Annotated in this window: 50 protein-coding genes and 1 pseudogene; 27 read left to right on the plus strand and 24 right to left on the minus strand. The window is 45.4% G+C overall.

The features are described from left to right. Positions 1-171: 171 nt before the first annotated feature. From AC5JL3_RS30550 to AC5JL3_RS30600, 11 genes are all read right to left on the minus strand, one after another. Positions 172-1,329, minus strand: a complete 1,158-nt coding sequence (locus AC5JL3_RS30550; protein ID WP_496078029.1) for an ABC transporter ATP-binding protein — start codon at positions 1,327-1,329, stop codon at positions 172-174. Between the two features lie 95 nt (positions 1,330-1,424). Then, complete coding sequence (locus tag AC5JL3_RS30555) at positions 1,425-2,294, minus strand: carbohydrate ABC transporter permease (RefSeq protein ID WP_496078030.1); 870 nt, start codon at positions 2,292-2,294, stop codon at positions 1,425-1,427. A 72-nt stretch (positions 2,295-2,366) separates the two neighbouring features. After that, a complete protein-coding gene (locus tag AC5JL3_RS30560) occupies positions 2,367-3,275 on the minus strand; it encodes a carbohydrate ABC transporter permease (protein WP_192220163.1) in 909 nt (302 codons plus the stop codon). A gap of 206 nt (positions 3,276-3,481) precedes the next feature. Beyond that, a complete protein-coding gene (locus AC5JL3_RS30565) occupies positions 3,482-4,861 on the minus strand; it encodes an ABC transporter substrate-binding protein (RefSeq protein WP_496078031.1) in 1,380 nt (459 codons plus the stop codon). 547 nt (positions 4,862-5,408) lie between these two features. Continuing rightward, entirely contained in the window at positions 5,409-6,731 is a 1,323-nt protein-coding gene (locus AC5JL3_RS30570; RefSeq protein WP_496078032.1) for an ABC transporter substrate-binding protein, read from the minus strand. 205 nt (positions 6,732-6,936) lie between these two features. Further along, entirely contained in the window at positions 6,937-7,467 is a 531-nt protein-coding gene (locus tag AC5JL3_RS30575) for a chemotaxis protein CheW (protein WP_496078033.1), read from the minus strand. A gap of 145 nt (positions 7,468-7,612) precedes the next feature. After that, positions 7,613-11,572, minus strand: coding sequence for a hybrid sensor histidine kinase/response regulator (locus tag AC5JL3_RS30580; RefSeq protein ID WP_496078034.1), 3,960 nt, complete (start codon positions 11,570-11,572; stop codon positions 7,613-7,615). Between the two features lie 121 nt (positions 11,573-11,693). Then, entirely contained in the window at positions 11,694-14,546 is a 2,853-nt protein-coding gene (locus tag AC5JL3_RS30585; protein WP_496078035.1) for a methyl-accepting chemotaxis protein, read from the minus strand. Positions 14,547-14,866: 320 nt separating this feature from the next. After that, positions 14,867-15,436, minus strand: a complete 570-nt coding sequence (locus AC5JL3_RS30590; RefSeq protein ID WP_496078036.1) for a chemotaxis protein CheW — start codon at positions 15,434-15,436, stop codon at positions 14,867-14,869. Between the two features lie 196 nt (positions 15,437-15,632). Beyond that, positions 15,633-15,998, minus strand: coding sequence for a response regulator transcription factor (locus AC5JL3_RS30595; RefSeq protein WP_496078037.1), 366 nt, complete (start codon positions 15,996-15,998; stop codon positions 15,633-15,635). Positions 15,999-16,125: 127 nt separating this feature from the next. Further along, positions 16,126-17,292 (minus strand): response regulator, encoded by a 1,167-nt coding sequence (locus tag AC5JL3_RS30600; RefSeq protein WP_496078038.1) that lies wholly within the window; start codon positions 17,290-17,292, stop codon positions 16,126-16,128. Positions 17,293-19,167: 1,875 nt separating this feature from the next. On the opposite strand from AC5JL3_RS30600, the pseudogene cysC reads away from it, so the two are divergent. The 16 genes and pseudogenes from cysC to AC5JL3_RS30680 form a co-directional block, all read left to right on the plus strand. Beyond that, positions 19,168-19,701: pseudogene (gene cysC / locus AC5JL3_RS30605) on the plus strand (adenylyl-sulfate kinase); the annotation flags it as partial. Then, entirely contained in the window at positions 19,678-20,139 is a 462-nt protein-coding gene (locus AC5JL3_RS30610; protein ID WP_496078177.1) for a VOC family protein, read from the plus strand. The pseudogene cysC and the gene AC5JL3_RS30610, both read left to right, overlap by 24 nt. Positions 20,140-20,192: 53 nt before the next feature. After that, a complete protein-coding gene (locus AC5JL3_RS30615; RefSeq protein ID WP_496078039.1) occupies positions 20,193-21,005 on the plus strand; it encodes a sulfotransferase family protein in 813 nt (270 codons plus the stop codon). A 23-nt stretch (positions 21,006-21,028) separates the two neighbouring features. Further along, entirely contained in the window at positions 21,029-21,595 is a 567-nt protein-coding gene (locus AC5JL3_RS30620) for a chromate transporter (protein WP_192220152.1), read from the plus strand. Then, positions 21,579-22,109 carry a chromate transporter gene (locus tag AC5JL3_RS30625; RefSeq protein WP_496078040.1) on the plus strand — a complete coding sequence of 177 codons (531 nt, stop codon included), beginning with the start codon at positions 21,579-21,581 and terminating at the stop codon, positions 22,107-22,109. The genes AC5JL3_RS30620 and AC5JL3_RS30625 overlap by 17 nt, the downstream gene beginning before the upstream one ends. Positions 22,110-22,171: 62 nt before the next feature. After that, positions 22,172-23,260: a fatty acid desaturase family protein gene (locus AC5JL3_RS30630; RefSeq protein ID WP_496078041.1), complete on the plus strand. Its 1,089-nt coding sequence runs from the start codon at positions 22,172-22,174 to the stop codon at positions 23,258-23,260. 312 nt (positions 23,261-23,572) lie between these two features. Beyond that, on the plus strand, positions 23,573-24,070 hold the full coding sequence (locus AC5JL3_RS30635; protein ID WP_496078042.1) for a hypothetical protein: 498 nt from the start codon (positions 23,573-23,575) through the stop codon (positions 24,068-24,070). Continuing rightward, entirely contained in the window at positions 24,071-24,253 is a 183-nt protein-coding gene (locus AC5JL3_RS30640) for a hypothetical protein (protein WP_496078043.1), read from the plus strand. 184 nt (positions 24,254-24,437) lie between these two features. Then, positions 24,438-24,968, plus strand: coding sequence for a Uma2 family endonuclease (locus AC5JL3_RS30645; RefSeq protein ID WP_496078044.1), 531 nt, complete (start codon positions 24,438-24,440; stop codon positions 24,966-24,968). Positions 24,969-25,100: 132 nt separating this feature from the next. Next, positions 25,101-25,628, plus strand: a complete 528-nt coding sequence (locus tag AC5JL3_RS30650; RefSeq protein ID WP_496078045.1) for a cold shock domain-containing protein — start codon at positions 25,101-25,103, stop codon at positions 25,626-25,628. 139 nt (positions 25,629-25,767) lie between these two features. Further along, positions 25,768-26,337, plus strand: coding sequence for a GNAT family N-acetyltransferase (locus AC5JL3_RS30655; RefSeq protein ID WP_496078046.1), 570 nt, complete (start codon positions 25,768-25,770; stop codon positions 26,335-26,337). Positions 26,338-26,531: 194 nt separating this feature from the next. Further along, a complete protein-coding gene (locus tag AC5JL3_RS30660; RefSeq protein ID WP_496078047.1) occupies positions 26,532-27,260 on the plus strand; it encodes an SH3 domain-containing protein in 729 nt (242 codons plus the stop codon). A gap of 114 nt (positions 27,261-27,374) precedes the next feature. After that, positions 27,375-27,509, plus strand: coding sequence for a hypothetical protein (locus AC5JL3_RS30665; protein WP_496078048.1), 135 nt, complete (start codon positions 27,375-27,377; stop codon positions 27,507-27,509). Between the two features lie 45 nt (positions 27,510-27,554). Next, positions 27,555-27,845, plus strand: coding sequence for a hypothetical protein (locus AC5JL3_RS30670; protein ID WP_496078049.1), 291 nt, complete (start codon positions 27,555-27,557; stop codon positions 27,843-27,845). Between the two features lie 772 nt (positions 27,846-28,617). After that, positions 28,618-28,989, plus strand: coding sequence for a hypothetical protein (locus AC5JL3_RS30675; protein WP_496078050.1), 372 nt, complete (start codon positions 28,618-28,620; stop codon positions 28,987-28,989). A 366-nt stretch (positions 28,990-29,355) separates the two neighbouring features. Next, a complete protein-coding gene (locus tag AC5JL3_RS30680) occupies positions 29,356-29,832 on the plus strand; it encodes a hypothetical protein (RefSeq protein ID WP_496078051.1) in 477 nt (158 codons plus the stop codon). A gap of 90 nt (positions 29,833-29,922) precedes the next feature. On the opposite strand, the gene AC5JL3_RS30685 is transcribed toward AC5JL3_RS30680, so the two are convergent. Next, positions 29,923-31,368, minus strand: a complete 1,446-nt coding sequence (locus AC5JL3_RS30685; protein ID WP_496078052.1) for a serine/threonine protein kinase — start codon at positions 31,366-31,368, stop codon at positions 29,923-29,925. 244 nt (positions 31,369-31,612) lie between these two features. On the opposite strand from AC5JL3_RS30685, the gene AC5JL3_RS30690 reads away from it, so the two are divergent. The 3 genes from AC5JL3_RS30690 (at position 31,613) to AC5JL3_RS30700 (ending at position 36,802) form a co-directional block, all read left to right on the plus strand. Beyond that, a complete protein-coding gene (locus AC5JL3_RS30690) occupies positions 31,613-32,596 on the plus strand; it encodes a GNAT family N-acetyltransferase (RefSeq protein WP_496078053.1) in 984 nt (327 codons plus the stop codon). Between the two features lie 180 nt (positions 32,597-32,776). Further along, on the plus strand, positions 32,777-35,866 hold the full coding sequence (locus AC5JL3_RS30695; protein WP_496078054.1) for a plasmid replication protein, CyRepA1 family: 3,090 nt from the start codon (positions 32,777-32,779) through the stop codon (positions 35,864-35,866). Positions 35,867-35,896: 30 nt separating this feature from the next. Continuing rightward, positions 35,897-36,802: a DMT family transporter gene (locus tag AC5JL3_RS30700; protein ID WP_496078055.1), complete on the plus strand. Its 906-nt coding sequence runs from the start codon at positions 35,897-35,899 to the stop codon at positions 36,800-36,802. 517 nt (positions 36,803-37,319) lie between these two features. On the opposite strand, the gene AC5JL3_RS30705 is transcribed toward AC5JL3_RS30700, so the two are convergent. Further along, complete coding sequence (locus AC5JL3_RS30705) at positions 37,320-37,829, minus strand: GNAT family N-acetyltransferase (RefSeq protein ID WP_496078056.1); 510 nt, start codon at positions 37,827-37,829, stop codon at positions 37,320-37,322. A gap of 186 nt (positions 37,830-38,015) precedes the next feature. Between AC5JL3_RS30705 and AC5JL3_RS30710 the strand changes: the two genes are divergently transcribed. Beyond that, positions 38,016-38,582 (plus strand): Uma2 family endonuclease, encoded by a 567-nt coding sequence (locus AC5JL3_RS30710; RefSeq protein WP_496078057.1) that lies wholly within the window; start codon positions 38,016-38,018, stop codon positions 38,580-38,582. Between the two features lie 68 nt (positions 38,583-38,650). Here the strand turns inward: AC5JL3_RS30710 and AC5JL3_RS30715 are convergent, their stop codons facing one another. Beyond that, entirely contained in the window at positions 38,651-38,896 is a 246-nt protein-coding gene (locus tag AC5JL3_RS30715; RefSeq protein ID WP_192220139.1) for a hypothetical protein, read from the minus strand. A 138-nt stretch (positions 38,897-39,034) separates the two neighbouring features. Here AC5JL3_RS30715 and menH point away from each other — a divergent pair, with 138 nt between their 5' ends. After that, positions 39,035-39,832, plus strand: a complete 798-nt coding sequence (gene menH / locus AC5JL3_RS30720; RefSeq protein ID WP_496078058.1) for a 2-succinyl-6-hydroxy-2,4-cyclohexadiene-1-carboxylate synthase — start codon at positions 39,035-39,037, stop codon at positions 39,830-39,832. A 327-nt stretch (positions 39,833-40,159) separates the two neighbouring features. After that, positions 40,160-40,537, plus strand: coding sequence for a hypothetical protein (locus tag AC5JL3_RS30725; RefSeq protein ID WP_192220137.1), 378 nt, complete (start codon positions 40,160-40,162; stop codon positions 40,535-40,537). Positions 40,538-40,769: 232 nt separating this feature from the next. Here the strand turns inward: AC5JL3_RS30725 and AC5JL3_RS30730 are convergent, their stop codons facing one another. After that, on the minus strand, positions 40,770-42,089 hold the full coding sequence (locus tag AC5JL3_RS30730) for an ABC transporter ATP-binding protein (protein ID WP_496078059.1): 1,320 nt from the start codon (positions 42,087-42,089) through the stop codon (positions 40,770-40,772). A gap of 310 nt (positions 42,090-42,399) precedes the next feature. On the opposite strand from AC5JL3_RS30730, the gene AC5JL3_RS30735 reads away from it, so the two are divergent. Then, positions 42,400-43,134 (plus strand): glutathione peroxidase, encoded by a 735-nt coding sequence (locus AC5JL3_RS30735; protein WP_496078060.1) that lies wholly within the window; start codon positions 42,400-42,402, stop codon positions 43,132-43,134. Positions 43,135-43,271: 137 nt separating this feature from the next. Here AC5JL3_RS30735 and AC5JL3_RS30740 read toward each other — a convergent pair whose 3' ends face one another. Together AC5JL3_RS30740 and AC5JL3_RS30745 are read right to left on the minus strand one after the other, a co-directional pair. After that, positions 43,272-44,960: a potassium channel family protein gene (locus AC5JL3_RS30740; protein WP_496078061.1), complete on the minus strand. Its 1,689-nt coding sequence runs from the start codon at positions 44,958-44,960 to the stop codon at positions 43,272-43,274. Between the two features lie 131 nt (positions 44,961-45,091). Next, positions 45,092-45,265 (minus strand): hypothetical protein, encoded by a 174-nt coding sequence (locus tag AC5JL3_RS30745; protein ID WP_192220133.1) that lies wholly within the window; start codon positions 45,263-45,265, stop codon positions 45,092-45,094. Positions 45,266-46,013: 748 nt separating this feature from the next. Between AC5JL3_RS30745 and AC5JL3_RS30750 the strand changes: the two genes are divergently transcribed. Further along, the gene (locus tag AC5JL3_RS30750) at positions 46,014-46,427 is read left to right on the plus strand and encodes a thiol-disulfide oxidoreductase DCC family protein (protein WP_496078062.1); all 414 of its coding nucleotides are present in this window, start codon (positions 46,014-46,016) and stop codon (positions 46,425-46,427) included. Positions 46,428-46,522: 95 nt separating this feature from the next. On the opposite strand, the gene AC5JL3_RS30755 is transcribed toward AC5JL3_RS30750, so the two are convergent. From AC5JL3_RS30755 to AC5JL3_RS30765, 3 genes are all read right to left on the minus strand, one after another. Then, a complete protein-coding gene (locus AC5JL3_RS30755) occupies positions 46,523-47,413 on the minus strand; it encodes a succinate--CoA ligase subunit alpha (RefSeq protein ID WP_192220233.1) in 891 nt (296 codons plus the stop codon). Positions 47,414-47,501: 88 nt separating this feature from the next. Next, on the minus strand, positions 47,502-48,785 hold the full coding sequence (locus tag AC5JL3_RS30760; protein ID WP_496078063.1) for an ATP-grasp domain-containing protein: 1,284 nt from the start codon (positions 48,783-48,785) through the stop codon (positions 47,502-47,504). A 75-nt stretch (positions 48,786-48,860) separates the two neighbouring features. Further along, positions 48,861-49,772 carry an SDR family oxidoreductase gene (locus AC5JL3_RS30765; RefSeq protein WP_192220130.1) on the minus strand — a complete coding sequence of 304 codons (912 nt, stop codon included), beginning with the start codon at positions 49,770-49,772 and terminating at the stop codon, positions 48,861-48,863. A gap of 309 nt (positions 49,773-50,081) precedes the next feature. Between AC5JL3_RS30765 and AC5JL3_RS30770 the strand changes: the two genes are divergently transcribed. Then, on the plus strand, positions 50,082-51,923 hold the full coding sequence (locus tag AC5JL3_RS30770; RefSeq protein WP_496078064.1) for a hypothetical protein: 1,842 nt from the start codon (positions 50,082-50,084) through the stop codon (positions 51,921-51,923). Positions 51,924-51,987: 64 nt separating this feature from the next. On the opposite strand, the gene AC5JL3_RS30775 is transcribed toward AC5JL3_RS30770, so the two are convergent. Further along, positions 51,988-52,431 carry a type II toxin-antitoxin system VapC family toxin gene (locus tag AC5JL3_RS30775; protein ID WP_496078065.1) on the minus strand — a complete coding sequence of 148 codons (444 nt, stop codon included), beginning with the start codon at positions 52,429-52,431 and terminating at the stop codon, positions 51,988-51,990. Further along, positions 52,419-52,658: a hypothetical protein gene (locus tag AC5JL3_RS30780; RefSeq protein WP_496078066.1), complete on the minus strand. Its 240-nt coding sequence runs from the start codon at positions 52,656-52,658 to the stop codon at positions 52,419-52,421. Before AC5JL3_RS30780 ends, AC5JL3_RS30775 begins: the two co-directional genes overlap by 13 nt. A gap of 139 nt (positions 52,659-52,797) precedes the next feature. Between AC5JL3_RS30780 and AC5JL3_RS30785 the strand changes: the two genes are divergently transcribed. Continuing rightward, a complete protein-coding gene (locus AC5JL3_RS30785) occupies positions 52,798-52,941 on the plus strand; it encodes a hypothetical protein (protein ID WP_496078067.1) in 144 nt (47 codons plus the stop codon). Between the two features lie 72 nt (positions 52,942-53,013). Here AC5JL3_RS30785 and AC5JL3_RS30790 read toward each other — a convergent pair whose 3' ends face one another. Beyond that, complete coding sequence (locus tag AC5JL3_RS30790) at positions 53,014-54,843, minus strand: NB-ARC domain-containing protein (protein ID WP_496078068.1); 1,830 nt, start codon at positions 54,841-54,843, stop codon at positions 53,014-53,016. Positions 54,844-55,102: 259 nt separating this feature from the next. Here AC5JL3_RS30790 and AC5JL3_RS30795 point away from each other — a divergent pair, with 259 nt between their 5' ends. After that, positions 55,103-55,261 (plus strand): hypothetical protein, encoded by a 159-nt coding sequence (locus AC5JL3_RS30795; protein ID WP_496078069.1) that lies wholly within the window; start codon positions 55,103-55,105, stop codon positions 55,259-55,261. Positions 55,262-55,392: 131 nt separating this feature from the next. Here AC5JL3_RS30795 and argJ read toward each other — a convergent pair whose 3' ends face one another. After that, positions 55,393-56,634: a bifunctional ornithine acetyltransferase/N-acetylglutamate synthase gene (gene argJ / locus AC5JL3_RS30800; protein ID WP_496078070.1), complete on the minus strand. Its 1,242-nt coding sequence runs from the start codon at positions 56,632-56,634 to the stop codon at positions 55,393-55,395. Positions 56,635-56,955 lie beyond the last annotated feature (321 nt).

Consider the following 56,955-nt stretch of genomic DNA (forward strand, 5'->3'; position numbering starts at 1 on the left):
TCCCTTTTTGCTTCCTTTTTTAACTGGTCACTTATTTCCGCCTCGCTGCACTAGCATTTTGGGTTGATTTCAATTTCTTACGTGAAAAAGTCCGGTATCACTACCGGACTTTTCTATAGGTAGGTGTTGGCACTGCTGTTCCTTAAGAGTATTTCCAGCAGCTACATCGGTTTAACCGTTAGTGTATTGATGCTGCGATTGTACAGAGCTATTAGTTGATGTCTTTAGACCCAGAGATGGGGCAACTCGCTCTACTTCGTGCTGAGTTTGAATGCGATCGCCTGTCTGAATATCAAACCAGTGAATCGCTTCTGGTGCTATAGATAAGCTTATGTCTTCTCCTTCCCAGGCTTGATGAGTCGGTAACAAAGCACGTATCCTCAACTCAGAACCCTTAACCCGAACGCTAATAAGATTTTGCATTCCCAGGTTTTCCACCAAGAAAATTCGTCCCTGAATCGCTAGCCTATCATCAGGCTTGGCGAGGTTGACATCTTCTGGACGGATACCCGCGACAACCTGTGGTGGCGTTGTGGGTAGGGTCGGCAAAGGAATTCTAAAGTCACCCAAAACAGCATTATTCCCATCGCAGTTGAGGGTCAGTAAGTTCATTTGGGGACTGCCTACGAAACCAGCAACAAACTGGTTGGCGGGTCTATTATAGATTTCACTCGGTGGGGCAAGCTGTTGCAGGTTGCCATCGTATAAAACTGCAACTTTACTAGAAAGGGTCATCGCTTCCGTTTGATCGTGAGTCACGTAGACCACTGGTGTCTGCTGTTGGTCGAAAATCTGTTTCAAATCCGCCCGCACTTGCTCACGCAACAAGGCATCAAGGTTACTCAACGGTTCATCCAGCAAAAAGATATCCGGTTGACGCACCAAAGCACGACCTAAAGCAACCCGCTGTCGCTGACCACCAGACATTTGACCGGGTTTACGATCCATCAAGTGTTGCAGTCCAAGTTTGTCACCAACATCACTCACGCGCCGCTGGATTTCATCAGATGGCATTTTGCGTAACTTCAGACCAGCGGCAATGTTTTCATAGACCGTCATGTGGGGATAAAGAGCATAGCTTTGGAACACCATCGCAATGTTACGTTTACCTGGCCCAACACGGCTAACATCACGCCCATTAATGATTACTCTGCCACGAGTAGGCGGCTCTAAACCAGCAATCAGGCGTAATAGTGTTGATTTACCACATCCCGATGGTCCCAACAGGGTGAGGAACTCTCCCTCGTCTACATCCAGACTGATGTCCTTAACAGGGATTACTTTAGGAGTGTAGGTTTTGTTGAGATTTTGTAGTTCAAGCTTTGACATAGTTTTTATCACTCATTGGTATTGGTTATTGGTTATTGGCTATTAGTTATTAGTTATTTGCGAACAACAAACAACAAACAACAAACAACAAAAGACTATCCCTTAACAGCACCAGCCGTTAAACCTTGGACAATCTTACGTTGGAACACGAGTACGAGGACAACTAAGGGAAGCGTACCTAATACTGTAGCGGCTGCGATCGGACCATAGGGGATTTCAAACACCGATGCTCCACTGAGTTGAGCCGTTGCAACAGGAATAGTCTTCATTGATTCACGGGTGATGAAGGTCAGGGCAAAAATGAATTCATTCCAGGCAGAAATGAAGGTGAGAATCCCAGTTGTTGCCAGTGCGGGAAGTGTCATCGGTAGCACAATTTGGGTTAACATTTGAACTGTGCTGAAACCATCAACCCTAGCGGAATCTTCTAAATCTTTTGGAAGTTGCTGGAAGAAACTCCGCATTACCAGGATTGTTAGCGGCAAATTGATTGCGGTGTAAGAAATAATTAGGGCTAAGTAGTTATTACCTAAATCCAAATATTTGACGACTTCTAACAGTCCCAAAAACAGCAATACAGCAGGAAATAGCGTCACGATCAAGATAGTAGCAAGGATGATTTTCTCTCCAGGCAATCGCATTCGTGCTAAGACGTAGGCGGCTGGAGCGCCCAATCCTAAAGCGAGTACTGTTGAAGTGATGGAAACGAAAGCGCTATTTAAGATATAAGAGGTAAACGGACGGCGAACGAACAGAGACTGGTAATGCTCCAAGGTGAGACGCCTAGGGACATAAACACTGGGAACAGCAGAGATATCTTCGTTGACTTTGAACGAGGTTAGTACCTGCCAGAGGATAGGGGCAAGGAAAAAGGCAACAACTAAAAAGACTGAGATTGGCAAAACAATTTTTCGCCAGTTGAATGTTGAGGCTTCTTGCGATCGCTGATTTGCAACGGTAGTCATAGGTGGTGATTGGTTGTTGGTGATTGGTGATTGGTACGAGCAAACAACTAAGAACTAACAACTAAAAACTAGCTATCTAGCTCCTGCGGCGTTGGCACGCGCTCTAGAGAGGAAGTAAGCTGCGATCGCAACTGCTGCGACAAGTAACAAAAATGTTACGACAACAAGTGCTGCACCATAGCCGAAGTCCAAGTAGCGCATTACAGTCCCGTAGATATAGATGGAAACCGTCTCCGTCGCCCCAGCAGGACCCCCTCCCGTCATTACCTGAATCAAGTCGAAGATACCAAACGCCTGAGCAAACCGGAACAGCAGAGCAATCACGATTTGGGGCATCAGAAGTGGTACAGTGATTTTCCAGAAACTCTGCCAAGCGGTCGCCCCGTCAATCGAATGGGCTTCATAGAGGTCTCCCGAAATCGATTGCAACCCAGCAAGCAGAAGCAGGGCAATAAACGGTGTTGTTTTCCAAACATCAGCTAAAATCACAGCAATCATTGCCAAGGTTGGGTCGCCAAGCCAACTGATGCCAGTATCGATCACACCTACTCGCCGCAAAATGTCGTTGACGACACCATACTGGTCATTAAAAATCCATGCCCAAGCCAGTCCCATTAAAGCTGTTGGCAATGCCCAAGGTAGGAGGGAAATGGTTCGCACGATGCCACGCCCTCTAAAGGCTTGGTTCAGTACTAGGGCGACACCCATCCCTAAGAGCAATTCCAACAAAACGGAACCAAAAGTAAAGACGCTGGTGTTCCACATACTCTGCCAGAAGCGCCCATCGCCAATCATCCGTCCGTAATTATCAAAGCCGGAGAAAACGAGTTTCAGTTGCGTACCAAGGTTTTGGGTGAATAAGCTTAACCAAAAAGCTCTCAAGATTGGGTAGGCAAATACTAGCAACAGCATGATTAAAGCTGGAAGAAGTAGCATCCAGCCTGTCCTCTGTTCTCGTGCCCGAATTGCGTCTTGTGTCATTGGTCGATGGTTATGAGTTGATTGTTAGGAGTTGATTATCAACAGACTAGTCACTTTTGAACAATTCTCCATTTCAGCCGCGCCTTATTTTAAAAAACTCAAAAAAGACACAGCAGGTTTAAATTAGTTCAGGATATTTCGAGTTTCACTCTTGGGCAGCTTTCATGGCTTGTTCAGGAGTCGTGCAGCCAACAAAGAACAAAACGTTAAGAACTAACGGCTACTGTTTGAGCAGGCGTTGACTTTTGTGAAACTGGGGCGCGTCCAAAGCCACCTAAGATATTGCGGGTTTCTTGAGCAGCAGCTTTCATCGCTTGTTCTGAATTCATACGTCCAGTGAAAGCCGCGCTGAGGTAACGCTGCAAAACGTCTGACGCTTGAGCGTATTGTGCAATGGGGGGACGTAAAGCGGGGTTTTGAACTGCCTCAAACAGTTGCGTGAAGTAGGGGAATTGGGCAAGAATTTCTGGGTCTTTAAAGAGTGTCTGCAGACTGGGAATCAAGCCAGTTGACAAAACAAACTTCTTCATCGTCTCCTCACTGGTCATGAACTGAATGACTCGCCATGCTTCCTCTGGATGTCTAGTGGTTTTAGATATGCCTAAACCCCAGCCACCCAAAGCAGAACCACCCGGATGCCCTTGACCGTGAATCATCGGTTTGATACCAACTTTGCCCCTAACATCTGAGGCTGGGTCATTGGCTAGTTTCAGAACATAAGGCCAGTTGCGTAAGAAGGCTGCCCCGCCATTTTGAAACAACAGACGGGTTTCTTCTTCCCCATAGGTCACAACACCACGCGGCGAAAGACCATTGGTTATGGTATTGCGGAGAAACTCAACAGCTTGTATTGCCTCTGGTCGGTCAAGTCCGACTTCCAACGTCTCAGGGTTAGCCCAGAAGCCACCGAAGCCTTCGAGTACCTCAACAAACATCGCAGAAACGCCCTCGTACTGTTTGCCCTGCCAGAGGTAACCCCAGTCAACTGCGTCCTGCTTTTGCAAGTTAGTCCCAATTTGTACCATCTGCTCGAAGGTTTCGGGGGGTTCAACTCCAGCTTGTTTCAAGAGGTCGGTGCGATAGTAAAGCACCCCAGCATCGGATGTTGTTGGGATACGATACAGGCTGTCCTGGTACATACTCCCCTCAATGTTACCCTTGACAAACTTTGAGAGTTGTTCCTGGGGAAGCCGACCTGTGAGATCCATAAGCCAGCCAGCAGCCGCAAACTTAGGCACCCAGACAATGTCCATATTGAGAACATCATAGGGTGAGTCACCCAGTAGGAAGGCCGAGGTGTAGAGGTTCTCGACCAGGTTGCTATCGAAGGGCCCTTCAACAACATTGAGCCGAATATCTGGGTTTTTCTCGTTGAATTCTTGGAAGAAGGGTGCCCAATTCGCCCGGTCTTGACCTTGCATCAGCATTGTGATCACAACGGGTTGTTGGGTCAGGGCTGGTAGTATCCAGAAGTTAAACACGAGAATAAAGGCAACAAGGATTCCCAAGAGGCGAGGGACTCCTAATCTTCTCACCAATTTCCTTAGGCGTCTTCGCCGTCCACCTAATTGTTGAATATTGCTCATCTGTAGATAAGATATGGAAATTAATAAGCTATTCCCTTAGGGATAGCTAATGCCTTAGGTTCTGTGTAATTGCACACAAACCATTATTCTTTTAGTCATATCTTGATTTGATAAGGTCGCGATCGCTAAAAATAATTAATGTAAATAAATGCAACCTAAGTATAGGTTGCTTAACATTTTATTCAACGAAAGATAAAAAATAAAATTAAGTATCTATCTAATGAGTGAAGTGGTAAATACCTACCTCTCAACCTAGCGGCAAATACACAAAAAACTCAATTAGTATTTATTGTACTCATTTTGCTTTACATATTTTTCTAGTAACTATAGCGTTTCTCTATTTGCTAAGGCACAAAGTAGTTGGCTTTAAAGCAGAAGGCTCCAGGGCAAAGGCAGAAGTTGAGTGTACTCCACTTACTTGAGAACCGCTAATATCGACTTTGAGTTTCTGATAGGAACTCAACGCTCGAATCCTTAAATAGCAAGTTTTTCAGGGTCTAGCTTCGAGCGTGATTTTCCGAGAGTGACAGAAGAAGGATATATCTATCTAGCTACCGGCTTCCAATACTGCGCGTGTTTCATCAGCGGCTGATTTCATAGCTTTTGCAGGAGTAAATCGAGAATTGGTTAGTGCTGCACTCAGGTAACGCTGCAAAATATCAGAGACTTGGGCATATTGAGCAATTGGAGGACGGAGAACGGTATTCTCTGCGACTTCTAGTAGCTGTGGGTAGTGAGAGTATTTACTAACAATCTCTGGGTCTGTAAATAACTCTTTTCGACTAGGCAGGTAACCTGTCTCTATAATATACGGGCGCTGTGCTTCGGCACTGGTAAGGTATTGAATCGCTCTCCAAGCTTCCTCTGGATGTTTGGAGGTTTTGGAAATTCCTAGTCCCCAACCTCCTAGACAAGCACCGCTTGTTTTACCTGGAGCATGAACCATCGGTTTAATCCCAAACTTACCCTTGATTTTTGAAGATTCCTCATTAGCTAAAGGCCAAACATAAGGCCAATTGCGTAAGAAGACGACATCCCCACTCTGAAATAAACGTCGGGTTTCCTCTTCCTGATAAGTAGGCACTCCAGGTGGAGAAATGCCTTTGTCGATGGTGCTTTTAAGAAACTCAACGGCTTGAATTGCCTCAGGTTTATCAAGCCCTACTTCCAGTGTTTCGGGATTAACCCAGAAGCCTCCGAAACCTTCTAGGATTTCCACAAACATCGCTGACAAGCCTTCATATTGACGTCCTTGCCAGACATAGCCCCAACGCGCTGCTTTTTTCCCTTGTAAGTCTTGAGAAATGTTGATTAACTCCTCAAAGGTTTCTGGCGGTTCGTATCTTGCTTGTTCTAGCAAGTCTTTGCGGTAGTAAAGCATTCCCGCATCGGAACGGAGGGGAATTCGGTAGAGTTTACCTTCGTAGCGTCCCGCCTCTACATCCTTGTCCAGAAAGGCTTTTAACTCTTCATCAGTGATGCGACTAGACAAATCCATAAGCCAGCCAGCCGCCGCAAATTTACCTGCCCAGACGACATCCATATTCACTAAATCGTAGGGCGAGTCACCAAGGATAAAAGAGGCAGTGTAGAGATTTTCGTACAAGTCGGAGGCGTTAGGTCCCTCAATAATCTGGATGCGAATGTCTGGATTTTCTTTCTCAAAGTTCTTGATGAGAATATCACTCCACGGTGGAACTTCGGGAGCAATCATCATCAAGGTTAGCGTAACAGGTTGTTGAGTTAGCGCTGGTTGCACCCAGAATTGATACACCAAGAAATAGGTAATCAGGATTCCCAAGAAAAGAGGGAATCCAATGCCGCATATCCAGCTTATTAGCTGTACGCCTAATTTTTGCAGCTTGCTCATTTTCGATAGGACAATTAATGGCAGAGTAAATGTCTAAAGCAATCTGTTGCGATCGCATTATTGTGAAGAACAATCCCCACAATGCGATCGCAAGCATAAACATCTAAGCTCAGTCATAGCATAGCCACATTTTTGCCGCAGTCCATTGAATCGCTGGAATTCTTAAGCTAAGAATCTCAACATTTTGTTCAATAATCTTAAAAAGTTAAGATTTAGCCGATTTCAGCTCTTGAAACATTGGCAGAAGGAGATCGACATCTAAGAAAAAGACTGTTAGAGGTGCTGACCCTTCTTGAGGAATAACTGCAACATGACTTGCGACTTCTAGTGTATCCGAACGCCGATAAGACTCTGGAAGAACACGAATCATTGATAATGGCACTTCAGTTAACACTGGAGCCTCAACAACTGGAATACCATAAAACTCACCTTTTGTACTTTTTACAACTATGAGATATCCTTCTTGCTCCGTGTTTTTGAATTGGCTAGATTGAAAAAATCGACGATGCAAATCAACAACCGTCACTTCACTATTTTCCAGATGAGTGACTCCTATATGATTCAACCCACTACTATAAGTAGCTGTGTGATTAACCACTTTATAAATCGACTCAATCCGTAAGGCTAAGTTTAAAGCCCCCATGCTAAAAACGATGAGTTTGAGAGAGGGGGCGATCTGTCGAGTCTTAGAAATCGTTGAGTTTGCAGGTGGTTTGTTGATGATAGTATTACTCATGTCACAAAATAAAGTTAGTAGTTCATTGTTAGAAATTAGTTGTTACACAGAAAACATTTAACTAGCTCAGACTGATTTTTAAAGCCTTCAAATGCTCTGTATAACAACTAAATCCAACAAATAATAATCTCTCAAGGCGCAGAATTTAGAGTGTGACAACCTCCTGAGAAGAGTGGCTAGAGAGTAGCAATCTATCAGATTCAGGAGAATTTTGACTGATGATTTGTTTGATTGCTGCTACAAAATCTTGCTCAAGATAAGGCTTGGTGAAGTAGGCAGTAGCACCCAATTGCATCGCTAGCCAACGATGCTTATCATTACTGCGAGAGGTGAGCATGACGACAGGAATCTTGGAGATTTTGAGGTCTTGGCGACGACAGCTAAGAAACTCAAAACCGTTCATGTTAGGCATTTCAATATCACACACAACCAGATTCACAGCGGGACTTTGCTGCAATTGCTCGATCGCTTCTCGTCCATCCCGTGCTTGCAAGACTCGATAGCCTGCCCGTTCTAGGGTAAGTGCAAGAGTTCGTCGCAAAGCTGCGGCATCATCAACAACCAAAACAGTCGGCGCTTTCGTTGTTTTGATGACACTCTTGTTACTCGATGAACCTTTGTTTGTCAAGCCGTTGATGTGTTGCGAATTCGGATCAATTGTAGTTGCCGTTGCAGTTAGATTTTGTCCCAAAATTTGGTTGAGTAGAGCAGCCGTATCAATGACCGGAATCAAACTGCCATCTCCTAAAATCGTACAGCCGTAAGTAAAAGTAGGTGGGGCAATGACTGAGCCAAATGGTTTGATCACGAGTTCTTGCTCAGTCACAAGACGATCAATCTCCATTGCAACCACTTGTTGCCCTTGGCGAAGGATTAGCAGAGGTAACGACCAACTCGCGGGAGACGCAACAGAAATTAACGCCTTACTAGGAGACGTATCTGGCAACGGGCAAGCATACTCTAAGAGATCGGCAAGTCGATACGTGGGCACGATTTGTCCTCGCCAGTGCAAGAACCGTTGTGTCCCTGATTCTTTAATTTGCTCAGCTTTCGGAACGATAATTTCTTCAATGCTATCGGACGGCATTGCCAAGGCAGTCGAGCCGATAAAACAGACGAGTAATTTTGCGATCGTCAGTGTTAAAGGAAGACGTAACGTAAAGGTAGTACCAACTCCCGGCGAAGAAGAGACAGTAATCGTGCCTTTGAGCGATCGCATTTGTGCTCTCACTACATCCAAGCCCACACCTCGTCCCGACAACTCACTCACCTGGCTTGCTGTCGAAAATCCTGGCTCGAAAATCAATTCAAATAACTGATTATTAGGAATCGCTGCGGCTTGTTCAGCCGACAACAATCCCATTTCTTGCGCTTGAGTACGAATCCGTTCCAGATTTAAGCCCTGACCATCATCCCTCACTTCGATAATGGTTTGACTACCTTGGTGGTAAGCTCGAACTTCAATCAGCCCTTCTGCTGACTTACCCTGTTGAATCCGGATTTCTGGAGCTTCTATACCATGATCGAACGCATTTCGGAGCAAGTGTAGTAAGGGATCGTAAAGTTTTTCCAAAACAGCCTTGTCCACCAACACACTCGTCCCACTCAGTTTGAGCAACACAGGTTTGCGATAGGTTGTCGAGAGATCACGCAGCATCCGAGGATAGCGATTGAGAACTTCCCCCAACGGCAACATCCGCGCCCACATCAGTTCATCTCGTAACTGAGTCAGCATTTGTCGCTGCTGTTCTAGCGATTGATCAGTTGCTTTCGCAAACAGAACAATATCATCAACGGCTTCTTCAAACTGCACCATATCATCGAGAAGTCCTTGCAACTGCAAGTGCAAAAAACCGTAGCTGTCCAATTCCAGAGAGTCAAAATTGGAGTTGTCCGTTGTGTCTTGCTCACCAAATTTAGTTGTCTCGTTTATCCAGGGTGAGTTTGCAGTTGGCTCACCTAAAGAATTTATCCCTTGTGTTCTGGCGCTTCTACCCAGTGAGATAACCCCAGGATGTGAGGCAATTGAGCCAGCACTTGACGTACTAACTAGCATCTGATCTGATAAAGCTTGCAACTGACTCACCGTACTCTGAACACGGGTGAATCGATTGAGCAATTCTCGGACTGAGCCTTGTAGTTGATCATTTTGCAGGGAAAGCCCATTACGATTAATGGCAAGCTCACCCACCAAGTTATTCATCCGTCCTAATCGGTTGGAGTCAACCCGCACCGAAAGTTGAGGAGTGGCAATGTCTTCTTGTTTATTGGACGGCGTTGCCTCAGTGAGTTGATTAACCTGAGTTAAATTGTCTGGCTTTGTGACAGGGACAAGATTTCCAGCAGCGGTGGGGGTGAGGATGTCTTGAATAGATGGCAGACTCTCAAAGATTTCCTCAATCGATTGAACCGCACCTTCTAATGTTTGGGGTATATCGGTGGGAGATAAGGATGCGGTGGGTAGCCGTTCTTCTATTTCAGTGAGACTATCCTCTGTTACTTGTTCCGCTGCTGTTTGAGTCTCGGATGTCACAAAAACGCCACCAAAAACCTCCTCTAGTACGGGGGTTTCTTCTAGAGACAGAGACGCGGTGAGTTGCAGTTCTTCTATTTCAGTAGGACTATCCTCTGTTACTTGTTCCGCTGCTGTTTGAGTTTCGGATGTCGCAAAAACGCCACCAAAAACCTCGTCTAGCAAGGGGGTTTCTTCTGGAGACAGGAACGTGGTGGGTAGCCGTTCTTCGATTTCAGTGGCACTGTCCCCTATTACTAGTGCTGTTTCAGTCTCAGATGTCGCAAAAACACCGCCAAAAACCTCGTCTAGTACGGGGGTTTCTTCTAGAGACAGAGACGCGGTGAGTTGCAGTTCTTCTATTTCAGTAGGACTATCCTCTGTTACTTGTTCCGCTTCTGTTTGAGTCTCAGATGTTGCAAAAACGCCGCCAAAAACTTCCTCTAATAAAGGATTTGTGGGAGTTTCTGTGGCTTCAACCTCAAATGATGTGGCTTGAGTAATCCATTCAACCTCTGTGGATTCTGGTACGTCTGAGCCTTCCGTCTCAGGATCACAGAGCGCAAAACTGTCTGTCATCCATTCCGCAGAAGCCGCGAAGGTTTCATCTACTGTCCAGTTTTCATCGACCTCGATAGGTGTATTCTCTACACTGTTCTCAGGTATCGCAATAGCGCTGCTGAAGAGTTCATCCAGGGAAGGTACGGTAGCTTCGACACTTTCCTCAATCGACTCTACTTCAGCCTGGGTATTGTCTGGGAATTCGGTAGCAGTTGGATTAGCCAGTGCCATTAAAGCTGGCGAGGGAGTAATTTCCTTGCTGTTTTGTAGTGATTCGTAGGCACTAGCACCGGGGATAATCATTCCCAGCACCGCTTGTCTGCTGAGTTGAAAATCTGACAGAGCAAGTTGAGCAATCACCAAAGCCCTCTCAGGATGAGCCTCCAAAGCCGCGAGAGTCGTTTTTGCGATCGCTCCAAATTCTGGCTGATTCAGTAACTCGGCAAAGCCTGCAAATACCTCGGCTTGCGCCCGAAGTTCTCCTGCGACTTCATAGTTTTGAGGCTGAGCGACGACAGCCGAGAGGTGTTCTAGTCCTTCTCGCACATCAATATCAAAGATCGATGTCGTCATATCGATCCCTAAGTCAGCCGAACTCGGCATATAATTGTCTACCTGAGCCAAAGCCTCTCCAAATTGTTCTTCAAGCTGGGTGAAGATTGGGTCAGCTAGGGCTAAAGCACTCTCAGCATCAAAGTAACCTACCTGAATCTGCTCCATCAAAGGTAAACGCAGACAGTCGTAAGCTTGCAGAAGTTGGCTCTCTAAGTCAGTATCAATCTCTATTGTTTCGTCATAGAACACCTTGAAGAGCGTTTCTAGACGGTGAGCTAAAGTTGCGATCGCATCTAGCTCAACACTGGCAGAGCCTCCTTTGATCGAGTGTGCCGCTCGCATTAAATTGTGAACATTGGCAGTGCTGTGTTCTTGCCTCAGTGTCAGTAAACCCGCTTCGATCACCTGCAATAGATCAGGAGCCTCTTCTATGAAAAACTGATAGGCTTGGTCGCGGATATCAGAATTAATTGCCATGATTGGTTAATAGTTAATAGTTATTGGTTATTGATTATTTGTTATTGGTTAGTAGTCATTGGTTATTAGCTACTAAGAACTAACAACCAACAACTAAGAACTAAGAACTAACAACCAACAACTAACTGACTTTGAATCGACGGACATCCTCTTGTAGCGCCTGAGCTACCGTTAGTAGTTCCTCAAACGAAGACGACACAATACCAGCTTCCTTAGATGTATTGTTAGCACTTTTTGCCACATTCGTCATCGTTTGAGTCACAGCTTCTGAGGCTTGAGATTGAACAACAGTTGCTTGGGTAATTGCTTCAACCAATTGATTAATCTTGCTTGATGCGGCTGTAATTTTGTTCAGGCTTTGACGAGTTTCATCTACTAATTTGGTTCCCGTTACTACCTGCTCCGTACCTGCTTCCATCGCGGCTACCACCTCGTTTGTTTCTGCCTGAATTCCTGCGACTAGCTGTTCAATTTCGCTTGTTGCTTCCGCTGATTGTCGCGCTAGCGTTCGTACTTCATCCGCAACCACCGCAAAGCCTCGACCTTCTTCCCCAGCGCGTGCCGCTTCAATTGAAGCGTTTAGCGCTAGCAAGTTCGTCTGTGCGGCAAAGGTACTAATCAGGTTCACGACCGTCGAAATCTTTTGTGACGATTCCCCAAGGTGTTTGACTTTTTTGGCTGTTTCTGCAACTGTTTCTCGGATGGAGAGAATTCCATCTACGGTACGGTTCATCGCAATGTCCCCTTCTCGCACCGTTTGAGCGGATTCTTTTACAGCAGCTTCCGCTTGCTCGGCGTTAGCAGCAATTACTCGCACTGAGTGGGCCATTTCCTGAGCCTTGTTAAGTGCTTCGGCAATTTCCTCAGCTTGATGCAAGGCTTCTACCGATAGCGCTTGTACAGAGGCTTCGTTGGTGCTGGTTGTTTGGGCTACCTGGCTTGCAGCTTCTTGCACCTGAAGTACGATTTTACGCAAGTTAGCGACTGTGGAGTTGTACGAGTCTGCAATCGTCCCAATTTCATCAGCAGTTACCCTTGCCCGAATTGTCAGGTCTCCTTTACTGATTGGGTCTACTTCCATGAGCAGTTCCAACGCACGCTTTTGTAGTCCTTCTTTGAGCTGGCGCTGTTCTTCGGCAAGTTGTTCGGTTTCTTCTAAGAGAACAACCCGGTCTAAAGACAGACCCAACTGAGCGGCTAACTGCTTGAGGAAGTTAATTTCCGACGCTTGCCAATCGTGAGGAATCCCGCAGTGATGAACCATTAGTAAACCATAGGGTTTACCTTCCTGGAGAATTGGCACCTCTAAACTTGCCATGACTTGTAAGCGTTCCATGAACCGCCGTTGTGCTGGGTACAAATCGGCTTCCAGAACATTCTTAACGGGAAAGACACGACCATCGGCATAAAGATCTCGCAGTTGCTCTGGACTGTAAGATTCTTCAATTTTGTCGTTAAGAGCATGAGGCCAACCTCTTGCTACAGATTCGGCTGAAACATCGCCGCCACCATCAGGATTGAAGCGGTAAATCAAGACTCGATCCGCGTTGACAATGTAGCGGGCATCTTCGACTACCTTACTGAAGAGTTCGTTAAGGTCTTGCAAGTTAAAGGTACGAGTACCTGTAACTTTTCCCAGGAGTGCTTGTTCTTGCACGAATGTCCCCAACTGAGATGCCATCTGGTTGATGTTACTTCCCAAGACAGCGAGTTCGTCTTCTCCTTGAACGGTTAGACGAGTATCCAGTTCGCCCTGACCAATTTTGTCCACCGCCTTAGCCGCATCCAGAAGTGGGCGTGTGGCTCGGTTCGCAATGAATGCCGCGATCGCACCTACACCTAAGAGGGTAACACCCGTACCCAACAACACCGTGAGGAGCAACTGAGACTGGGTGGCTAACGCAATATTTCTGTTAGTCGCGATAATTACACTCCAGTTGAGTCCATATTGCTCTTTGAGTTGTTCAGTGGGATTGAAAACTTGCAGTGAGTTAACAAGGGTAACCTGGTCTTGCCCGAAAGTATAGGTGTCTTTACGACCTACTTTCTTGATCTGGGCAGTCATCAGGGGAAATACTTTATCGAGCGTTTGACCGACAGATTTTTCTGCGCTAGATGCGAAAATTGCGTTCTTGGAATCGAACGTAAAGAATTCTTGCGAACGGTCACCTGTGATTCCAAATACCTCTTGGAAAGTTGACACAGGGAGGCGGGCACGGATGATGCCGATTGTTTTGCCAGTAGCACTATCCTTGACTGGAGCAGCGAAAAATATACTAAAAACTCCAGTGGATCTGGAGGCTCGCGGCTCACTGATGAATGGGCGATCTGTTTTCAGCACTGCCTGAAACCAGTCATTCTGAGATGCATTATCTAGAGTCTCCCCATCCGATTTGTATAGGAAGTCGCCTTTAAGGTCAACAACACCAATACTGGTGTAGAGTCCGGAACTCTGGACGTACTCCTGAAGGAGTTCGTTTTTTTGCTCGACAGTGAGTGATTTCGCTACATTGGCATCACTGAAGATGGCGAGATTAGCATAAACCTCGATGTCTTTGTAACGTTCTCCTATGAAGGCTGTCAACTTGTCTGACAGGTCTTCGGTGTTGATTTGTAGGTCTGCAAAAGTGTCCTTCTCAAGCCCTTGGCTGGTAGAAATATAAGCGAATGTTCCAATCCCCAACACTGGGAGCGTACCGATGGCAAGGGCAACAAGCATTGCTTTGACTCGCAAACTCGTGGAGAGCCAGCCCAATCCTTTTTTGTGTCGTGGGTGACGAGTTCCATTATCCGGAAGCACCAGATCCACTGACTGAGGTTGTTTGAAGGCTTTTTGATCTTGGGAATATTCCACCTGTCGAAAAGAAGAGGAATTGGTTGCAGGCGATTGACCGCTGAGTTGCAGATTCTGGGGGTATGAACCGTTGCCATTGGAATCGTTGGAGGAGCTGGGCTTAGGAGAAAGCTGAGTCATGGAAGAAACCTCATTAATTAATAAATTCCGCGTTGAGACGGCAGATGCTCCTGAGGTAATACCAAGTTCAAATCTGTTAGCTGAGAGCAGTGGGTAATTTTTTGTCGCTGCTATTGATGAAATTGCCTGCAATAGAGATGGGAATGCGATCGCGTTCTATCAAGTCTGGTACTCTTTAACAAATTGTCTTGTTGAGAGACTTGGGCTTAAAGTCCATTGGTCATTGCTGTACAGGCGCAATGAATTGAGCGCCGCTTGACCACTAACCAATAGCAGTAACTTGTATAAAAGTAAGTTCCTAGACTTGATAACGAATTCTGTTACAGCTTGGGCATCGCAGCAATAATTGCTTTGCCATCAATGACGAATAGCATTTCCCCGTTGGGTTTCAACCAATATCCCCGCAGAAATGGTGTCAGTTCCGGGGTTAGAGTAGATGACGGTGGCGACTGAATCCAGTCTGTATTACACCACTCAATATCTTCGACTCGGTTGACAACAATACCTAACATTTGGCTATTGACGTTAGTTGGTGTTGTTGAGTTGGCACGAGTTTGCAACACAATCGCTGTATACTCTGAAGCGCTCATGGGCTGTTGATGCCAAGGAGTCAAACCGACTAAGTGACCTAAATCGACCATCCAGAGAATTTCACCCCGCCAGTTGTAGACACCCATGACCCAAGGCGGCATCTGAAAAATCGGTACAATCTGATCTCTGGAAATCGTTAGCACCTCAGTTAGCTGTTGAATCGGTAGCAGGGCGTTTGTATTGGGAAAAAGATGAAACCGCAAAAACTGTTCGCTTGCTTTGTCGGAGGGAGAGACTCGATTAATCTCATCTATAGTTGACGGTAATAGGGAATTTCGGATTGATAAAGAGTCGGACATTGATTTCCTCTCAGGCTTAGCAAGTCTCCAAAAACAATTAGGCGAACACCGAACTACACTCCACTACAGGGAAGCTAGCTATTCTCAAGGTCAGAATAGAAAGCTTGTCACATATCCTTTTTTTGCCGAGAGTGGGCAATGCCCACCCTTACAAGCTATGGGTAAAGAAAAGTTGGCTAGCAATTTTCTTTCCGGTTTATCGTTTGATTAGCTGTTTAACCGTGCGGATAAATTCTTCTTGGTCGATTGGCTTAGCCAGGTAAGCATCTGCTCCCTGTTTCATGCCCCAAAATTTATCCATTTCGCCTCCTTTGGTTGAGCAGATCACGATTGGGATACTGCTGGTTTCCGCCGCCGCTTTCAGTTCACGACAGACTTCAAATCCACTACAGCCTGGTAAAACGACATCAAGAATAATGATGTCAGGTTTCTGACTATTGAGTTTAGTCAAGGCTTCTTCACCACTGTTGGCGGTCAAGACATCAAGTCCTCCTTGCTGCAAACAGCGAGTTAGAATTTGCATCTCGGTTAGGGAATCTTCAACAACGAGGACAGTACTCATGGCATTCACTGATTTAATAAACAACAGGACGTAGTTAATGGAGGATTGCAGCTTAGTAGGCTTATCTCCTAGTACACCGGAGAAGTCACAGGATTAAGAGAGGTTGTTTCAACCAACCCTGAAATCCTTAATTCAACTGTTGAGCACCCTGCTCTAAGTGTTTATGGACAACGCTTAGGACGGTTTCGGACTCGACTGGTTTGCTCAAGAAATCTGAGGCACCAACAAGCTTGGCTCGCACTCGATCAACGATGCCGTCATTTCCAGTCAAGATCACGATTGGTGTATTACGGAAAAACGCAAGCTTGCGTAACTTCGCGCAAATTTCATACCCGTTGGTATTTGGCATCACTAGATCTAAAAAGATCACCTCTGGCTTACGGGCTAAAAGAATTGAGAAGGCTCGTAAACCATCCTCTATACCAACAAACTGATAGCCTGCGGCTGTAAGTAGCGCTTCCATAGTTTGGCAAACCTGAGGACTATCGTCTACACAGGCTACCAAAGGTCCAGTTGGATTTGCGATCGCAACAGGTGTCCTAGGAACAGGTGTACCAATGGGAGCAGGTAAATCAGGAATATTAACAAGTTCCACCAGCCCCATTTGAATGTAAAACAGGAGTGAGCGGGTTACTTGCACAATATCTCGCCTCATAAGTAAGGCGAGATCACGCAATGTGTTTTGCCCATTAAGAACTTTACTTAGGTTCTGGTAAACCTGTGCAGCTATGCGTTCTCGAAGTTCTCTAGGTTTTTTGATGACAGGAGCGCTGTTAGGAGAACAGATAGCTACCTTAGCATCCCGCCAAACTTGCCAAAGCTGATGAGCTTCTGTAAGGGCTTGCTGCACATCAAATAAGCCAAGAGGTGTAGATAATGTCAATGTATCTTGTTTGATTTGAGAAGTCACCTGCATGGCTAGCCCGATATCAAATAACACTTCTGCAATCACAGATCGAATCATTTGAGCGGCTTGTTCACGAGTGATGTTTTGCCGTTCCACCCATAAGCACAACAGTTGATATTCCCAACAGTTTATAGATGGGGTAGCCTCCAGTGTCGCTAAATCCTGTTGCCACGCTGTTCGCTGATTCGGCATCTGAGGGCAACAGGCTACTAAATTTCTTCGCCACCGTCTTACTGGATGAATTCCTCCAGTGGCATAGATGATGCTACCAAGGTAGAAATAAAAGCTCCATTGTTGTCCTTTTGACTCAGTTAATACCAATTGACCGCTAAACCGAATCTGCTTCAAAGTTGCGAGAAACTGAATTTGCTTTGAAGCAGTAAACATGTTAAATGAGGCAAAAGGAGGAGTTTCCTGAACCGACATCACTCTTTCTATCTCCGTGATTAAGTGACCAATAATACGCCTAAATGTAATTTTTTAGCGTTTGAAATAAGCTAAGACGCACCTAATCTACAGATGAAAACCCTGACTATTTAAGACTTGCAGCATCTAGTTCACTGACATTAACTAGCATGACACTTTCCCTCTAGCGTTAAATGCTAGAAGCTGCAAAAGCCTATGTATATGGATTGATTTAGAACTTTGGCATAATACAGCGCTTATTACGTGTATTACATAGTCACCCCTATCATTTTTAGCACTCTTATGTGTTGATGTCATCTTCAATTGGTTAAATTTATCTCCTTTTTATTTTCTGGCTGTAACTTTTAGGATTGATGAATTTATGGCTGCTTTATTTTGTTGCTGTATTTTAATCATGTATCTTTCGGAGAATTTAGTTCTATAACAATCTAGTATTTATAAGTGAATAATTTGTGAATTTATGTTTAGGTGCTTCCAGTATTTTCTGAATTATTCCGTATCAACATTAACTGGGTGAAATAGTAGTCTTATGACATAAGCTCTGCTTCTCAATGCTTATAGGATTTAATCAGTGAGCCGAGAATAATGTTTCATAAATTACTGCAATGAATCGGCTTAAAGAAAAGCAGAGACGGAACCGTTGTATGTTAGGTAATTCTGAATGAAGATTCGGCAAAGTTACTTGAATTTGTTGCTAATACTTGCTATCATCAGTAATATCCTTATGTGTATGACACATGATACGGTTGCAGGAAAAAACTGAAGATCTCACTTTTAATCTTTACAGATCTTTATTTTGAGTGAAAGCTTGAAATATAAATACAGTTTTACATTGATTCGTCGCAAAGCTAGCAATGTAACATTGGAGCTTTCCTTATCCTTAATAAGGACTTAATTAAATTTTTAATAGATTTATAGCGTTTCTCCGTCAAGTGAGGTGCATTTTTAGAGCTGAAACTATTACTAGGCAAGGATTGGTTGTACCTCATCAGTCAAGGAAACGCTATATAATACTACCCACTTTATAAAGATAATGTGAAGGCAGTTAGTCTTCCAATTAAAACAGCTCAATTACATCATACTATCTCTACAAGGTACAATTCAGCAGCACTGTAGCTGTTAATTACATTAAAAATAAAGTTAACTAAATACTGTATTAAATCTTACAAACGTTTTCTCAAAGCCATATTCTCTGTCTAGAGATAGTTTTAAAAAAAAGACTTTACAGGTAAAGCTTTCATGAGTTATCCTCTGAAAGAAGCGAATAAAGTAGGAATCTACTGGAGTTCAGACTAATGCAGAACGATTGGCTCGCAATTCAACTTGTGTACACTCGACCCTTACGCGGAGCCATACGCAATAGTTTTAGCTCTATCTAGTCCTCATACCAATTTCTACCCTTAAAAAGATGAAGAGACACGCAGTAGTGATGATTTGGACAACGCCCTGGTAGGAAACTAGCCACTCATGAGGCATTCAACTATTTAAACCAGTTGTACCTTGTCCACAATTCAGAAGCTGACTCAATTGTATAGGTAGGAAACCTGCCTTGGTAAGGCAATCAATTGCAGCTATGTGTTCCTCATCGGCAGTGTTTTGTCTTAAGTTAGTAGCTCAAAAGCTTATCAGCAAGCTTACTTCCAGACTTCTTATAAACGATCACGATCCTTAACTCAGTTGAGGTGGCATTGTCCTGATTTTCTAGGATACAAACATTCTGCTCGTGCTATTTGCAAGTACCACTGTCCTTTTCGTAAATACCTAGAGGAGTGCATTGACATGTCTATAGATACTCAAGTCTTACAGGAAATCAGTTTGACCCCTAGCTTAGGTGTGATTAGTCATGAGGAGCAAAAGTGTGGTGTGACAATATGGTTGACTGGCTTGAGTGGTGGGGGCAAGACCACCATCAGTCGGTTTTTGGAGAAAGAACTACGGACGCAGGGGTACAGAGTTGCAGTGCTTGACGGTGATGTGGTACGGCAAAACCTAACTCAGGGCTTAGGGTTTAGCCGAGAAGACCGGGACGAAAATGTTCGTCGCATTGGCTTTATGGCTGACCTCCTCACACAAAATGGTGTATTTGTAATAGTCTCAGCCATTTCACCCTATCGTAGCGTTCGGCAAGAGGTGCGGCAACGCATTGGGGATTTCATTGAAGTGTACGTTAATGCGCCATTGGAAGTTTGCGAACAGCGAGATGTCAAGGGGTTATATAAGAGGGTACGAGATGGGGAGATAAAGCACTTTACTGGTATTGATGATCCCTATGAATCACCACTCTCCCCTGACGTCGAATGCAGAACTGACCAAGAATCCGTTGATGAAAGCGCAACTAAAATTTTAGTGAAGCTAACAGAGTTAGGCTATTTTCAGAATCAAAAAGCGTCTAGCAACATTCCCTTCCATCTCTCAATTAGCGTTGACTCACTTGAGTTAACCCGCAACTTTTACAAAGACATTATTGGTGTTTCAGAACGTCGAACTGGTCGGTCATCAATTCACTTTGACTTTTATGGTTGTCAACTTACCTGCCATCATGTACCAGGGTACAGTGCGAAAAATATTCAGAGAGAAGTAGGTGCAGAGGATGTGCCAGTTCCACACTTTGGAGCTGCCCTAACTTTTCAAGAATTTTCAAGCCTGAAAGAGCGACTAATTGACTATGGTATTAAGTTCATTAAGAAGCCACACATACGCTTCATTGGTAAGGGTCACGAACAGTATGTAATGTTTTTGGAAGACCCATCTGGTCATGGGATCGAAATCAAATCTTTTACCAGGGTTCCCGTAGGAACTTGGGCTTAACGAGGAAAGTAGGTGTTTAGGCTTCGTCTTCAATAACTTGAGAGGGTTAAAAAATGGCACTACCAACGATCAGAGTTCTTATTTCTCCATGCAGAAGTGGCAGTACAGCTTTTATGCGGTCTATGGCTCAAAATCCTGATGTACACTGCTTCTTTCAACCTATAAAAGAAGGTGTTCGGGAAGGTAAAAGTCCTAGTTACAGTATTTTTGATGGTACTCATAAGACTTTTGCACAAAACCCTGGAAAAATCTTTTTCATCAAGGAAACCTTTGGTCATGCATTTCAGGAGGAGTGCTGTTTTGAGGCATTTCCAAATCAAGAATCTGTTGTGCGTTCCAGGTCTATCTTTCTGTTACGAGATCCAGTAGAAACTTGGAGTTCGTGGAAAAAATTAAAAGCGGCTGGCAAGAAAGGCTGGGAAGGAGTTTGTGACTTTAATTTGTTCAAAACTGCCTATAAACATACTCATGATACATTCATGAGGAATCAAGACATTTCAGACCAAATTACTTGCTTGACAAGAGAGCATTTACTAGAAAATCCCTACAAAGTTTTTCAATTGATCTGTAGCCGTTGGGACATTCCTTTTACAGACAATATGATTCATTGGACTAAGCCGTTTGATGTTAACGACATCAGTTGTGGCGAAGGTCATCAAGAAACATTCACAAGACTACAACATAAGGACATGAGAGAATCTACGTCCTTTTATGCCGTCGAAAATAACAAAGACAGATGGCAAAACTCCTTGGTAACAAGTGAGGAGCGAGAAGAAATTGAAATGACTTTAAAGCCACTGCATGAAAAGTTTGCCGCCTTGTCTAATGTGTATTATCCACTAGGAGAAAATCTTAAGAGCGCTTAAAAGCAAAATAATAAACCAAATAAATGCATCTACAGCACAAAATAAATTCTCCCCCACTGAGGGTTCTTATCCTCCTGTTTGCAAAGGTTGGAGCTAAGTCTTTTGGCGGGGCAGTGCCTGCCTACCTTTTGCATGACTTCTTACAGAAAGGCATGTTGACTGAAAAGGAGTATCTAGAAGCTCTAAATTGGTCTCAGTCCTTGCCAGGGCCAAATGGTACGAACATTTCAGCCTATCTGGGGTGGCACTTTAAAGGAGCTTGGGGTGCATTCCTTGCCACCATCGCCTTATTGTTACCAGGGACTTTGGCAATCCTCTTGGCATCTCAGTTCCTGTCTTCCGCACCTCAACAGCATGTGTTCCAAGGGATACTTTCTGCGGTAGCAGCGGCAGCCGTCGGGCTAATTTTAGGAATGGTATGGAATCTAACCTGTCGTTTAGGTGAGCGTATACGGTTGCTAGTCGCAGCAATCACGTTTGTACTCGTAGGAATTATCAGGATACCCGTACCTTTAGCGATCGTGTTCATTGCACCTATCGTTTGGTACTTGGACAAAAGCAAAAGGGGAAACGATGAACATCCTGTTTGATCTATTCTTCACGTTTGCTTACCTAGATCTAATCAGCATTGGTGGCGCAATGGCAATGATTCCAGAGATGGAACGCCAAGTCGTCATTGTTCACGGGTGGATGAGTCATCAAGCTTTCGTTCACGCTATTGCACTAGGTCTATTTGTACCAGGTCCCAATATGCTCCATGTCTTTCACATTGGCAATCAGGTAGCTGGTTTGCCAGGAGCATTAGCTGCCGGACTCGGCATGTTTGGCCCTACCTCCTTCGTGCTAGCTACTGTAGCGTGGCTTGCCGGAGGACCACGTCCTCCGGCATGGATTGAGCGCTTTCATGCGGCTTGTAGTCCAATAACTCTTGGTTTAATGGCGGCGGCGGCTTGGAACCTTGGGCAGAACATGACAGGGGATATTTTTAGTCTCGGTGTCTGCGTTTTAGCTGCGCTATTGACAGCTCGACGCTTACTTAACCCAGCTTTGGTAGTGCTGCTGGCAGCTACGTTAGGTGCCATACAAGCATTCTTTTCAGCTTGATTGCACTTCGACAAAATCCCGAACTGGACTCAGGAAAGCCACTCAAAATTTATCGCGATATTATGCAAAACCCACTCTTAACTCCAACGCTTGTTGGACTTGCAAAGAGCAAGCAACTCCAAGATCAACTCGCGGAAGTTCAAGCTAATGCCGAGAATAATGGAAGTGGCACCCAAGCCCAAAGTGAGCCTTCCAAAGGTGAGCGTCTATATAAAAGGTATCGCTTCAGCCCAGCAATCCTTCGTAAACTTCGCAGTTGCTTTAAAGTTAACAACTGGCAGGGCAGCCTCCTAGTTTTGGAAGATTGGGTTGCCATAGCAATAGCATGTGGTTCCTCTATCTGGGCATGGCAGAATCTGTCTATCATCCCAGGATTATCAATCTACCTAGTTGCAATCGCCGCGATTGGCGCAAGGCAAAGAGGTTTGCGGGTTATCAACCACGCTTCAACGCACAAGACACTGGCGAAGAACAAAGTCCTCAACTACGCCCTTGGTACAGTTTTTTCCGGTTGGCCAGCACTCCAGAGTTTCAGTGCTTACGACGACTCGCACAATTCTGTAGCCAATGGTCATCATCCTAATTTGGGAACTGAGCTTGATGGTGATTTTGTTTATGTACTAGAAGAGGGACTGTATCAAGAAGGTCGGACGCCTGAAAATGTACAGCATTATCTGTGGAGGATTCCTCTAAAGACACCGCATTACATTCAGTACCTGTTGAAGCATCGGCTCTGGAATCCCCAGGAGAAAGTTCAAGAGCGTGTTGTTCGGCTTGCGTACTTAGCTGTTCTGACCGCAGGTATCTTGTACTTTGGATGGGGATTGCAACTGCTGCTATATTGGGTCGTTCCTTTGCTGACAACTGCGAACTGGATTGGCGCTTTTATTGAGTTGTCTGAGCATTACCCAATGATGGAAACAGCTCCTAAAGTCGATATCTATGTAAGTCGCAACCGCTTGCTCAATCCAGTGTGGAACTTCTTCATTGGTACCCATCAAGAAGGCTTGCATCAGATTCATCACTTGTTCCCTGGTATGCCCTTGTGGCGCATGAAGGAGGCTCACAAAATCCTAATAGAGGACAAGGTTTATGCATCGCTTAATCAAGAAAAAGGCTTCCGTGCTTTGCTCAAGCAAATGTCCAACTAGATGACTAAAACTCAGGGTTAACGCATCTCAGTTAGGGCAGCATTTTTGTACAGACTTTTACTGACCAAGGGAAATCTACCATGACTACCAATCTTGATGTCCAAACGATTAATGTCATCAAATGCTCAAGCATGGATGACTTTTAATCTCAGATTCTTTCCATCTATGACCGAATTGAAAAAGATGGATTTGTGATCCTTGAAGCATGGGATACTTCGGGCGAATCCTTTAAAGAGATTGTTCAGCTTTTCGGTCATATTCAGAATCATCCGAATGCAGATGAGTCTGGGATTGTCAAAGTCGTACCCGATCATGCAAGAGATTGAAGCCCCAGAACATGCAAAAGTAATTACTCAATCGAGAACTGTAAATATCTGCGCGGGTCAGCATTTTTCGACCCATTGTCCTATTTTTGAACAGCTTTCTGATGAAACATGGAGGGTTCGTTTTCGTTCTGATGTCATGTCTATTGAGCCTTGGGCTTATCATTCAGTGAAATATGTTGTCGAGAACTATTTCTTTAATCCTAAGTTCCGCAAGTCTCATCTTCTAACTGAAGGGCAAATGCTTATTTCGGATAACCACCGAATTCTTCATGGTTGTGAGGCAATTATCTCAGACAATATCAATCGAACTCGAACACTAAATAAAGCTTGGATTTGGAATGCTTCAACGGATTCCTTATTGCCTTTTACAGATTTACTCCCAGATTCAAACACTTTCAAGGCTTATAATATGCACCTTCCTTTGAAAGATACGAACAAGTCACTTCGTCCCATTCAAACAGGTATTAAGGTATCTCTTTCGTAATTGGCGCTCTCAGCATTTTTACCTGCAATTGCTGAGACTTTTTACATTAGCGTCTTTACAGTAGTGAGTGGTGGTATCGGCACGATTGCCGTTGTACTGGCTGTTGCCGTTATCTATCCTCAGCTACGCGATCTAGGTTCACTCTTACCTACAATCCCAACCACTGAACAACCGCAAAGTTAGTATAGGTTTTGTGCTTGCGGATTCCTTTCTTTGCGATCGCACATCACCGTAGTAGCGCGTCCAGTCTAATTTGTTGAGATAAGTTAACGATTTTCAGGCATTTCAGCCATATTTAAGCCAGCATTTTAAGCTAGACGTGCTAGTAGGTTGAGGTAAAATTAAACCTAGCAACTAGGGCAGACAGATGACGACGCTCCTGCATCATTGGACGCTAGAAGACTATCACCGCATTGTCGAGACAGGTGTACTATCTGAGTCTAATTGTGAATTGTTGCGAGGAAGTATTATTGACATGCCTCCTGAAGGCCCTGAACATGCCCATCGTTGCGAAACCGCTGCCCGTTATTTAGAGAGATCGTTTGGGGAGGGATGGTGGTCACGTCAGGGAAAACCCATTACTCTGACAGATTCTGAGCCTCAACCGGATATTGCAATTGTACGAGAGCTAGACTATAGCACCAGGCATCCTACCCCTGAAGAGGTGCGATTAATTGTGGAGTATGCTAGAACCACTCAGAAAAAAGATACGGGCTTCAAGCGAGAAATCTATGCAGAAGCAGGAATTGCTGATTACCTCGTGGTGGATCTCAAAGACGCTAAAGTGATTCACTACTCCAACCCAGCCAACGGGCAGTACACTACACAGCAGACTGTCTCCACAGGCGTTCTTCAGCTCGGACAAATTCAAATTGATGTGCAACGGTTGCTGAGATAGTTGAACAGACCTTTAAATCGCACTTTGTATAATTACGAAATACGCGGCATAAGTTTGATCTGATCACTTCATCTGTGCATGAGAACACTACAAAACGCCTACAGATAATGAGGCTGTTTCATAAAACCTGTTATGCATAAAGGTCAATTGGTGACATGGAAAGATGACAGGGGTTTCGGCTTTATTAAACCAGATGATGGTAGGAAAGAAGTTTTCCTGCACATTAGTGCCTTAAAGGGAGCAGGTCGCCGTCCAAAAGTCGGAGATACAATTTTCTACGACTTAGTAACTGAGGCAGATGGAAAGGTGCGTGCCTCTAAAGCTTCAATTCATGGGGTTGCACCTCGACCTTTGCCAACAAAGCAGAAAGTGAAGAAACACGGGTTACTCGAAACAGTTATCGGTATTGGCGTTATAGCTGCGATCGCACTTTTTACAATGGAGTTTAGCCCTAAACGTTCTCCCTCTCCAATTACATCCATCACAAAACCAAACTGCACGATCAAAGGCAACATCTCGATTAATACAGGAAACCAAATTTATCATCTTCCGGGCATGGAAGATTATGAATCAACCGTTATCGATCTAGCAAGCGGGGAGAAATGGTTTTGTACTGAGTCAGAAGCGATCGCAAATGGTTGGCGTAAAGCACCGAGGTAGCTGTAACTTCATCAAGTAGGTTTTCAAGTTGAAATCGTGCGTAATTATGGTCAGTACACTCTACCCAAAGCTCATGCGGCATTCATTGCGCGTAAACCGATGTGAGATATAGCAGCAATCAATCGCAACCTAAAACCTCATGATGACTTGTGTACTTGAAACAAGCAGATTAGAGCTTCGACTTTGCCAGATAGAGGATGTTCAACTCGTCCACACGTTCTGGACGAACGATCGCATTCGGTATTTCCTATTCGACAACCGCGTAATTTCGTCTGCCGAGGCGCGATCGCACATTGAGGACAGTCTTGCGAATTTTGAACAGTATGGGTATGGACTCTGGCTCGTCTTTGAGCGTACCATTGACCATCTTGTAGGCTTTGCTGGCTTCTTGCATTCGGAGGAAGGGACTCCCAGTTTAATCTATGGAGTTCATCCCGATCGCTGGGGATATGGTTACGCAATGGAAGCAGCCAGTACTGTGTTGAGTTACGCCTTGGAGACGCTTTCCGTTCCCAAGGTGAGAGCAGATGTGGACGAGCCGAATATTGCGTCTGTGCGCGTGCTTGAGAAGCTAGGCATGAGGCGAATGGGGCGGGAAGTCGTCAACGGACACCCACTTCTGTATTTTGAAAAATTGCGAACAGAGGACATAGATGTGCGATCGCTTGACATCAAACTCGCTCTTTGCCTAGATGACGATTTGCACTAATCTTCTTTAATAGGCTGAGTGATTCGCAAACTTTCAAGATGTCAGACATCAAGAGCTATTCAATCTGGAGGCAGGTCAATAAATACCTTTTGCCAATGAGCCAGTTCCTTGGAAACAGCCAATTCTACCTCTTGGTGTTGTTGACTCTAGTAGTCGATCGCTGCACTATCTTGGTGTAATGAGGGGTGGAATATATGAAAACAATAAACTCTTGGGGCAAGCCTTTTACTATCTTGGCTTTAGGGCTGAGTATTGTAGGGTATCTGAATGCTCCCTCAACTGCTGTCACCGATACTACGACAGCCAACGTTGCACAAAAACCAGAACTAAATTCATCTGGGTATCAGGGCAACATTCAACTCGCGCAATCGGTAGTTAGTCAATGCCGTGCTGCCAAGCAAAGGATTTTTGTCTATCCAGAGCGTTCAACCTCCAGTCAATCGATCAGAACTATTGCTCCAGACGAACAAGTAACTCTTGCAGATAGTGGTGCTGCTGGTTGGGTTGCCATCAGTTTCCCGGTAGCTGGCTATGTCCAAGCAATCGATCTCAAACCTTGCCCAGGCGGTACTCGCCCCCCAAACACTCAACCCCCAAACACTCAACCCCCAAACACTCAACCCCCAAACACTCAACCCCCAAACACTCAATCCCCCTCTTCAGGAGGCTCACAAACGGGAGCAAATATCTGCCGCAACGTGATTGCTCCGCCTGAGGGCTTAGCTGTCCGTAACACTCCGGTTAGTTCTGCTCCAAGGATTGCTGGAGTATACGTGGGAAATACAGTCAGGCTAGCAAACCCGCGAGAAACTCAAAAAGACAGTCAAGGACGCACCTGGGTTAGAATTACGGCACCTTCGACTGGCTGGATTTCGAGTGGCTACCCTGACACAAATCTGAGTCCAGAATTTTCTTGTCCTTAGTGCAAGAGGGTAGACGTTTTCTATCAGTTCTCTCGCCTGTAGGGGAGTGAGATTGCCTATCGTTGTAGGTTGGGTTGATGCTTGTTGCCCAACCTCTGCTTTTACTCAGCATTTATGCTAAATTGTGCGATCTGCTGTAGTTCCGCAAATTTTGAACAGTTTGCGATCTGCGCTGATACGCTAGCGCGTCTCGCTTCGCGATCGCAGCAGCGCTTCGCGATCGAAAGCCATGTCCTGCGATCGCTTTAGGCATCGCTATCATCTAGATGGGTAATCTCACATCCACATTGAAACATGGCATATAGTGACTTCATCTTACGAAAGGTCAAGCAGGAGTTTGGACTAACCACTGTTGAGGATGGGAGATTTTTACCACAAGTCGAGCCAATTTCACCCAGTCCAGTTTTGGCAGGATTGTTGGAAGAAAACCTGCCGTGGGCAATAGCGGTGGGAACCGAGAAAGCTAAGTCGGAGATGATAGTTGTTCCCACCTTGTTGGAAGTTAAATGCTTGCTGGAGCGAAAGATTAGTGTCTTTATAGCGTTGCAAATTTGTAGTGTTAAACTGCTTAGCGTAGTTGGATAAGTAGTTGACATAGCATTAAGCGGTACTTCTACGGCGCTTTTCTACAACAGCCCCTGATATGAAGATCCAAATTGATGATAATGAGTACTGGATCGGCACTCACAGAACGAGAGATTTGGTTGTTTATGATTCTGATGCTCAAGACAGCATGAAGTCTCAGGAAGTCTTACTGTATGTGGTTGCTCAAGGGCAGATGCTTACCTTTGCTAAGGAACGGGTTAAAGAATATTTAGCGCCGATAAATGCTAAATGCGAAGCTACAAACGCTGTCAATCTCTATATCAATTTTCGTAGAAGGTACATGAGTTTGCGCCTGCGTAATCGAATTACACATTGCTATAAATGCCAAAACAATCTGAACTCAATGAGGTTTCCTATTTGCTTAGAGTGTGAATGGATAAAATGCACTTGTGGAGCTTGTGGTTGTGACTACGGATAAAGTTAGCAGTATATAAAAGTGAACGCTCATCCCCAGATTAGACTGACGAAAGGAAACCCAACATCTATTTCCAGACCTTATAGCGTTGCTTGAAGAGGCGATCGCAGTTAACACAATCCCATTGCCCCAATGGAAAGGTTAGACGAGAGTTATTTGCCTTGGGTGAACTGGGGTGTTAGCTCTCGGAGTATGCGATCGCAGCTCAAGTGAGAGGAAGTTAGACAGCAAAACAGCAGGATAACATTACATTACAGATAAGTGCATTAGACTGCTAGGTAGATAAATAATAGAGTTAAGCAGGTCTTAAAAATTTAAGTTTATCGGCTGTGAAAAATGAGCGAAAACGACGAACCCAAACAATTTTTTCGCCATGAAAAGTTAGATGAAGATCGACTCTTCGTTGAGGTTCCTGCCGAGCAAAAGCTCCCATATCAAGAGAGAATTCCTTCGGGATATGACCCAATGGGAGAAATTTATCTCCGAGGTCGAGCCTATAGAAGTCTGTCTGGTGGAACAATCCCATGGTGGGTGCTTATTACAGGCTGGTTAGTATTTGGATCGCCTGCCCTGTTAGTGCTTATTACCGCGATCGCCTCAGCATCCTTTACCATGTTGCCAGCTTTAGCCATTACTGCTATTCCTCTCTTAATTCTATGGAGAGGTACGCTTGCCAAACTCTCTAGCACCAAGCCTAGAAGAAGATAATGTAATCTACTCTCCTGTGGGTCAGTGCGATCGCCTATCCCTGTAGGTTGAGTTGACCCAAAGGAACCCCACATCTATTTCCAAATCCTACCACTTCGCTCCAAGAGGCGATTGCAGTTAACTTTAGTCGAGTTGCGCCTGATGGAAAGGTTAGAACGAGAGGTTATTTGTCAGGGGTGAACTGAGGCGTTACCTCTTCGAGTATGCGATCGCTTCGCTGTTAATTTAGATTGTGGGTGAGCGATCGCTTACCATTCAGTTAGACATAACCCAACTAAACCTATGCCAGTTGTACAAACCAAGGCTTACGTCAAGTATGGGTGTAGCTAGTAAAGTTATTGGTTGACCCTATGTGTCAGAGATGTCATGGTGACAAAAAAGCGACTCTTATTTCTATGTAGTGCAGCGATTGCAATAACTCTAATCTGGTTACAGAAACCAACTTCTGCTCAAAGTAATGCTACACAAGAAGGATGGGGGCAGCCCTATACTCCTACACGTTTTGAATGGCTAGTTGTTAAACTGCCTTCCTATAACAGGGGGTGTGTCGGTTATGTGGTTAATGGACAGAACCGCGAGTCTGTTTATAGATGGTCTCAAACCAATGATGATCAGCTGAGACTGACTGTGGCATCAAGGGACGAGGATCTTAAATTCTGCGCCTCATTAGCTTTCGAGGAACTCCAAGCAGAATGCGCTACATTACAACTCAATCCACCCACAGTGCAGTTGCGGCATTTTGATCAGGACACTGGTGCTAATAGAGTTTGGAGGTGTTCTGTGCCAGCGAAGGGAAATCAGGATAATTTTGTAGACTTTGAACGTGTTTGCCAACTCCAGTAGGTCTTATACCGCAATCCTTCTAGAGCCTTTGTCGCCCCCTGAAGATTGAAGCTCTTTGAATACTTAGTGAGTGAGGTAGTGCAACAATTCCTACTTATTAATCGGCATCTCTATCCAATCACTTAACTCAGAAGCTAACCAATCGAGTTCCGGGTCGGACAAACCACCCGTAGACACTCCCATGTTGCTGGCGCTAAACCAGCTATCCCCAGAGTTTCCACCAATTTCATACTTTTGCGTTCCCACCCAAAGACCAATACCTGGATTGACAAGAACGTGCCGCGTACCATTTTTGCCTTTTACTTGCTTGTAGTAAGGCTCAGTTTGAATAAGCTTAGAGATATCCTGTCTTAAGCCTGTACGGACGCGCTTCATGCCGAATAACTCGTGACTTAAACAGACGCGGTTTGAATCAATCCGCAGGCGAACTCGACCAAATAAGCTGAAGAGAATCGTCCAAACCAGGGCGAGTCCGACTGACCAGTGCACAATTGAAAACAGCGCAAACCACCAGCCACCTGATAAGACGGCACCCCCCGTCCACACAACAAGAAAACCCAACCACACCATTGCAAAGATAGCCATAAACCCAATTCCCAGGCTAAATCCTGCGGGCGGAATCAGGATTTCAATGAACTGCGGGTTCTTTGTAAGCTTGACTTTACTTCCGGTCGGTTGCCGGATAGTTGCTGATGATGTTGGCACGATGTTACTGGTACTTAGTCCCTGCAAGGCTGCACGGGCGGAAGCGGGACGTTTCTTGAGACTGGCTTGGGTCAACCACTTGAGCCAGTTAACGAACTGGGGGCTGAGGTTAACGGCTTGGTTAAACTCGATATGTAAGCCGTCTTCTGTCAAGTCTGCCGGATGGGTGCCCGTGGCAAGATAAATTAGGGTTGCGCCTAGGCTGTAAAGGTCAGATGCAGGAGTTGCCCGTCCCCCAAATTGTTCGGGTGGCATGTAGCCGTAGGTACCGACAACGGTCATCGTGCTGCCTCGACCAACGACGGTTTGAATGGAACCGAAGTCAACCAGATAGATCTCACCAACACGGTTGCCAGAGCGGTTGGTCAGTAGGATATTGCTGGGCTTAAGGTCTCGGTGAATAATTGGAGGATGTTGTTGATGGAGATAACTCAGCACCTTTAGTACCCCTTGGGCAAGCTGCTGGAGTTCGGTGGAGGTGAAGGTGCGTCCAGTTTTGACGTGTTCTTCTAAAGATAACGCGTCAATGTGGGTCTGGACTAGGGCAAAGCCTTTAGCGTGAGGTAAGTCTAGCTCAAAGTAGTCCAAATAGCGGGGAATGGCTGGGTGCGAGAGCATTTGCAGTGCTTGAGCTTCTCGCTCGAACAGTTTAAGGTCTTGCCACTCGAACTCGTCGCTAAAGATCAATAACTTAACAACAACCAACTCCTGGGTTTTTAGATCCCGTGCTAGCAGTGTGCGCCGTCCGGCTTTCCGACCAAGTTGTCGCTGAATTTTGTAGCGTTCAACCAGGGTCTTGGATAGCATGTTGTCCGGTTCGCGACTTGCCATTGACACCTCCTGACTATGCCAATACTTTTGATGCTTTTTATTTATCTTGGCTACAGGCTAGTTTTATGCAATTACGGGCTGTTTCTGGGAAACGTACTGCTTGGACAAGGCTGGTGTGCAGGATGCGAAAGAATGAGAAAAAACTTACTAGAAGTCTAGGCTAGCGAAACTAGTTGTAGTATAATTGTAGCAAACAAACTTCAATTACTAATTGCGGCAGCTTACGCCTCTCTAGGCTAATTTTATGCTTACTCTAACCATGCGTCCGTATGCAGGTGACGCGGATTTAGAAGCGATCGCCAACCTCATCAATACCTGTGAGGCAGTCGATCAACTTGATGAAGGCACCTCAGTCTCCGAACTCCAGCAACAATTTGATGAGCCATCACTGGATAAAGCGCGTGACATTCGTCTCTGGGAAAATGCAGACGGTCAGCTAGTGGGTATGGGTAGGTTGTGGATTCCCCCAACAGGCAAAGTAATTGATGGTTTTCTTTGGTTTCGCGTCCTCCCCACGGCACGGGGCGGCGATCTAGAAAGGCAGATCGTCGCGTGGGCAGAGGGACGGATGCGCGAGGTCAGTCAAGAGCGTGGCGTGCAGGTAAAGCTGCGCTCTGGCTCTCGCGCTAACCAATCTGATTCTCCTTCAAAGACGCTACGCGATCGCATTGCTCTACTAGAAAGCTGCGGTTTCATCGCTGACCGCTACTTCTTCACGATGGAGCGATCGCTTTCTCTCCCTATCCCAGAATTTCAGTTGCCAGATGGTTTCACAATCCGTCAAGTCAGAAGCAATGAGGATGCCGAAGCCTGGGTTGAGCTATTCAACCAGTCGTTTATCGACCACTGGAATCATCACGATTTAACTGTTGAGAGTTACAAACACTGGCTGAGTGACCCGGACTACAAGCCTGAATTGGATTTGGTTGCTGTTGCCGCAGATGGTACATTTGCCGCTTTCTGTCACTGCGACATTAGCCCAGAAGACAACAAGCGTAGTGGACGCAATGAAGGCTGGATTAGTACTCTAGGTACGCGACGAGGCTTTCGCCGCAAAGGATTAGGACGAGCCACGCTACTTGCCGGAATGCAACGGTTGAAAGTAGCTGGTGTGGATACAGCAAGGCTTGGTGTCGATACCGAGAATCCATCAGGTGCAGGACAGCTTTATGAGTCGGTTGGCTTCCGCAAGGTGTACACCCAGATAATGTATGTCAAGGATATGTAGTAAACTTCTTGCTCTGAGTCAGGGGAAAGGTGAAAGGAGAAGGGGGAAAGGGAAGAAAGATTCTTTAGGAAACTTGGGTCGCTTTCCACAAATAGTGTTTTTCTCCAAAAGTTTTTCGCATAACCTACTAGATGTAGTGTATTTTGGATGAGTCTCTAGAACCGATGTCACTAAAAGCCCGTGAATCATCTTCAGGAGTGGGGCAATAGCTGTGTCGATGACCAGCTAACCCACCTCAACGTTACCCCTTTAGAAGGTCAAAATACCTACGAGTATCTGCTGTATGCCGATACCCTCCCTAGACGCAATGATGGTCGAGTTAAGGGTCACATCCTTGAACGCTATCAACACATTGAACAGGGAGGCTGGTGGTGTTCGGGAATTGACATACTTACTGGAACTGATGACCTGTGGGGCTGTTTCAAGCCGAGTCAGCCGCGTCACAGTAATGACTCCAGAAAGCTGATTAAGTATGAACATCCTCCCCTAGCGCCAACAGGACTCTTTGCTCTGCGCGTTCCCCTGCATCTCTGGCAGCAGATCGCAACTCGCTATTCTCTCACAGTCCCACCAGAAGCGATCGCATCTGAGCAACCTGACCAAGGTTTTTGGCAGTGGCTTGTCGATCACCCGGAAATTCCCTTATGTATCACTGAGGGAGCGAAAAAAGCCGGAGCCTTACTGACTGCGGGTTATGCTGCGATCGCATTACCAGGAGTATTTGGCGGATATCGAGTGCCACGAGACGAACAAGGAAAACGCATCGGTAAGTCTCGCCTTATTCCTCCGTTAAACAAAGTAGCAACCCAAGGTAGAGCAATTTATCTCGCCTTCGATCAAGACTCAAAACCCACCACGATTAAAGCTGTAAGTACAGCTATTCGACAGTTAGGATACTTGTTCACTCAGCAGGGAAGTCCTGTCAAAATCATCACCTGGAACCCCGACTTAGGGAAAGGGGTAGATGACCTGATTGCCACTCATGGTCAAGCCGTATTTGACGAAGCCTATACCTCAGCACCCACTCTCGATACTTGGAAAGCCCAATCCTTAACAAGGCTGACCTACCCTGCCGATTTGCGGGTGAAGCGCCGCTATCTTGGCGAACTTCCGATTCCCGCTACAGCCAAACTGATTGCGATTAAATCCCCCAAAGGCACAGGCAAGACTCAGTTATTAGAAGGTGTTGTCAAAGAAGCCTTAGCGCGAAAGCAGTGGATCTTAGTCATTGGTCATCGGATACGACTGGTGGAGGCACTCTGCCAACGCTTTGGGTTGAACTACATTACTGAAGTCAAAGACGATCCTAGTGGTGCTTTGCTTGGCTATGGTCTTTGTCTTGACTCACTCCATCCAACATCTCAAGCTCGTTTCGATGCTAGCAACTGGTCGGATGGAGTTGTAATTATTGATGAAGTTGAACAAGTTCTCTGGCATGGGTTGGACTCTAGTACCTGTAGTAGCAATCGGGTGCCTATCCTCAAGTCGTTGAAGACCCTAATGCAGAATGTTTTGGGAGGAGAGGGTCAAGTCTTCGTTGCAGATGCTGACTTGAGTGATGTCTCGGTTGATTACTTGGTTTCTCTCTCAGGAGTCCAGCCTGAACTATTTATCATTAACAACGACTGGAAACCCGGAGCGGATGAATCCTGGCAAGTAAACAGCTATCCAGAAAGCACACCTCAAAGACTCGTTCAAGACCTGGAGAAGCATATTGCTCTGGGTGGGAAACCGTTTGTTTGCCTTTGTGCCCAGAAGCTTAAGAGCCAATGGGGAACTTGTACCTTGGAGGCTTACCTCAAACAGAAATTCCCAAAATTAAGGATACTGCGAATTGATTCAGAATCCTTATCGGAACCGACTCATCCCGCTTACGGCTGCATGACTTCCCTGGATGAGGTTTTGGCTAACTATGATATTGTGCTAGCCAGTCCTGCGATTGAAACGGGAGTGAGCATTGATATCCGGGGACACTTTACCTCTGTTTGGGGAATTGCCCAAGGGGTTCAAAGTGAGAATTCAGTACGTCAAGCCTTAGGACGCATCCGCGAAAATTTGCCTCGGTTCATCTGGGTGGCGCCCTATGGCTTTAATCAAGTTGGCAATGGTTCCACTTCTATCCCAGCATTACTCACATCCGGTCAGAGTCTGACTCAGTTGAATGTCCGGTTGCTCCAGCAATCTGATTTTGATGCACTCGATGATATTGAGACAAGCTTTCAGGCAGAATCGCTACTGTGCTGGGCGAAGATGGCTGTCCGGCATAATGCCTCGATGGCTCAGTATCGAGAGTCGGTACTGGCAGCACTGAAAGCGGAAGGTCATCAAATCATCGAAGCCGCCTCTGTTGATTTTAGTACTGAGAATACGGTTGATGATTCGTCAACTCCCAATCCCCAATCCCCACCACAAGATGCTCAAGCCGAAACGAATTCGCTAACAGCAATTATTGCTGCTGTGAGAGACCAAAATTATCAAGCCGAGTGTAAAGCGATCGCACAAAGTGAAGACCTCAGCGAAAATGAATATCAAAGCCTGCAAAGACGCTTGGTGAAGACAACAGCACAACGACGAGCAAAGCGGAAGCACGATTTAAAGCGACGCTATGGCATCCCAGTCACAGCTCAACTGGTTGCTCAGGATGACGCAGGCTGGTATCCGAAGCTACAACTTCACTACTTTCTTACCGTTGGTCGGCAATATCTTGCTCAACGAGACGCAGCATGTGCCCAAATGCTGATTGAGCTTGGGGATGGCAGCATTTTTCTTCCTGACTTCAACCGTTCTCAACTCGGAGCCGCTGTTGGTACGATGGAACTTCTAGGTGTCCCTGTACTGCTGCAATCGGGACGAGAGTTAAGAAGTACTGATGAAGACTTGAGGGCAATGGCAGCGTTGGCACTTTCTAACCGGGCTGCACTCAAGACTACCTTGGGTATTGGACTTGCGAAGAATGCGGCACCCATCACGATTGTCAGACGTTTATTGGAGAAAATTGGCTACGGACTCCGATGTATTGGTCGTACTCGTCAAGCATCTTGCAAAAAAGCCACTCCCACAAAAGGAATTTCTCAAAGTCGAGTGAGAGTTTATCAGGTCGTTAACCCTGATGATGGTCGCTTTGAGGTCTTCAAGTATTGGTTGGCTATGGATGGGAAGCTTTCTACGATGGAGACTAATTGGCAAGAGTCCCGCTCCAGCCTGATTGACAACACGAATCTAGCCGTGGACTTAGAGGAGGTTGAATATGTCCAACTTTGTCTCCTTTAATGCTTAACATAAGCGTGGTTTAAGGAATTCATGCCACCGAATAGACCAGTGAATGAAGAAGCGATCGCCTCACGACCTGATAGCGTTGGAGTTGCTTTAGTTGTCATCTCTGCCACAGGATTTGGCACTCTCGGAATTCTGGCAAAGCTTGCCTATGCAGAAGGCTTAGATCTACCCAGTACTCTTGCTTGGCGCTTTGTGGGTGCGGCAGTCATATTTTGGGTTTGGCTAGTTTGGCGGGGTAACTGGCGTTTAGAGAGACGCTTAGCCATCTTGGCAACACTACTGGGTGCGATAGGCTATGCCATCCAAGCCAGCCTTTTCTTTGCCGCCCTCACTTATGCTGGTGCTGGTGTTACTGCATTGTTACTCTACACGTATCCCGCCTTTGTCACTCTTCTTGCTTGGATAACAGAAGGAGAGCGTCCAAGACGAAATCGCCAGATTGCCCTTAGTCTCGCTCTTTTCGGCTGTCTGCTTACTGCTGATTTGAGTGGAGTAACAGTCAAGCCAATTGGTCTACTGTTAGGGGTTGCCTCTGGGGGATGGTATGCACTCTATCTTACTTTTGGGGCACGTCTAGTGCGATCGATTTCCCCGGCAACAACCAGTGCCTATCTTTCGTTGGGGGCTGCCTTATCTTTTCTTGCAACTGCATTCTCAGGAGATGGACTAATTTTTCCTAAGACTCCGGTGGCAGTGGGAACGGTAGGCGGATTGATACTCATCGCCACGGTGCTACCAATTGTGACTTTATTTGCAGGTATCCGCCGTTTAGGAACAGCTCAAACTGCCATTTTATCGACCATTGAACCTGTCGTAACTGTGTTGCTCGGAATCATTTTTTTGGGAGAGGAACTTGTAGCTAGACAAATCCTGGGTGGTTTATTAGTCGTGAGTTCTGTCGTCTTACTCCAAGCCTTTCCCCAGGAATAGTACCAATTTATTATTTAATTTACCAAAACTGAAAAACGCAAGAAATATCTTTTTGTCCTGCCTTCTTACACTCATCAAATCTCGACACGCCACAGCCTACAAAAACGAGAAGGATAACGGCAGTAATTAAAAACAAAGTGCCTTCAGAACTGTTCATTAATTGTGACCTTATCAATTCGATCTATACCGCAGTATAGCCTAGCTTTTTTGCTGTTATAAGGTCAGTAGAGAGAATACAGCCTTTGTTAAGGTTGCTAAATACGGTTTGTCCCTAGTTCTTAAGGCAATTAGGAATCTGCAACAAACCCCACTCAGGGAACCTGTGAAGGCAGCGATCGCTACTGTAGTCCAGGACGAACGAAGGAGAAAAGCGATTAGATTCATGTAATCTGCTCAAGGCGGTTGGCTATAGTTATGGTTATACTACATTTAAACTACAAGGCGATGAAGGTCTGAAGTGGAGGGTGCAATTCTTCTGAAACCATGGCAATGTTCCTTTCATAGTCTCAGCCTTCCGTCACATCCGTGCGATCGCATATACACACTGGATATTGCCCGTTTTCTCCCACTTGACTTCCTTCTCCAATGTCATACCAATTTTTTCCGCAACTCTTCGGGATGGTATATTGTTTGGGTTAATCAAGGATATAAGCCGAGTAAAGTTAAGGCTCGTAAATCCATAATTACGGCAAGCTAATGCTGCCTCCTTTGCCAAGCCTTGCCCCCAATATTTCCTCAAGAATAAGTAGCCAATCTCAATCTCCGTTTTGCCATCAACGTGCTGAACAACTAAGCCACATTGTCCAGCAAACTCATTTGAATCTTTAAGAATCGCTGCCCATAACCCAATACCATATTTTTGATAACTCTCTAAGTTTCTGCAAATCCACTCCTCTGTCTCTTCCCGACTCTTGGTATTGGGATAATATTGCATTGCTATAAAATCTGAGAAGATTCCAAGCAAGTTATCTACATCATCTCTAGTTAATTGCCGAAGAAACATTCGTTTGGTTTCCAAAACGTTCAAAGCAAAACTCCTATTTCAGGAAAAATAGTTTTGATAGAGTTTCTAACTACATTTCAATCTTGTATAGCTTCGGGGTAGGTTTGGGTATCTTGCTTGTTCTTCTAAAGATTGTCGTAGTCTTTGTGCGATCGCCCTTTTTGCTGCATATCCTAAAATGTGAGCAATCCCCTGTTGTGAGTAGCTTGTATGAGCCAGACTACAGACGAACGACTACGCTGGACTACAGCCGACCTGGAACTCTTGCCAGATAACGGAAACCGTTATGAGATTATTGATGGAGAGTTATTAGTGACCAGAGCACCACATTGGAAACATCAAAAAGCTTGTGGCAGGCTCTTTGCTGCACTTGATATGTGGTCACAGTCTACTGCTTTAGGGGAAGCGACAATTAATCCAGGGATTATTTTTTCAGATGCTGATAATGTTATCCCTGATGTGGTTTGGGCTAGTAATGAACGCCTCGCTGTCCTGTTAGATGATGCAGGGCATCTAACTGCCGCGCCAGAGTTAATTGTTGAGGTGTTATCGCCTGGTGGTGAGAATGAACGGCGAGATCGAGTGGCGAAGCTCAAACTTTACTCAGCACGGGGAGTACAGGAGTACTGGATTATTGATTGGCAAACGCAACAAATTGAGGTTTATCGACGGGAACAAGCGAGTTTAAGGCTTATTGCAACCTTCTTTAGTAATGATGAGCTGACTTGTCCTCTGCTACCTGGTTTTGTTTGCACTGTGGCGCGACTGTTTGCTTAGAAGGCAAGCGATCGCTTTTATGGGGCAGGGCGGGCAAATTCCCACCCTACTGAATTACGACTCAAAATTTACATGCTCTTTTGCAGTAAATTCTTGGCAATTACCTCTTGATCGTCTTCACTCAATTTATCCCAATCTAGTCCTCGCTTAGCACTCACGGCACGCAACTGCTGTTCTTTTTCCCGTTCTAGCTTATCTTCCATCCGCGCATCTATGTCCGGATTAATGGCGTGCAATACGGCGTACTTATCCTCTTGTGGCAATTGCTTCACCAACTCTATCACCTGCCCAACTGTTAATTTCAACATCGGCATGATTATCACCTCGGCAGTTTATTAAATGTCATAAGACCGATTTAGAGTAACACAAGGGCAAGGTGATGTACTGTAGTTTCGCTCAGCTATAGCAGAGCAAGATATTTCTCATATAACTTTTTAGAGTGGTTGTAGACGATGCTGTGTGACCAGTTCAAATTTCACTATTCGTTTAGTGGTGATAGAGATAAGCCACTGATTCTTTTTCTGCATGGCTTTATGGGTGACAGCAATGAATTTAATGAAGTTATAACGTTGTTGTCTGAAAACTTTTGTTGCCTTGCCATTGACCTACCTGGTCATGGGAAAACTAAAGTTATAGGTAACGATGGGTGCTACTCGATGCAAAATACTGCTCATGGCTTAATTAAGTTACTTGACAATTTAAACATTGAAATCTGCAGTTTGATTGGTTATTCTATGGGGGGGCGACTGGCTCTCTACCTGAATCTGCATTTCCCACAACGCTTCTCTAGGATTGTGCTGGAATCTGCCTCTCCTGGTTTAAAAACTGAACGGGATCAAGCTGAACGAATTCAGCAAGATTTAGAACTAGCGCATCAATTAGAGATAATTGATTTCCCCGTATTTTTATTGAAGTGGTATAGTCAACCACTTTTTGCGTCTTTGAATAAACACCCAGATTTTAATGTTCTGTTGGAAAAGCGGTTGCAAAGTAATCCTTTAGAATTAGCCAAATCACTTCGCGGCTTAAGTACAGGAAAGCAACCTTCTTTATGGGATAAACTGAAAATAAACCAAAATCCCTTGCTGCTGTTAATTGGAGAGTATGATGAAAAATTTAAGACCATAAATTCCGAAATGATAAGATTATGTAAATCAGCCCAACTGAAAATAATTAGTAATTGTGGTCATAATATTCACTTTGAAAACCCAAAAGAATTTGCTCTAAATCTCAAAAGCTTTTTAAGTTAATTTAATAAAAGTTAATGTTTTTAATTTAGCTAACTAGAGCGATGTATAGGTAATACCCAAACTTGAACACCAAAGCGATCGCACCCCACCACATTCAGGTGATCGCATAAACGTAAATTCGTGTATCAATCAGTAGCCATAATTACCAATTTCTCATGGCATCGACCAAAAACTCGTCCAGATCAGGAAAATTAGGCGTATAGCAGCTTATCTTTCTATTTCTCCTTCTCTACACGCTCTTTGGGCAAGACACGGGTTACGACCTTTGGCAGAATAGTGTAGAGGCTTATTTATGTTCGATACTGGGTTAATTGCCAGACATACTCCATGACCATTATTACTTCTCAAGAAATTGCTCAGTTTCGCTCTGAATTAGCAAACAACCCTGATGCCATGAAAGCTCTCGACACGATTGAGGATTGTGAGGGGAATTTGGAAGATGCTGCGATCGCATTAGCAATTCGTGCAGGACAGCAACCACAGCGAGATAATGCTGAGTGGTTAGACGCTTTAGCTCGGAAATGCCGTGCTGTGATTTGTCAAAAGGAATTTCGGGAAGACTTGCTCAACGGGTCGTTTGCACCTGTTGTTGCCTATCTAGGCGCAACACCTCTACTTCCTGGAATCCTCGCTACACCAGTGCTGATGTATGTCATGAGGCAAGGCGTAGACAATTTTTGTGAGCCACTGGAGTCTCGACTCTAACTACTGCATTAGCCAATCTGGGTGATGGGGTTGTGAGGGATAGCAAGAGGTTTGCCAAGGGAGCAAAGCTATCAACAGATTTTAGAGATCAGTAGCCGTTCCTGTAGCAATAAAGCCTGCGTTTTCTACAGGCTCAAGCTTACCTGTCACACGCGATCGCTAGACACCAAAAACAGGAGCAGGTTATCCTTTCGCCCTTTCGCCTTCACCTTTGCTCCAATGCTAAGCATCTTCAACAATCAGACCGCATTGCTAGACCAGATTGGGGGTCAAATAGATGAATTTTGTCTACGGCTATTGATAGCCAAAGTGCATCGCCGATTTTGACAACTTGATCAGGTGGAATTCTGACTTGTAGAGTAGACGATTCAGCCAAAGTAACGGATAGATAAGTATCGTTGCCCAGTGCTTCGACAAGGTCAACCTGCACTGGCAGATTTTTGGGCGCAGGAACGCCAACACTTAGATGTTCTGGACGAATGCCGAGGGTTAGAGAGAGTCCATCATATTTTTGTAATACTGAACTCCAGACTTCTGGGAGCGTGAGGCGGAATTGGGAGTGCTGAATTAAAAGGGGTGCTTTAACCTGCACGGTGAGAAAGTTCATCGGTGGTGAACCAATGAACTCGGCAACGAACTTGTTGGCGGGTTGGTTATACAGTTCGAGTGGGGGAGCAAGTTGTTGGATTTGACCTTGGTTCATGACAGCAATGCGATCGCCCATTGTCATCGCCTCGGTTTGGTCGTGGGTGACGTAGATTGTTGTTGTACCGAGTTGCCGTTGGAGTTTGACAATTTGGGTACGAGTTTCTGCTCGAAGTTTGGCATCTAGGTTGGAGAGTGGTTCATCCATCAAAAAGACTTGGGGATTGCGGGAAATCGCCCGTCCTAAAGCAACCCGTTGCTTTTGTCCTCCCGACAGTTGTTTCGGTAGTCGGTTCAGCAGTGGCTCGATTTGCAGTAACTGAGCAACAGTGCGAACTTGTTCATCAACTGCTTTTTCTTTATCAGAGAGATAGCGTAGTCCCTTAGGAAGCGATCTCGTCAAGGCGACTAATGCATCCTCCGTCCAACCAGGAACCTGCTTTGGAGTCTGTTCTTCCCCACTCCCAACTCCCAACTCCCCATTCCCTAATTTTGTACGTCGCAGTCCAAAGGCAATGTTGTCATACACACTCAAGTGAGGGTAGAGGGCGTAGTTCTGAAACACCATGGCAATGTCTCGTTCTTTGGGCGCTAGGTCATTTACTAAGCGATCGCCCACCCAAATATTGCCGCCAGTTGCCTCTTCTAGCCCTGCAATTAAGCGCAGTAAGGTACTTTTCCCACAGCCAGAAGGCCCAACCAGCACCATAAACTCACCATTTTGCACTGACAGGTTAATGCGCCGCAGGACACTGACACCTCCTGTAGGAGGTACAGGTGTCTCTCCCACTGCAACAAGTCCCTCATTGCTTGGTGTCAATAAGGGTTCTGCTGTTACTGGTGCGATTCGCTCTCCCTTGCGACCAGGAAAGCTTTTATAAACGTTTTCGAGAATAACCTGAGCCACGGTGTTTGTAACGGATGGGATAATCCACCTATTTCGGTGATTTAGTTTGCTGAAGTACGCTCACGCAGCGAAGTGCGTAGCAACAAGCGCCTAATTCTATCGTACTTTGACAAGAAAGTTGATTTTGAAAGTATTAGGACATTTCTTAAAAGATTGAAGCCGATAAAAAGCCGTCCTTCTTATGATGGGGCTTTAGACCCACTAATGTTCGGTAATTCGACCTTTAAGATTTCGCAATCCTGTTTACCCTCTTGACAAGTCATAGTCATAACGAATACGTTTAAAGTTGATTAATCAAGGAGCCATATTCATGTTGCCCAATCGCGAAGGACAAAAAGTTCCCAATGTTACCTTTCGTACTCGCCAGAACAACGAGTGGGTGAATGTCACTACAGATGAACTATTTAATGGGAAGACAGTGATTGTCTTCTCCTTGCCAGGTGCGTTTACTCCAACCTGTTCATCAACCCACTTACCGGGTTACAACGAGTTAGCTAAGGTCTTTAAAGAAAACGGCGTTGATGAGATAGTTTGTATTTCCGTCAATGATGCCTTTGTGATGAACGAATGGGCAAAAGACCAAGAGGCAGAGCATATTACTTTAATTCCCGATGGCAATGGCGAATTCAGTGATGGCATGGGAATGTTGGTGGATAAAGCTGAACTAGGATTTGGTCGGCGGTCATGGCGCTACTCCATGCTGGTCAAGGATGGCGTAATTGACAAGATGTTCATTGAACCAGAAAAGCCAGGTGACCCGTTTGAGGTGTCTGATGCCCAGACAATGCTCAACTATATCAACCCTGAGGCAACAAAACCCCAGTTAGTTTCCCTGTTTACAAAAGTAGGTTGTCCATTCTGCGCTCGTGCCAAGACGATGCTAAAGGAGAATGGTATAGATTATGAAGAAATTGTCCTAGGTAAAGAGGTGACCACTCGCTCATTGAGGGCAGTCTCAGGTGGAACAACAGTTCCCCAAGTCTTTGTTGATGGCAAATTAATTGGCGATTCCGAAGCACTCGCCGCTTATCTTGGTGCTAGCTAGTACCAGTTCGTACAAAAGAGGTAGAGGGGTTAGGTGTTAGGGAAAAAACCTAAACTAATCCCTCAGTGACTTCCCTCATTACTTGAGTGATGCCTCAGTACATCTTAATAACTCAGTCTGCAACTGTAACCTGATGATTAGCTGACCATCAGATGAGAAGGAGTCACACGCCACAACAACTCTAGCGCAGAGGCTGGCATCGTCAGATACAAAACATCGCCAACATGTAGACAAGTTTCCAGAACATCCCATCCGTGGAGCGTCTGGCTGTTAGTTTCTATGTAAAGTGGTACAAAGTCAGCATCCATTGCCGCCTCTTTGACCAAGCGTCCGCAGAAGGGATGTCCCGGTGTAATTAGCGTAGCCAATGCCACCCAAAGCGTATCGCCAGTCATCCCATTTCCCAAAATGCGTCCACCTAATGCCGCTGCCGCAAAGGACGGTGTTGCTAGTTCTGTTGGACTCAGCACTACCTCAAAGTTAAAAACCTGTTGCACAGTACAAGCAAGCTGTGGGTCTTGGTTACGCACCACTACTGGCAATTTTGGAACTAGGGCTTTTGCACTTAGGGCAATCTCGACATTCGACATGTCGTCACTTGTTACCGTTAACAGGGCTTCACACGAATCAATGTTGGCGGCTTTTAGGGTCGTAGATAAACTGGCATCACCAAGAATCACGGGTACGCCCCAAGAACGAACCGTGCGGAGAAACCGATTGTTGGCATCGCGCTCAATCACGACCACTTCATGACCATGATTATGGAGTTGATTGACAATCTGAACACCAATGCCACCTAAGCCACAGACAATGTAGTGATGGCGGCTGGGAACACGCGCAGCATCCCAAAACTGATTAAAGCGGGTTCCTAAAACAAAATCATTGAGTAGGGCGTAGCAAATTCCAATCACCCCAGCACCCACCAACATCATTACCGCTGTAAAAATCTTGATGCCGTCGGGGGCTTTTTCTGCCACTTGTTCTTGACCACCTGCACCCGTAATCATCCCAACGGAAAAGTAGAGAGCCTCGACAACTGTAATGTTTTCATCGACACAAATGTAGATAGCTGTAGCGAAAAAAATCATTAGCAACAGAGCAAAACTCACCACTAGTACGGGTTGAGCGTGTTTGTGAAACTCTCGCAGGTTGGTAAAAACTTTGAAAAATTTACGCAGCCAGGATTGACGGCGGCTATGGACTTGGGGCTGAGTGCCAATAATTAGGCGATCGCCTCGTTGTAACCGTTGCCCTTCAGCAACAGCAGATACTAAATCGACCTGACCCTTTACCGGGAGGTAGTAAATTAACATTCGCGATCGATCATCCCAGAGGTGACTTAATGGGCGTCCAATCCAGGGATGATTGTCATGAATGTATTCTTCATAAATTGGCCACGTTTGATTAAATAGCCGCAGTTGCCCAATAGCTTGATTTCCCAGTGCCGCAAAAACAAACACAGGTGCTGCCAGGGCAGCAACACTCAGGCTGACATGATCAGGAAGCGTCTGATCAAGGCGATCGCCTAAACTACTATTAAACAATCGGTTAACAATACGAATCCGAGGATTAATTACTCGCGCCTGAGTCAGAATTGCCAGATTTAGTCCATCATCATCGTTAGAGAGAATCAGGATTTGAGCCTCCTCAATCCCTGCTCGCCGTAGAGTAGAGGCTACGCGCAAATCTCCAATTACGACACTATCCCCTTCATTCGATAGAAGTCTATCACTGATGCCAACAACAGCCGCTCCCTGTTGCTTCAGTAAGCTGAAAATTTTATATCCAGTGCGTCCCAATCCACAGACAATGATACGGGGTTTCATGAATTAGCTTTGTGTCAAAGCAGATGACTGCTACGCAAGTATCCAACTCCCTATTGTTATCTAGAGTACATACAAGGACTGTAGCTGAAGACACCACTGCTATAGGAAAAAGCTCAATTCACATTTTGTTTCTAAGTAGCAGGCACAACGATTGCTGGTTGATGTGAGTTCAACAGCGCAACCTCTTGCCCATAGATAAACTCACTGTAGTCAGCAATATTATCGAGTCCAAGTAGGTTTAGCATGATTTCAGCCGCTAACCAAATTGTTGTTTTTACAAGTACTTTCTTCCAATATAATTTCATTTTGCCCTACCTCCTGGATGAGTGATGGAGGCTTCTGTGTCTTCCGTCAAACCTCTCTTACTTAACTGTTCAGGACAGATGCTGCCTTTTACGCAGCCTTAGAACGGATATCAGGAATATCGGTGAAAACCTAATTTTGTATTGGGGAAAGGCGCATTGCGTGCGTCCGTACCGCGTGTTGAAGTGCGTAAGTCCTGCCTTATAGCAGAAAGCCGTCAGCTATCAGCTATCAGCTTTTTGTTTTCCTTGCGCTCTCTCTTGTTTCACACACCTTGCTGTACCTCATCCAACTGAAAATCGGTATATAGCTTTTCTCGTATCAGTGAGGTACATCTAAGTTTCTTGCCTATTCCCAATTCCCCATTCCCTGCGGGTGCGCTTCCTCATCCGGAGGTTCCCTCCGGATGCCAGCGTCACCCAATTCCCGAAAACCTAGAAATTTGTACCTCATCCACATGAGAACCGCTATACAGCAATTTTCATACTGGTGAGGTACAGTCAATATTTCTCTCTTCTCCTATAGAGAATGGGAGAGTAGGATAGATGTACCTCATTAGCCTAGAAAACGCTGTATTGCGTTTTTAGGTATCTTGTTTTCAATCTGGGTTAAAAATAAGGATATATAGCAGTTCTCAGTTAAATGAGGTGCAGTTAAAGGCTACTAGTCAGCCAAACAAAAAAGCTGATGGCTGATAGCTGATAGCTTTCTGCTATATCGCCATTTTTTGTAAAAGATACTGCTCTTGATATGAACTACCACGTTATTTACGACGGCAATTGCAATCTTTGTGTCACTCTAGTACAGCTACTCGAAAACCTGGATCAGGGACGAATCTTTGATTACATCCCAATGCAGGATGAAGAAACATTGAAGACTTTTTGTGTAACATCCCAAGACTGCGAGATGGGGATGATTTTAATTGATGCAAAATTCCCAGAGCGTCGGTGGCAAGGCAGTGATGCGGCAGAGGAGATTGGGCAGTTGTTGCCAGTTGGGAATATGTTTATCTCAGCTTACCGAGCTATGCCTGGAGTGAAATGGGTTGGTGATCGCGCTTATGAGCAAATGCGCGATAATCGCTACAGTTGGTTTGGTAAGCGGTCTAGTACTTATAAGTCAGCTTATCCGGTAGGTTGTGCTGCTACATCCAGTTCCCATTAGTTGAATGTTGAGTGTTGGGGAAGCAGGGGGAGAGAAAGTTAGTTTGAATACAACTTGACATCAGGCTCAAAAGGCGATCGCATTTCCCCAAAATCTCACTTTTTGAGCGCCTTTCTTACCAACTCAGGAATCTGAGACGGACGTTCTGCCACTGGTACTTTCGCTTTCTTGAACGCAGCAACTTTGTGTTGAGCGGTACTGGCATTAGTCACTGGCCCTGATAGCTGAGCGGCAAGGATAGCACTTGCATTACCTACTTGTTTATCTACAGGTGTATATCGTCCAGCAACGTAGGCAACTACGGGTTTATCAACGGCTTCGGCAATATATTGAGCGGTTGCTTCTTCACTCCCGCCCCCTGTCTGATCCACTAAAACAATCGCTTCTGTATTTTCATCTGTTGCCAAAACCTGAAGCCACTGGAGAAAAGAAGAACCAACAATGACATCACTACCTAAATTCACGGCTATTGACTGTCCTAGTCCTGCCTGAGTCAGTGTCAGCGCAATTTCATAACTAAGGGTAGCCGCACGAGTGATCACCCCTACTGAGCCAGGTGTGTAAAATTCACTCTCTTGAGTACCCAACAAAAGTTTTCCTGGCACAATAATCCCAGAACTGCTAGGACCAATGACCAGAGTGTCAGTAAATTGTGCTTTCTGCAACAGACGAACTATATCTAGAGGCGGAATGCCACTCGTGACAAGAACAATTTGCCCAATTCCAGCGTCTATGGCTTCTAAGGCTGCATCAAGGGCATTGTAGGGTTCTACAAAAATAACCGTTGCATCCACAGATCCAGCATAGTTACACGCCTCCTCAACTAGGTCAAACACGGGAAGATCATGTAATTCTTGCCCTCCCTGTCCTGCGCTAACCCCTGCCACCACATTCGTGCCATAGGCTTTCATTCGTGCAGCGTGGTAGGAGCCAAGTGGTTGTGTAATGCCCTGTACCAGGACTTTGCTGTCTGGTGTCAAGTTCATAATTGCTGGATGTGCGTGTGCTGTAGATGCAAGATGAAGATGTTTGAGCATAACAAGAACAGCCAGCTCTTGCTAGAGGAGATTAACCTTAGGCTTTCTTGATCGCTGCTGTTGCGAGGGATATTGCTTTTGCAACTGCCTCATCCAGATTATCAATCCAGTGTACAGGCATGTTTACCAAATCCTCTTTGACCGTATTAAAATTCCCCCCAACAACACGAATAATAAATTGAGGCAGTTGGGGTTGAGAGGCTGTTCGTTGGAGGCTAAGACGACTACCATCACTTCGTTCTTGGCGGAAACGTGAGGTCATTGCGATCGCTTTTTCCGTTCGGTCTGCCTCATTCAACACGGATGTTTCCCCAAGGTGAGAAAGGAGATAGTTAGCAATGACCTCCGCTACTTCTTCACTGGCAGCAGGGCTACTTAAAATGTTGACCAAAACAACCTTGATGCCATCATTGCTCGTAAGCTGCTGTAGTGCGCCTTGCAGTTGTTGCACTGGAGAAGACGTAGACTGCAAATCCCAACTAGCATATCCATTCACAATCAGACAAGTAGCTGGCTTTCCCTTTGCCCGGTAAATCAAATCTAAGGTTGCGGCAGCAAGACAAGTGCCATTACAAAGGATGCCAATATTGCCATCGCCGTCTGTCCAGTTGAGTTCAGTCAAGGACTTGGTCGGCAGTTGTTGCTCAATCTTACTATCACTACTGGTTGAAACTAACGTTGCCAACTCAGAATGACGACCAAGGGCATTGTCATTGGCGATAATTTTGCCGTCTAGAGCCATCATCTCACCTGTGGAACTGATGCCGAGGGGATTGATTTCCACTAAGTCCAAATCCTTTTCGACAAAAAGCTGGTACATCTTCTGCACAATCCCACTCACAGACTCAATGAGATTACCTTGCAGTCCCATTTTGAGAACTAGACGCCGCGCATAAAAGGGAGAAAATTCTTGATCGACGACAACCCTTTGGAGGTGTTCGATCACTGCCTGCACATTGACACCGCCTCTGGAAGAACCCAAGAGAACCGGACGCCCCAGTGTGTAGTCAAGGATGACTGCCAGAAAAAACTCCTGTTCCGCGTTATAGCGGGACTCGGCTAGCAACACTTGAGGATACTGACCGAGAATCGACAGGTTGAAAATTGCCCTAGCGGCTGCGATCGCATCAATGGTATTTTCGACAAAACGGATACCACCCGCTCTCCCTCTTCCCCCTGTAGGCACCTGAGATTTCAGAACCACTGGATAAGGAATCTCTAAACGCTTGAGGTCTCTAGGATGGTCAATGCGTTGGGACGGCAAAACAGGAATGCCGATCTCACGAAACAATGCTTTCGCCTGGTACTCTAATAAGTCCATGAATGGAGTGTAGTTTAACAGTCAGTGGTTCTGATCAAAGTTACCAAACTCTGAGGTTCTAACGAGTTCGTTAGCTTACACACTAGAGCGCCTTTTCCAGTCTTTTTCAACTTGATCAATTCGATAGAAACGCTTCCAGAACATATCCAAAAGCTTCGTGGGCATCAATTTCGTCATCAAAAACAGCATCATCCTCCCACCTGTTGCTGCTAAGTAGCGGGGACGGGGATGTCGGTCAGTAATCGCCCGGATAATCACATGGGCTACTCGTTCTGAACTCCAGGCTAGAGGCGCGGTTTGCTGTTCTATTTCTTTGATTGCCTGTATAGCAGGTCGATAGAGTGTTCTCCCAGCTTCCGGAACATTCAGATCAACTCTATCGCCAGCCACACTGAAAAACTCCGTTGTTACGGGTCCTGGCTCGATTACGCTGACTTTGATATTAAATGCCTCTAACTCCATTCGCAGCACATCACTAAGTGCTTCCAGGGCAAACTTAGACGCACTATACATACCGCCAGCCGGAAACGGCAGACGCCCTCCTAGGGATGACACATTGATAATTCGTCCGCATCCTTGGTCACGCATGACCGGGATTAACGTTTGGGTTAAGACTAATGGACCGTGGAAATTTACAGCAAACTGTCGTTGAGCGTCTTCCGGTAAGATTAATTCAATGGGTCCCATCTGCCCATAACCTGCGTTATTGACAAGGGCATCCACTCGTCCAAAACGTTCAATCGCTGAGTGTGCCAAGGCTTTTACCTGTTCAACTTGAGCCATGTCAGTCGGCACAACCAAAACATCGGCACCTGCTTTAAGGCACTCAGTCGCTACAGCCTCAAGCTTTTGCTGATTACGGGCAGCCAGTACCAAGCGAATGCCCAAGGCTTTGACAGCTAATTGTCGGGCAAGGGCAGCGCCAATTCCTGCGGAAGCGCCAGTAATCAAGATCACTTGTTCAGCTAAAGGGGAAGCCTGAGTCATAATAAGTTTTTTGCTTTTAGTCGCTTGTTAAGTGCTATTTAGTATCTATTTGCATCTTAAAAAGATTCAGGAGAGATTAGAGGTTAGTTGAAACAACACTCAAGGTATTCGTTTATAATTCCAACGAAAACTGGTATTGTGCATCTACCCGCAAGGAGAAACTGGTAAAATCAGGCTTTTACATCAAGGTCGGCTAATGACTTCGTTTATAGCTCTGGGTGATTGGTCAGTAGTTAGTAGTCAGTAGTCGGTTGCAACGGACAACGGACAAAAAGCGACAGCTTATATTTAGAAGAACGGTGTGGTCAGATGAAAACAGCGACGCGCCCCGACGATTTAGAAATCTTAGGGCATGTTTTACAGGCAGACTTGCAGAAAAGACTCTCGACACTTGTCCCAATTCAGGTGCGGTGTCTGCTTAAGGAAGGGGCGCTGATGATTCTGGTTCAACATCGGGTAGATGTGATGCTAGAGCAACAAGAAATCTTTGATTTTTTGGAGCAAACGATTCTTGAGCATCATTCGTCAGTTGGCAATCCGGTAAAAATTTATTTGCGGGTAGCAGGGCAAAAGCAATCTTATGCTTCCCACTCGTTCCTAACCGAGTACCTCTCCGAGCCAATAGTAACTGCTGATAGACCTGTTGAGACAGTAGAGAATTTCCCGAAATTCCTTAACCCCGCCGTTGAGGAAACAGAGAGTGATTGGACTGAAAGTGAGTTTACTCAAAGCCCGGAGGCACCGACAACCGATTCAGAGTTGCCTCACCCTTGGGATGAGCCGATTTCAGAAGACGAGCCTCAACCGGATGTTTGGTCGCCTGAATCACCTGAGACAGAAGCCAGCAAACCCAAGTCAAAGTCCTCTTTGCTGCCATTAATTGTTGCTGGTGTGGGTTTGAGTTTGGCGGTTTTCTCTACTAGCCTTTATGTTCTCACCCGTCCTTGTGTTATTGGCGTGTGTAGAGCAATTCCTGAGGCTCAAGGCTTGAGTGAACAATCTACGGCAACGCTGCAAAACCCTGGTTCAGGGAAGGATGTTCTGGAGGCGCAACAGCAGTTACTGGATGCGATTCAGATTCTGGAGTCGATTCCCTCTTGGTCGAGCCATCATAGGCAAGCTGAAGAACTGCTGAAAGCCTATGAAGCGCAAGCAGAACGGGTTGATGAGATGGTAACAGCATTGAAGACGGCGGCGAGGGCTTCTTATAAAAGTCAAAATCCGCCTCATCCAGCTTCAAGGTGGATCGAAGTGCAGAGTCTATGGCGAGAAGCGATCGCACAGTTAGAACAGCTTCCCACGAAGAGTAATCTCCAACCCCTAGCGCAACAAAAAATTAAGGAATACAAGGCGAATTTAGCCCAAACCAATCAACGATTGGTCAAGGAGCGACAGGCTCAAGGATATATTAACTCGGCAAAAGAAGCAGCGTTAATTGCTGAGGCACGTCAAGGTGTCGCTCAAACCTTACCGCATTGGCAACTCGTCTATTCCACCTGGCAGGTTGCAATGAACCGTCTCAAGCAGATTCCTCAAGGCACAACGGCATACGAAGAGGCACAGCAGTTGTCAGCATTGTATCTGCCAAAGATGGCTGTAGCACGCGATCGCAAAGCTCAAGAGCAATTTGCTACTAATGCCTACAATCAAGGACTCCGGATTGCTCAACTTGCCAAAAATTCCCAGTCTGATAGTCAATGGTCAATGGCGTTAGTTCACTGGCGCAATGCCTTGAACTATTTAAATCAGGTTCCCAATGGCACCTTTTACCACGCCAAGGCACAATCACTCGTTGCTCCCTACACACAAGCTCTCAAGCAAGCGCAAGGACAGTTACAGGTGGTTTTGAAGCTACAACAAGCCCGAAGTGATTTGCATCAAACGTGCTTTGGCAAAACCCAGCAGGTTTGTAGCTACACGCTTACCAGCAACGCCATCCAGGTTCGCTTGTCACCAACCTATATGCAAAAGGTGAGACAAACTGCAACCATAGCGAAAGCGAGAGGTGACTCTAATGTTCAAGCGGGTGTTGTCAATCACATTTTGACATTGGGAGAAGCGCTTGAAGCGATTAGTGATAATGCTCGAATTCGCGTAGATGTTTACAATCCTGACGGTAGCTTGATTGAGACGCATATGCCAGGGATGTAAAAAAGTAGATCTGCGTTGCATCACCACTTCGCTATTGAGCATCTGACCCGTTCAAGTAGTGCTATCAAGTAGCTGCAATATCGCTTAGAACAACTAGAGGCAGATTGGAAACGCGACGGAAGCCATTATCGTTCGTTAGAAAAATGCTACAGCCATGAGCGATCGCTGTTGCTGCATGGATAGTATCGGGTGTCCGCAGGTTTGTTTGGGCACAAAATTGTGCAGCCTCTCTCAAAATTGCTCTTGTGATTGGCATCAGTTGCATTTCTATAGATAAAAGCAGCGTTTCATAAGCAGTAATTAGAACTGAATCAGCATTCTTGAGAGGAGCAACCAAAGTTTCTAATAATGCCAGTTTACTGCTGATAATTTGGATATTACCAGTTGCAGACTTCAGCCACAAGGGGCGCAGGAGTGACCAATAAGCTGGATGCTTTTCTACGCTGTAGATGAGAATTTGAGTATCTACATAAACAAGGCTAGAATCTGGCAGCGTCAGATCTCCCACGCGCTGCGTTCCTCTTGGAGATACTGGTCAGCTTCTTCAGGCGTTTTAAACAGTCTTTGTCCAGGCAATTTATCTAGTAAGTCTATGGCAGAGCAACGGCTGCTAGATGAGGTGTCTTTTAGGATTACGAAAACTTCTACAGTATTACCCACTAGCAACTCTGGAGCAGATATTTCGATTTTGTTGCCTGGTAAGACTTTAGTGCTAAGGTGCAAAGCTGGCTGCATTGTGATTACTTCCTCTTGTTTTTATGAGCTGTCTTTTAATTGACCGGAATAAATAGCCTAGTTGCTACGGTAGTGTTTAAATTATTTTAATAAAGTTCTGCATAGATGTTTTGTCTGACGCTCCTGCTACCTGAATAAAATGCGATCGCACTTCAGGATGCTGCGCGATCACCCAGTACTCCAAAAAGCGATCGCTCCTCCACTCCTATTAGAAAATCGCACCTTTAGCTTTGTGGTGGTGAGAGGTACGCTCCAAATTTATAGCAGTCGAAGTATACATTAGGACATGAGCAAAGGGCTTAAGCTTTTTGCTCCAAAGAGCCTGTTGTCCTAAGCTTTGCTTTGCTTGCTATACTCATGTTTCGCTTACCATCGCTCGTCGAACTTCCTCAACTTCTTCAAATGCCCCTATAAAATTGAACAGATCAATTGCCTCTTGAAAAAAAATTTTACTTCCCTCAATTTCACCTATGCTTTCCTCTATTCTTTTGAAGCGAAGTCCATCGTTATAGCTACATTCAGCTATTTTGTACAAAACTTCTGTTATTTCTATTGCTTCTCCATCATTCTCTATTACCTGTTGTACTTCTTCAGCTTGTTTCAATTCTCCTACTGTATTTAAAATTAAAATTGCTTTTTGAAAATAAATATTACTCTCTTCAATTAGATCCAGTTTTTTTAAAAGTAATCCCTCGAAGTAGCAAGAATTAGCCATATCGCTTCCTATTTCAACTAATTCTTTCAAAGTTTGTTCTGATCCAGAAAATTCTGACTCATCAGGCCACAGCTCTGCAAGTTTTGTTAACTCCCCAGAAAACTCTTTGTAGTGGTACAAGAACTGTAAAAGTTTCAGGATATCTTCTCCAAAATTTTCAAGCCCAAAATAGGTTGCTTTGGCGTTTACTAATTGCCAATCCTTATTTGACTTCAGCCTTCTCACTGCTTCTGACTGAATTACTGGATGCAACCAGTATCTTCCCTTGTTAAATTCTACTAAAGCCCGATATCGCAATGATTTAATAACGCGATTGTGTTGTTCTTCGGGTATGTTCCATAGCAGACACAAGACTCCATTTATGGGTACTGAAGGAATTTCTTGATAGCGATAGCATCCCAAACGGCAAAGGAGTTGATAGGCTTCAGTATCATGCTTTCCTAGACGGTCAAACTGACTTTTAACTAAATCCTCTAACTCTCTCTCTATTAACAAATAGCCTTGATTTTCTTGCCAATAAGCCTCTAAGTCGCCTTCATAATCCTCTTGAATCGTACTACAGAGGATTTGCATCGCTTTGGCATTGCCACCATAGGCTTTATGCATCTCACTCAAAGCTGGAGAATCTGTGTCAAAATTGCGGCTGCTAAAGTACTGCTGCCATGTGTCTTTAGCCATCCCTTTCAACTCGTAAGGCTTAACATTCACACAAGACTCATTGAGACACTCACGGCTTGTAACCAGCGTTACAGCTTGTACATCTGAATCAGCTAAAACGCTGAATAACTCTACATAACCCCGATGTGCTTCAATGAACTTGCCGTCTTTGTCTAGAGCTGGTTCGAGGTTATCAATCAAAACACCAACCTTTTGAGTTTTAAGCTGCTGCTTTAGCCGCTTTAGTGTTATACCAAAATCCTGTGCGGGTTCACCTTGTAAGTCTCGCAGCAATTCCTCAACAACACTTTCTATAGGTGTAATGTTCTTTGTTTCCTTTGCCATCGGAGGTTCCAGAACTAAGTCGAACTCCCATGTGCTGAAGTACTTTTTAGCCAGAGTTGTCTTACCTACCCCACCTTTGCCGTAAATGAGGATGACTTTTGCCCCTTGAGAGACAAAGGTGTTGAGGTCTGCGATCGCCTCATCTCGTCCTAAGAAGTTCGGGTCTAGCTTCGGCAGACAGGCTTGAGGTTCAGAAGTAAGGTCATCATCATCTAGTTGCAGGTTGAAAGCACTGAACAGACAGTGAATAGATTCCCTATCAACCTCTTTCTCACCCTTAAATATTTTTCTAATCGTGCCAGTGTATAAGCCGTCCTCCTTATAGGCACTGGTTAGTTCCTTCATCTTTTCCTGTGTACACCTAGCACCATGCTGGTTTTCCCACTCCCGTTTAGCAGCTTCGAGTTTTTCCACGCCTTGGCGAGTGAGGATGTAACCGCGAGTACGTTTTTGCATCTGTAGAGACATTGGCTGAGGTAGCTTAACTTCCCGTTGCAGATGTTGAGGCTGACTTCCGGGAAGATAATGGCTTTTCCCTGATTTTAAGAAATCCAGTCCATTTCTGAAGTTGAGGTTGGCTAACGCTTTCAGGACTTGCCCTCACTGGCTTTGCCAAAAGATAGCAAAAAACTTTAAGTTCGTGGTTTAACTGCTCGGACTTCGCTGGTTTAGCCTTCATTAAACCTGCACACTTGACTCAGTTACTCAAGCGGAGGCATTAAACCAGATGGCTCTCGAACCCATCAAAGACAACCAGGCTAATAGTCCAGAAATTCAGACCACATTCTACCAATTGGAAATACCAGGAATGGAAGAATTTCTCGCCAAGCTGACAGCCAAGTCAAAAACTACCCCCAAGTCAATACGGCGACGCGATCGCAATTGACGATAGCAGCAATGATGCTTCTGCTGCCTGAAGAAAACGCGATCGCGCAGTATCCTGAGGTGCGATCACATTTTTTCCTTCTAAAAAGTGACGTGAACTTAATTCAGAGGAATAACAACAAGCGATCGCATTTAAGTCGTGTACTCTGCATTAATCTTCACATAGTCATAACTCAGGTCACAGCCCCACGCCTTACCCATACCAGAACCACTGCCAACACTGACCGAGATTAAAACAGTATCTTCTTTTAAATATGCTCCCGCTGCTGCTTGCTTCAGATAAGCACTAGCCGCTGCACGGTCAAAATCTAGAGGTTGCCCAGCCTCCATAAGCGGGATATCTCCTAGCTGGATTTTGAGATTGTCTTGCTCAAATAGAACGCCTGCACGTCCAGCAGCAGCGGCAATTCTGCCCCAGTTCGGGTCACGACCAAACACGGCTGACTTAACCAATGATGAGCCTACAATGGTTTTAGCAATTTGACGCGCCGCTTTATCATCCGGCGCACCTGTGACTTGCACTTCAATTAGACAGGTTGCCCCTTCACCATCACGAGCGATAGACTTTGCCATATACTGACAAACGGCTGTAAGCATTGCCTCTAGCTTTTCGGCTTCTGGTCCCATTTCTGTAATTGCCGCTGTCCGGGACTGACCATTCGCCAAGGCAATCAAGGTGTCATTGGTGCTGGTATCTCCATCAACAGTAATTTGGTTAAAACTCTTATCTGCTGCCCGACTCAACATTTGTTGCCATAGTGGGGTCGAGACAACAGCATCACAGGTAACAAAGGCGAGGAGAGTTGCCATATTGGGATGAATCATCCCAGAGCCTTTGCAAATGCCACCCACCCGCACGGGACGGTCATCAATTGTTGTCTCCAAAGCGATCGATTTAGTCACCAAATCTGTAGTAATAATTGCTTGCGCCGCTGCATCTGAACCTGTTTCAGAGGCAGCTTCAACAAGTTGAGGCATCGCTGACACCAAGGCATCCATCCGGATTCGTTGACCAATAACGCCTGTAGAAGCCAGCAATATCGCATCAGCGGGAATTTTCAGCACTTGACCAAGAGCTTCAGCACTGGCTAAGGCATCTCTCCAGCCTTGCTCACCCGTGGCGGCATTCGCTTGACCCGCATTGCAAAGAATCGCACGAGCGCTGCCTCTGGCTTGCAAACGCTGACGGCAATAGTCTACAGGAGCAGCACGAACATGACTTGTTGTAAAGACACCCGCTGCGATCGCGTCTACATCTGACAAAATCAACGCTAAATCTGGAAGCCCCGAAGGTTTCAGACCCGCCGTAATTCCTGCGGCTCGATATCCCCTAGGAGCTGTGACACCACCAGTAATTTCCTGCCAGTCTGACATAGACTCCCTCCTGAAAACCTTGACTCCTGCACGAGAGGCGATTATATCAAGTCTTAGGTGTCAGATAAGTAGCTTATTGACTTTTTATCTGCAAAATATGTGCAAAAAAAAGAGAGCCACTTGCGTAACTCTCCCGGTCATCAGGGTGCATCTACTTCTCATAAGTATAAGGCTTGGGGGTGGGGGGTGTCACCCCCTATTTAGAAATTCTTTTGACCAACTAATTTGGCACAAAAAAAAGAGAGCCACTTGCGTAACTCTCCCGATCATCAGGGTGCATCTACTTCTCATAAGTATAAGGCTTGGGGGTGGGGGGTGTCA

The organism is Symplocastrum torsivum (genome assembly GCF_059505465.1).

Coding starts and splice junctions, on each gene's coding strand:
- AC5JL3_RS30780 (WP_496078066.1), bottom strand. CDS start 52,658: ATGCAGCCAGCTTTGCACCTTAGCACTAAAGTCTTACCAGGCAACAAA.
- AC5JL3_RS30785 (WP_496078067.1), top strand. CDS start 52,798: ATGCGATCGCACTTCAGGATGCTGCGCGATCACCCAGTACTCCAAAAA.
- AC5JL3_RS30735 (WP_496078060.1), top strand. CDS start 42,400: ATGTTGCCCAATCGCGAAGGACAAAAAGTTCCCAATGTTACCTTTCGT.
- AC5JL3_RS30760 (WP_496078063.1), bottom strand. CDS start 48,785: ATGGACTTATTAGAGTACCAGGCGAAAGCATTGTTTCGTGAGATCGGC.
- AC5JL3_RS30580 (WP_496078034.1), bottom strand. CDS start 11,572: ATGGCAATTAATTCTGATATCCGCGACCAAGCCTATCAGTTTTTCATA.
- AC5JL3_RS30655 (WP_496078046.1), top strand. CDS start 25,768: ATGATGACTTGTGTACTTGAAACAAGCAGATTAGAGCTTCGACTTTGC.
- AC5JL3_RS30600 (WP_496078038.1), bottom strand. CDS start 17,292: ATGTTTACTGCTTCAAAGCAAATTCAGTTTCTCGCAACTTTGAAGCAG.
- AC5JL3_RS30700 (WP_496078055.1), top strand. CDS start 35,897: ATGCCACCGAATAGACCAGTGAATGAAGAAGCGATCGCCTCACGACCT.
- AC5JL3_RS30670 (WP_496078049.1), top strand. CDS start 27,555: ATGGCATATAGTGACTTCATCTTACGAAAGGTCAAGCAGGAGTTTGGA.
- AC5JL3_RS30660 (WP_496078047.1), top strand. CDS start 26,532: ATGAAAACAATAAACTCTTGGGGCAAGCCTTTTACTATCTTGGCTTTA.
- AC5JL3_RS30680 (WP_496078051.1), top strand. CDS start 29,356: ATGGTGACAAAAAAGCGACTCTTATTTCTATGTAGTGCAGCGATTGCA.
- AC5JL3_RS30620 (WP_192220152.1), top strand. CDS start 21,029: ATGCATCTACAGCACAAAATAAATTCTCCCCCACTGAGGGTTCTTATC.
- argJ (WP_496078070.1), bottom strand. CDS start 56,634: ATGTCAGACTGGCAGGAAATTACTGGTGGTGTCACAGCTCCTAGGGGA.
- AC5JL3_RS30790 (WP_496078068.1), bottom strand. CDS start 54,843: ATGTCTCTACAGATGCAAAAACGTACTCGCGGTTACATCCTCACTCGC.
- AC5JL3_RS30745 (WP_192220133.1), bottom strand. CDS start 45,265: ATGAAATTATATTGGAAGAAAGTACTTGTAAAAACAACAATTTGGTTA.
- AC5JL3_RS30585 (WP_496078035.1), bottom strand. CDS start 14,546: ATGACTCAGCTTTCTCCTAAGCCCAGCTCCTCCAACGATTCCAATGGC.
- AC5JL3_RS30550 (WP_496078029.1), bottom strand. CDS start 1,329: ATGTCAAAGCTTGAACTACAAAATCTCAACAAAACCTACACTCCTAAA.
- AC5JL3_RS30750 (WP_496078062.1), top strand. CDS start 46,014: ATGAACTACCACGTTATTTACGACGGCAATTGCAATCTTTGTGTCACT.
- AC5JL3_RS30635 (WP_496078042.1), top strand. CDS start 23,573: ATGCAAGAGATTGAAGCCCCAGAACATGCAAAAGTAATTACTCAATCG.
- AC5JL3_RS30685 (WP_496078052.1), bottom strand. CDS start 31,368: ATGGCAAGTCGCGAACCGGACAACATGCTATCCAAGACCCTGGTTGAA.
- AC5JL3_RS30715 (WP_192220139.1), bottom strand. CDS start 38,896: ATGCCGATGTTGAAATTAACAGTTGGGCAGGTGATAGAGTTGGTGAAG.
- AC5JL3_RS30595 (WP_496078037.1), bottom strand. CDS start 15,998: ATGAGTACTGTCCTCGTTGTTGAAGATTCCCTAACCGAGATGCAAATT.
- AC5JL3_RS30665 (WP_496078048.1), top strand. CDS start 27,375: ATGCTAAATTGTGCGATCTGCTGTAGTTCCGCAAATTTTGAACAGTTT.
- AC5JL3_RS30710 (WP_496078057.1), top strand. CDS start 38,016: ATGAGCCAGACTACAGACGAACGACTACGCTGGACTACAGCCGACCTG.
- menH (WP_496078058.1), top strand. CDS start 39,035: ATGCTGTGTGACCAGTTCAAATTTCACTATTCGTTTAGTGGTGATAGA.
- AC5JL3_RS30560 (WP_192220163.1), bottom strand. CDS start 3,275: ATGACACAAGACGCAATTCGGGCACGAGAACAGAGGACAGGCTGGATG.
- AC5JL3_RS30690 (WP_496078053.1), top strand. CDS start 31,613: ATGCTTACTCTAACCATGCGTCCGTATGCAGGTGACGCGGATTTAGAA.
- AC5JL3_RS30675 (WP_496078050.1), top strand. CDS start 28,618: ATGAGCGAAAACGACGAACCCAAACAATTTTTTCGCCATGAAAAGTTA.
- AC5JL3_RS30650 (WP_496078045.1), top strand. CDS start 25,101: ATGCATAAAGGTCAATTGGTGACATGGAAAGATGACAGGGGTTTCGGC.
- AC5JL3_RS30625 (WP_496078040.1), top strand. CDS start 21,579: ATGAACATCCTGTTTGATCTATTCTTCACGTTTGCTTACCTAGATCTA.
- AC5JL3_RS30565 (WP_496078031.1), bottom strand. CDS start 4,861: ATGAGCAATATTCAACAATTAGGTGGACGGCGAAGACGCCTAAGGAAA.
- AC5JL3_RS30630 (WP_496078041.1), top strand. CDS start 22,172: ATGCAAAACCCACTCTTAACTCCAACGCTTGTTGGACTTGCAAAGAGC.
- AC5JL3_RS30575 (WP_496078033.1), bottom strand. CDS start 7,467: ATGAGTAATACTATCATCAACAAACCACCTGCAAACTCAACGATTTCT.
- AC5JL3_RS30755 (WP_192220233.1), bottom strand. CDS start 47,413: ATGAACTTGACACCAGACAGCAAAGTCCTGGTACAGGGCATTACACAA.
- AC5JL3_RS30645 (WP_496078044.1), top strand. CDS start 24,438: ATGACGACGCTCCTGCATCATTGGACGCTAGAAGACTATCACCGCATT.
- AC5JL3_RS30615 (WP_496078039.1), top strand. CDS start 20,193: ATGGCACTACCAACGATCAGAGTTCTTATTTCTCCATGCAGAAGTGGC.
- AC5JL3_RS30570 (WP_496078032.1), bottom strand. CDS start 6,731: ATGAGCAAGCTGCAAAAATTAGGCGTACAGCTAATAAGCTGGATATGC.
- AC5JL3_RS30590 (WP_496078036.1), bottom strand. CDS start 15,436: ATGTCCGACTCTTTATCAATCCGAAATTCCCTATTACCGTCAACTATA.
- AC5JL3_RS30770 (WP_496078064.1), top strand. CDS start 50,082: ATGAAAACAGCGACGCGCCCCGACGATTTAGAAATCTTAGGGCATGTT.
- AC5JL3_RS30555 (WP_496078030.1), bottom strand. CDS start 2,294: ATGACTACCGTTGCAAATCAGCGATCGCAAGAAGCCTCAACATTCAAC.
- AC5JL3_RS30740 (WP_496078061.1), bottom strand. CDS start 44,960: ATGAAACCCCGTATCATTGTCTGTGGATTGGGACGCACTGGATATAAA.
- AC5JL3_RS30725 (WP_192220137.1), top strand. CDS start 40,160: ATGACCATTATTACTTCTCAAGAAATTGCTCAGTTTCGCTCTGAATTA.
- AC5JL3_RS30765 (WP_192220130.1), bottom strand. CDS start 49,772: ATGACTCAGGCTTCCCCTTTAGCTGAACAAGTGATCTTGATTACTGGC.
- AC5JL3_RS30795 (WP_496078069.1), top strand. CDS start 55,103: ATGGCTCTCGAACCCATCAAAGACAACCAGGCTAATAGTCCAGAAATT.